The organism is Algoriphagus aurantiacus (assembly GCF_035156405.1).
GTDB lineage: Bacteria > Bacteroidota > Bacteroidia > Cytophagales > Cyclobacteriaceae > Algoriphagus > Algoriphagus aurantiacus.
In genome coordinates, this window is the sequence record NZ_JAXRUT010000010.1 from 115,344 (window position 1) to 173,014 (window position 57,671).

Consider the following 57,671-nt stretch of genomic DNA (forward strand, 5'->3'; position numbering starts at 1 on the left):
AAAAAACCACAGGAGAAATTTCATTAGAAGATTTAATTAAAGCATCTTTAAAGACATCATAATTTCAAGTTGTATTGACCTTTTTGAGTGTACTGACTTTTTGCGGGAGGAGGTTTCTCGGTGGTTGGCCTGAATTAATCATCCTATTTGGTCTGCTACTAGCCTATTCCACTTCTGAGGCTCAACAAACCAATCCTGACAGTATTCAGTCCCGGATTGATTCATTGAATCGAAGGAGACTAACTCCCTCGTATTTGCTTTGGCAAAATCTGAGGACAAATCCCCTATTCCCTACGCGTAACCCATTTTTACAGTCACAAGTACCCTTTTTACAAGCTAATCCTATTACTCAAAATGTAGAGGTAAAGGTTGATTCCACGCTTCGCTACAATGTCGTCGATCAAATCGACACAGTCCGAGTTGGCAATGAACAAGAATACGATTTTGAGCAATTTTCAAAAATTCAAGAATATAAAGTAAGGCAAGACTATTGGCGGAGTAGGGCTCGTGGTGGAGACGGGGAAAGTGCAGTAGAAGGAAGAGGTTTAATTCCTCCACTGACCGTTAGCCCTTCTTTTGATAGAATATTTGGGGGGAGTGAAATAAACATCGTACCATCAGGATATGTAAACCTAGATTTCGGGGCTATTTTCCGACGAGTAGATAATCCTACCCTTCCAATTAGACAGCAACAAAACGGAGGATTCAATTTTGACCAGCAGATCCAAATGGCTGTCAATGGGACTTTAGGAGAAAAAGTAAAAATCGGAGCCAATTTCGACTCAAATAATTCTTTCGATTTTCAAAATCAGATGAAACTTGAATTCACTGGTTTTGAAGAGGACATTATCCAATCCATTGAAATCGGTAATGTCAGCATGCCAGTCCAAAACCGATTGATACAGGGAGCTCAGAATCTTTTTGGGGTTAAAACACAGCTTCAATTCGGGAAATTAGGTGTAACTGCTGTAGCTTCCACTCAACGAGGGCGTCGAGATAATTTAACGATCGATGCTAATGGTCAAGGAAGATCATTTGATATTCAAGCTTCGAAATACGATGACAACAGACATTTCTTTATCGCCCATTTCTTCCGGGACAATTACGAAAGGTGGTTGAGAGGACTTCCACAGGTTCTCTCAGGTGTAAATGTAACGAGAATTGAGGTTTATATTATGAACCGGGCCGCCAATACTCAAACACTAAGAAACTTTGCGGCATTCATGGATTTGGGTGAAGGAAGTGTATTATTGAATCCTACCAATCCCAATATTGGACCAGGAAACCCCTCAGCACCTGCAGGGAATTCTGCAAACAATCTATATTCAAACATATCCAATAACCCTGCTTTTCGTCCATTTGATACAGGGTCGAGAGCGATGGAATCAAGCTTGGGGCTAAGAAAAGGTGTTGACTTTGAACAAATCAATGGAGCTAGAAAATTAGATCAAACTGAATACTTTTTTAACCCACAACTCGGCTATTTATCACTTTTCAGAAGACTTCAAAATGATGAGGTTCTCGCAGTTTCCTATGAATATACCTACAACGGGCAAGTGTTTAAAGTCGGAGAATTAACAGAAGACTATCAAAGCCGACAAGAAGATGAGCTGATTTTCATGAAACTTCTTCGTCCTGCACGGATTAATACCCGAGTGCCTACTTGGGATTTGATGATGAAAAACGTCTATAGCCTGAATGCAAATCAAATCACTCGGGATGGTTTTCAACTTCAGGTAATCTACAGAGATGATAGAACAGGTCTGGACAACCCATCGCTTTTGGAGGGTGCAGAAGTCAAAGACAAGCCATTGATTCGGCTGACGGGGCTGGACAATTTAAATCCCCAGAATGATCCTGCCCCAGATGGGAATTTTGACTTTGTAGAAGGACTAACCATACTCACAGATCGAGGTCTATTGGTATTCCCTGTACTAGAACCTTTTGGGTCGAACCTTGAAAAATTTTTTCAACCAGGCGAAGTAGTCCTCAAAGACAAATATGTTTACGATACGCTTTACAGAACCACTCAGGCAGATGCCGAACTAGTCACTAGGCTAAACAAATATTTTATCAAAGGACGATTGACGGCTGGCTCTGCAAGCGAGATCCAATTGCCTGGACTTAATATCGCTCCTGGCTCTGTGATTGTTCAGGCAGGTAATATCCCACTGACTGAAGGCGTTGACTTTACAGTTGACTACAATGTAGGGAGGCTTGTCATTATCAATGATGCAATACTTCAATCGGGCAAACAAATCAATGTGAGTTTTGAAAAAGCCGATTTGGTATCCTTCCAAACACGAAGTTTACTGGGTACTCGAATGGATTATTTGTTCAGTGACAAGTTTAATGTAGGAGGTACTTTTCTTTATTTAAATGAAAGACCAAATGTCACCAGAATCGCCACAGGGAGTGAGACCTTAAGAAATAGCCTTTGGGGATTGGATGGCAATTTCAGCGATGAATCACGATGGCTCACCAAAATGGCCGATGCACTGCCATTTACAAGTACAAAGGAAACCTCCCTTGTGCAGATAAGCGGAGAGTTCGCACATCTCATTCCCGGAACATCAAATCGTGTGAATGGAGAGCAAGCTTCATATATAGATGATTTTGAGGCGGCAATAACACCCTACAACTTAGGAGGAGCTGCCAACCAAAATTGGAAGCTGTCATCTACGCCACAAACCTTTGATGATAGATTTGACCTAAGTAACCAGACTGAAGACAATCTAGGAGCTGGTTACCGCAGAGCTAGAGTTGCTTGGTACAATATTGATAATATTTTCTATAGAGAAAGTGGCCCGGGGGTTCCACCCAATATAACTCGGGAAGACCGAAGAAATCACTATGTAAGACGAGTACTTCCTCAGGAGATCTTCCCTCAACAAGATCGTGAGGTGATTGTAACACCTGAGCCTCTTTTTGAACTAGCTTACTTTCCAAGTGAACGAGGAATGTATAATTACAATACTGACCTGACTACAAACGGATTTCTCCCAAATCCAAAAATGAATTTCGGCGGAGTAACCAGAGCTATTACTACCGAAGTTGATTTTGACCGCACAAATATAGAATACATAGAATTCTGGCTATTGGATCCATTTATTGAAGGGGAAAACGGCCGAGTGTTGGACGGTAACTTTAATCAGAACAACACAACCGGAGGTAAACTTTTTATCAATCTTGGAGATATCTCTGAGGACATCTTGAAAGATGGTCGCCACGCTTTCGAAAATGGACTTCCTGCAGATGGAGATCCTGCCGAGACAGGTCAAAATGAATGGGGAAGAATCACCCGTGAGCAATACTTACTACCGGCATTTGATAATTCAGAGACATCTAGGCAAAATCAGGATGTCGGTTTGGATGGATTGAAAAATGAAGATGAAGCTACTTATTTCGGAAGTCGATTCTTAAATCGCTTAAATGTAAATGCTACCGCTCGAAATGAAATTCTCCAAGATGTTTCAGGAGATTTATTCAAATATTACTTAGACGATAATTTTGATCAAAACGACGTTAAAATTCTAGAGCGTTATAAAAAATTCAACGGAATGGAGGGCAATACCCCGGTAACTGCCAATGAAAACCTTCCATACACTCCATCTGGATCAAACACTCCAGACAATGAGGATTTGAATACTGATAACACCATCAACGAACTGGAGAATTACTACTCATACGAAATGGACCTGAAGCCAGGCAGCATGGTAGTGGGTCAAAATAATATCGTAGACAAAACTACCGCTAATGTAAATGGTGAAAATGTAGATTGGTACTTATTCCGCATTCCTGTCCGTCAGCCTGACCGTGTAGAAGGTGACATCACAGGATTCAAATCCATCCGATGGTTCAGAACCTATCTGACTGATTTTGAGCAACCAGTAGTACTTAGAATGGCCAACTTCCGAATGGTAGGCAGCCAGTGGAGAGTTTTTCAGGAATCACTTTTTGAGCGAGGACTATTCGAAATCCCCGAGCCTGACAATTCGAATGTCACTGTGGACGTAGTGAGTATAGAGGAAAACAGTCAGGGAAGTGCCACCGAAAGCCCTTATGTACTACCACCAGGCATTATTAGAGACCGTGACAATACCTCAACGGTAGAGAGAAGATTAAATGAACAGTCGCTACGAGTTTGTGTAGAAGACCTTGGGGCTAAAGATGCAAGAGCAGTTTTCAAAAATGTCACGCTGGATTTGGTACAGTTTGAACGAATTAAAATGTTTCTACATGCCGACAGTGAAGACGCTATGGATGGCGAAATTACAGCGTTTTTAAGACTAGGGACTGATTATACGGATAACTATTACGAAATAGAAGTGCCGCTTTTGATCACGCCAAAAGGTACACGGGATCCTGCGCAGATTTGGCCAGCAGAAAATGAAATCGACATTGCAATTCAGGAAATAGTAGGAGTGAAAGTAGCGCGTGACAATCAGCAAGTACCATTAAATATTCCATTTTCACAGCAAGTGGGTCGGTACACTGTTACTGTGGTAGGTCGCCCTGAATTGAATCAATCCCAATCTTCTATGATAGGTGTGCGAAATCCCGGTACAAATGGCGGTGGAAGTCGTAGCATATGTATTTGGGCCAATGAGCTCAGAGTTACAGGTGCTACCAAATCGAACGGCTGGGCGGCAAATGCGCTAATGAATGTGAAAATCGCTGATGTAGCAGTAGTCTCTGGTTCTATCAGACACAATTCCATTGGCTTTGGAGGATTAGAAACTAGACTTTCTCAACGGTCAAGATCTGCTACCACCCAGTATGATATTTCCACCAATGTGGACATTCACAAACTTTTGCCAGAAGGACTAGGCGTGAGTATTCCCATGTATTTCTCTGTGGAAAATAGCACTACAAAACCTGAATACGACCCTTTAAATCCCGATGTACCGTTTGAGGTAGCTTTGCAAAAATTCGAGACGCAAGATCAAAAAGATGCTTATCGAAAAATCGCTTTGGATCAAGTAAACCGCAAAAACATAAGCTTCAATAACGTTCGGAAAATCAAGACCAATCCTGATTCAAAAAATCATTTTTATGACCTAAGCAACTTGTCATTTTCCTATGCTTTTGGGATAATGAGTCAGACAAATGCTCAAATTCAGGAATACAATTACAAAACCTATCGCGGCAATGTCACCTACAGTTACCAACCAAAGCCTCTTGCTATAGAACCATTCAAAAACGCAGGTTTTCTTGACTCTCCGCATTTGCAATTAATCAAAGATTTCAATTTGAACCTTTCTCCTACCCTAGTATTAGCTAGATTAGATATAGATCGCAAGCATTTGCGTTCCCAGTATAGAAATGATCAGCTCAGTACCGTTGGAGTTGACCCACTTTTCCAAAAAAGCTTCTTTATGAATCGCTTTTACTCGGTGAATTGGGACCTGACAAAAAACCTTCGGGTAGATTATACCGGAAGTGTAATGGCAGTAGTAGATGAACCCCAGGGCGACTTGGATACAGAGCAAAAATCTGATTCTGTACGGTATAATGCATGGAGATTCGGCCGGCGTACAAATTATAACCATAGTATAAATCTTAACTATACGCTACCGCTGGACAAGTCCCCTATTACAGACTGGATTAAAGCGGACTATAAATACATCACTACTTATACTTGGCTGACGGGCGCAATAGGACAAAAGGATACACTTGGAAATTCCATTCAAAACACCCGAGATCAATCTATCAACGGTAAGCTAGATCTAATCAAACTATATAACAAAAACAAAAAACTGGCAGCTCTAAATGCCCCAAAACGACCGAGTATTCCAGGAAGACCAGGTACACAAGCTGAAGATACCATTGGAACTCCTTTCACTAATAAGCTACTGAAAACACTTATGATGGTGAAGGAAGTCACCTTCAATTATGGGAAAATTGAAGGAACCTTTCTGCCTGGATACATGCCTAACACAGGGCTATTAGGAATGGATCGCGCGTTTGAATACCCAGGCTTAGCATTCTTATTAGGTAGTCAAGATCCGAGTATCAGAAACGAATTCGCGCAAGCTGGTATCATGGCGCCAAGCAGTGAGCTCACGCAGACTTTTAGACAGAGTAGTGTAATTAACATGAGGTTTGGCAGCTTGATAGAACCATTCCAAGACTTTAATATCACACTAAATGCCACAAAACGAGAAGTGGGTGATTACCAGGAAATCTTCAGGAATTCTATTGATAACCCCGGAGTTTACGAGTCTATAAGTCCAAATAGACTAAGTGCTTACAGCATCACTACGATTATGCTTGGCACGAGCTTTAGCAAAGATGGTTTTGACAACGTTTCACCTCTATTCACGGATTTTGAAAATAATAGAGCAATTATCAAGAGTAGGCTGGACGCAATGGACGCGGGGGGAGAATATTCAATTAATGGCCAAGATGTATTGATTCCTGCGTTCCTCGCAGCCTATAGAGGTAAGGATGCCGCCCTTTTCAACCTTAACTCTTTCCCCAAAGTACCATTACCAAATTGGCGTTTGGATTATCGTGGGCTTTCTAGAATCAAAGGACTAAGTGACATATTCAGCAGTATCAATATCCAACATATGTACACTTCAACATATGATGCCAGTAATTTCTCCAACTCCCTTCAATATCAGCAAGGCTTAGAGCTCTACAATACATTACAACAAATCCCCAGACCTAACCAGGTAAATGAAGAAGGACAATTCATCCCAGTATATGTCCTAAATGATATTATCCTAACCGAGCGATTTGGCCCGCTGATCGGAATAGACATGCTAACAAAAGACAGGTTAAATATTGCGATCGTATACAATAAAGAACGAAATCTTGGCCTAAACTTCTCTAACTCGCAAGTGACAGAGCAGAAAAGTAATGATTTTGGATTGACTTTGGGCTACACGAAAGCTGGGGTTAAAATACCTTTCAAATTTCAAGGAAGACAAACTGTTCTTAAAAATGACCTTCAGTTCAATTTGGATTCCAAAGTAGTGAGTACCACACAAATTCAGCGTAAGATCGGGGAAGGCAGCACCGTCACAAGTGGCAACTTAAATATCTCAATTAGACCAACTATCTCCTATCTGATTAACCAAAACCTAAACCTTACCCTTTATTTCGATAGAACTATTAATGATCCTAGAGTTACAACGGCCTACAAGCGAACTTCTACAGCTTTTGGTGGTCAACTTCGATTTAATTTAGGACAATAGATTTCATCCTTACTTGATTCCTATTAATTTTGACTCCTATATAACTATTCACAAATATGGATTTCCCTCAAGAACTAAAGTACACCAAAGACCACGAATGGGTTAAAATTGATGGTGATGTTGCTACTATTGGAATCACTGAATTTGCCGCAGGTGAATTGGGTGATATTGTTTATGTTGAAGTTGAAACAACCGGTGACACTCTGGACACCAACGAAGTTTTTGGTTCTGTAGAAGCAGTAAAAACCGTTTCTGATTTATTTATGCCTGTCGCTGGTGAGATTCTGGAAGTAAATCCTGACCTGGAAGATTCTCCAGAACTAGTGAATGAGTCTCCTTACGAGAAAGGTTGGATGATTAAAGTAAAAATCACTGGCGATCTTCCATCTGATTTACTGTCTGCCTCTGAGTATGCAGAGTTAGTAGGAGAATAAACAAACCCATTTTGAGATTAGGAATAGCAGTAATTTGGCTCTTATTTATCACTGTTGCCATGTTGACTCCTGGGGATAATTTCCCTGATTCTTCATTTAACTTCGCGGATAAAATCATTCACTTTATTTGTTTTGGCACCTTGAGTTTTCTTTGGTGTGGAGTAGGCGTAAAAAGAGCTTTTGTTAATGGCTTAGAAGGAAGAGTTCTTAGCAACTATTTAATTTTCGGCATTGCCGCAGGAATAGTTTTAGAATGTGCGCAACTATATATCCCTTTCAGATCTTTCGATTATATGGACATGATTGTCAATGAAATAGGTGGAATAGCAGGTTTATTAGCATATTTTAAGATTCCAACAACAAAGATTGGTTTGGATTAGTGCCTATTAATTATTACAATTGTTAAACTGAAATAGAAGAAAAATTAACCTTTATAAACCAAACTTATCATGGAAGCAAAAAAGACTCCCAGTGCTGATCTAACCAAAAAGTCAGGAATGTTCCTGAACCTTGGTTTGGCAGTAGCTGTAGGTGCTACCCTTGCTGCCTTCGAATGGAAGTCATTTGACGATGGTTCATTGAAAGACCTTGGTCAAGTAACTGACAACTTCGAAGAATTGCTAGATATTCCTATCACTGAGCAGCCACCACCACCACCACCACCACCTATTGAGCAGCCTATCCTTAAGGAAATTCCTGATGAAGTAGAAATCGAGGAGAAAATAGAAGTTAACTTTGATGTCGATGTAAAGGAAACTACTGTAATCAAAGAAGTAGTAATTGCTGAAGCTCCAGTAGAAGAAAAAGTAGATGCTATTTTTGATGTGGTTGAAACACAGCCTGAGCCTCCAGGGGGGATGACAGGTTGGAATCAATACCTTTCTAAAAACCTGAAATATCCAACTCAAGCAAGAAGAATGGGTATAGAAGGTACAGTAATTGTAGTATTCGTAGTTAACACGGATGGTTCTATTCAAGACGTTGAAGTATTGAGAGGAATTGGCGGAGGTTGTGACGAAGAAGCTGTTAAAGTAGTAAAAGCTGCTCCTAATTGGACTCCAGGAAAACAGCGTGGACGACCAGTACGTACTCGTATGAGACTTCCGATTAGATTCAAACTTAGCTAATCATTTAGACCCGAGAAATCGGGTCTTTTTTTTTGCCATATCTTTAACAACTTTTAGCTTAGTTAAATAGTGTTAGTAGATTAGTATCAGTGAGTTATCTAGTGTAATTTATTAGAGTAGTTTTTTCTAACCTCTAATAATACACTCATGGAACACAAAAAAAATCCAAAGTCTGATCTGAAAAGATGGTCAGCGACATTGTTTAACTTGGGACTGGCAATCAGTCTAGGATTAGTTTTGGTGGCTTTCGAATGGAAAGCTAAAGATCAAGGAATTGTCAAGACATTTGATGGAATGAAAGATGATTGGGATGATATTGAAATTCCCGTTACAATTCAAACTCCTCCGCCTCCACCACAGGTTCCCATTGAGATAATTATCAAGCCAAATGATATTGTAATTGATGACCTCTCTGATCTTAAACTCGATATAAACGCAACTGAGGAAACCATCATCCCAGAAGTAGAAATATCAACTCCGCCGGTGGTCGAGGATATAGATAAAATAGAAAATTTTGTAGATGTTCAAGCGATGTTTAAAGGTGGGATGGATGCTTGGTATGCATATCTCAACAAAAACCTTAAATATCCTTCACAAGCCAAAAGAATGGGAATAGATGGTATGGTCATAGTCCGCTTTGTAGTTAACACTGACGGCTCTATTCAAGACATAGAAATGGTGAGAACAATTGGTGGTGGGTGCGATGAAGTAGCCAAGGAGGTAATACAAAACTCGCCAAATTGGAATCCTGGGAGAATTGGCGGAAGAGCTGTCAGATCTCGTATGACTATGCCTATTCGCTTTAGGCTCAACTAGACAAAAGAAAACATCTTGCAAAAAAATAAGAGGCTGTCTCATAAGTAGGGACAGCCTCTAATTTGTACGGGTAGGTATCTGAGAAAAATTCCAAATACTCAAATGTCAGGCTGTTGATTTAAGTTATGAGACAACCTCTTTTTCTATAATACATTAAGTGCTTGCTCTTTCACTTTTTCAAGTTCATCCTTCATCAGGATTACATGTTTTTGCATTCCTGCATCATTTGCCTTCGAACCAATGGTATTGATCTCTCTGCCTATTTCCTGACTGATAAAACCTAGCTTTTTACCTTGGCTGTTTTCTTCATCAAGACACTTTTCGAAGTACTTTAAATGTGTATCAAGCCGCACAATCTCTTCGGTAATGTCTAGTTTTTCGAAGTAATAAATCAACTCCTGCTCAAAGCGATTAGCATCAAAAGAGTTCTCATCAAGCCATTCATTGAAATGATTTCGGATCTTTTGCTTCATTCTATCTTTTCGATTCCCTTCTTCCTCCTCAATTTTCTTCAAGCCAGTAGCTATCGATTTGATATTTCCTTGAAGTTTCTCTTCCAGAGAATTTCCCTCGTCCTGTCTGAAGGAATCACATTTATTTAATGCTATTGTCAGTACTTTTTTGATTTCATCCCAATCTGCCTGATCATCTCTTTGCTCACCTGTCACCTGTGTGATTACACTTGGAGATTGCAATGCCAGCTTAAAAATATCCTGAGAATTATCATTAACGCTTTCCGCAAGTCCTTTGTACTTTTGGTAAAACAAGTTGAACAGATCTTCATTAATGCTAACCGGCATTTCGGCAGATCCCTTAGATTGGAAATCAATCGAAATACTCACCTTGCCACGATCCAAAATAGATTGAACCAGATTCCTGATTTCTAGCTCCTTATCATTAAACTGTCTAGGGCTTCGGATGGTAAGATCCAAAAATTTCGAATTGAGCGTTCGTACCTCCACTTGGATCACCATTCGCTCATCCTCAAATCCGGCATTTCCGAAGCCGGTCATTGATTTGATCATATTAAAATTTGTAGTTAGAAATTGAAGCCCAAAGTTACGTAGAACTTTAAGTCTTCCGCTTCATAATTTCGAATAGGTCTTGCTACATCAAATTTGACATAATAGTTTAGCAAAACCGTTCTTAACCCTGCTCCATAACTTTGTAGCCATGGGTTATTGAAATTATTGAGTACAATAGTAAATGGAGATCCTTGCGTATTAATCACTTCTGTATTTTGATCATTCACGCGCTCCCAAGGGGCAGAGTCATTCCAAGCCGAACCAATATCATAAAAACCTATCAATTGGAAATTCCTGATGAAATTTGAAGTGATATTGCCTCTTGTCAAATAAGAGAAAACTGGAATTCTCAATTCAGCAGTAAAAGTGACCATATTTCTTCCGCGAATTTCGTCATAGTCATATCCTCTCAGGTCAACAAAATCCGCGAAAAGGATATTGGAATTTTCTGCACCAGTAGGGTTTCTGATTGGTGACGATTCTGGTCTATTGGATGGTGGTCGGTAAAACTCATTGAATAACCAGTTATCCATTCCTCCAACCATATAGGTCTGTGGATTATTTCCCATAAATGATCCAGCATAAAGTCTTGCTGCGAGAACAATATTCTTATGGATTGTTTTGTATTCTCTCAGATCCAGGAAGAAATTCCCAAATGAACGTTCCTTTTCATTGAAAGATTGATACTGCGTATAGCCAATTTTAGCTTTAAAACCAGTCTGGGAATAAAGCCCTAGAGGTTGTGTACGATCATAAACAAACTCTGCCTTTCCACCAATATAATTGACATCAAGACGATTTTGATCTGAATCTTTACCGTTTATTAGGGAATCAGAATTGAGGTTGAAATATTGTGTTCTTGCTGCAAAAGGAGAAAGCGTAAATTTGGCGTTTGCATTCAACGGGTAAGAAATCGCAGCTTCCACTTTGGTCAGCACATATTTCTGAAATGTAATATCTCCTTCGGTAACCCGAATTGTCTTACGATCAAATCTCCCTTTGAAATCAACTCTACTTTTCAAATACTCATATTCAAAGAATACATCGCCTCCCGACCTAAAATCAAGGGTAGTCATTACACCACCTTGAAAGGAATGATTATCGAGCAAATCGGTCATTTTTCCCGTAAGGCCAATCCCAAAACCTCGCAAAGGATCTACGACAAATCGGGTATTGATATTATTGATGAAAAACTGAGGCTCCATTGGCCTAGGCCCTGTTACTCTCTTTTTCAAACTCTCCCTTCTAAATGCTTCTAGCAAATTTGTCTTGTTCTCAGCTGCCGCGGCAACAGGTGAGGTAAGATTATTTGGCAACGTATCGAAAGTATAATTATCTGTATTGATTCCATTTTTAGACTCAAAACTTAGGCGTTTGAGATCAATCGATGAGGTTGAATTTTTTGAGATAGTATCGAGCTTGGTTAAAGGCTGGGTAGAAAGATTCGCATCCTGAGTTACTGTTGGTAAATTTTCTCTGGCCTCTTTTTCTTCCAAAAGCCTTCTAGCAGCCAATCGTTCATTCAAACTCTTTGCTTGTTCCAACTGTATTCTTGGAGTACTTGGAGTAAATTGATCTACATTAGAAAAACTTTCTACCACCAAATAGCTTTCTCTACCGTCTCGGATAGAATAAGCCATTCTATTCATTCTAGAATTGACATCGAATGCTTCTATACTTTTATTGAAAGCAGAAATCTGATTAGAAACCTGATTTCCAATGCTCATTCGCATTAGGTTATTTATACCGCTGAGATCACTTAGGTAAACAATTGAATTACTATTAACCTTTCTAGGCCTAATATTCTTACTATTTGAGTTGGTCAGCTGCTTAGTGACTATTGTGTCTGTCACTTGCACCATGTACAGATTATAATAATTAGGTAAAGAAGTCAACTCAAGATTTTTGCCTAAAAGTGAATCTGGTAGATCCTTTTGGTTTGATGAGTAAATAATGGTTGAATCATTCAGAAAAACTGGAGTCAATTGATCAAAAGAATCATTTGTCAACCTTTGCCCTGCACCTCTTGCATTTAGACTATATATATCAGACTTTCCATTTGAGATTGCTGAAAGAACCATATTCTTCCCTGTACTATTGAAGTCAAGGCTTAGGATTTGCGTGATATTCCTAAGGAAAATCTTGTCCTGATTAGAGCCATCAATTGACCTCAACCTCAGTGTAGTAAATCCTCTTTTGAAGGAAGCAATGGCGATATTCGCTGAATCTCGCCAAGCGATTATCGGCGAGGTGAAATTAGCATCTTGGTCTTGCAAGGATGTCCCACCTGCAAAAATTGTTTGCTCACGACCTGTGCTTACATCCCTAACCTGAACTTTGTATTTGCCCCCATTATTGATCACATAGGCCAGATTTAAGCCATCAGGACTGAACTTGATATCATTAATTGCTCCTATCACTCTCGGAGAAGTTTCTGCTACAGCTGCGTCTCTGTTCGGATCTTTAAATGTGGTAGAAACTTGCTTATTAATATCCAAATAATACTTTTTCCAATCCTCAGTGAAGGTTTTATAATTTAAACCAACAGTATTCGCAATACTATTTTCCTCATTTCTATTTATTCTAGAAAGGTTAAGAATACTAGATACATACCTTCTCCCATATCTTTCAGCAATGTAATTCCAAACAGATTGCCCAACCAAAGCAGCTTCCTTTTCCTTTAACTTAAGGATTTTTGGCGTTTCATCTTCTTGGAGATAATGTCTGACAAAATCATCCATCTCCCTGCTCCAACCTTTTGCCAAGTACAAGGCAATACCATCCACATACCACTCAGGAAAGCTGTTGGTAAGATTGGATTGGAAAGCATCAGAAACAGAAGAACCATAAAGCATTTCTTCAATGATCACTTTTGTGGTTCCATAAATCAAATCTTCTTTGAATAAATCAACCTCACCCTTATATGCTACTTCAGCTAAAAGTCTGTTGAAATTGGTTTGACCCTGCTCATTATATTCTTCCTTGTTGAGATTAACATTACTCTGTAAAAGTTCTTCTGGAGAGTTATAAATATAAATTTTAGGCTTTGTGTAGGCCACATAACCAATCATCTGCGTGAGTCGGTTAAACTCACTTTCCAGATAATCAATGGCCATCTTGGCATTTGCACCACCTCGGTCATAATAGTAAACCTCAAAATTATTTGAGGAATAGAAATACCATTCAAATTGCTGGTGCTGAATTCTATTTTTCCCAAAACGCTCTTGGTCAAATTGAGCAAGAGCAAAAAATGAATTCAACCATAACCCAGCAAAAATTAAAATTCGGAAGAGGTGATATCGCATTCGATTTGCTGAAAGATGTCTTTAAATATAATTAAAATACCGAGCTATGTCCACTTCTGGGTCAATAGCATGATCATTTAGTAGATAAGAAACCATTTGTTCACTAAAATAAGGAATTAGTGACACTCCCTTGGCCCCAAAACCATTAAATATGTAAACGCCTACCTCAGTAGGATGTTTTCCCAAAAATGGTTTTCTATCTCTAGTAGCAGGTCTAATTCCTGCCTTATGGCTAACAATTTCCTCCGCTGGTAGTCGGACCAAATCTGTCAACTTCTCCAAAAGTTCTGCTTTGGCAGCATCGGTTGGTCCAACATCCAAATCGTGCTTCGTATAAGTCGATCCCACCCGATGTACTCCATTTCCAAGATGAACTCTGAAAACTCCCCTGTTCACAACATAATCAGGAGTAAATTCTTGTTTTACTTCCAATATTTCTCCTTTGACTGGGGCAAAAGGCAGGAAATTGAAAAACCTAGAATTCATAGCTCCAAGGCCATTACAATAAATAACTGCATTTACCTGTAAATCTCGATATGACCAATAGCCCTCCTCACGTGTTAATATAGACTCATCAAATTTTCCCACAATCAATTCCTCCTTAAAATACGAAGACATTGCATCAAGTAGATTATTGATATTAAGCCAACCCGAATTGCGCAGCATCACTCCGCCATAAGGATCCTTAAGATAGTTGGATTGACTTTCTGAATAAATCTTTTCCAAATATGCCTCAAAGCCGGGATCAGCACTATGCCCCATCCATTCGTTTTGTTCTTCTATCGTTAAAAAAGGCCTGTAGATAGCCTTCTCCGTAAGGAATTCACTTCCAGCAAGCCTTTCTAGTTCTTTGTAAAATGGCTTAATCACGGGGAAAAGAGCATCGGCCTTCCATGTTTTAACCATCTTCCTACCCGTCACAGAATTAAAAAGTCCTGCAGCAATTCTACTCGAATTATTAGCTCCAGGTTGATCGATTATCCTAATTTTCTTACCAGCTTGCTTCAGTCTATAGGCTAGTGCTGTACCAGCAAGTCCCTGCCCAACGAGCAAAAAATCAATTTCCATAGCCCAAAATAAAGGTTTAATTCCTTATTTTGTTCCATTACTGATATACATTTCCAATGCTTCATATTAAGTCTTTTACATTCAACCCTTTTGAGGAAAACACCTATTTGTTATATGACGAAAAAGGCAATGGCACTTTGATTGATCCAGGCTGCTTTGATCTTGGTGAACGAAAAGAGTTGCTGGATTTTGTGACGGAGAAGAAGATTCGTATCACCCAACTACTGAATACGCACTGCCATATTGATCATGTCTTGGGAAATGCATGGGCGAAAAAAACATTCGGCGTCGAACTTCTAATCCACAAAGAAGAAGCTGCGGTCCTAAAGGCAGTAGAAGTTTACGCACCCAATTACGGTTTTGTAGGCTATGAAACCAGTGAAGCAGATGGATTTCTGATCGAGGGAGAAGAGATCAAAGTTGGTGATGAAGTGCTCAAAATCATCTTTGTCCCCGGACATGCTCCTGGTCATGTCGCTTTTTACCATGAACCTTCAAATCAGTGCATAGCCGGCGACACGTTGTTTAGAGGCAGTATTGGTCGCACAGATTTACCAGGTGGAAACCATGATTTACTTTTGAGCAAGATCAAGTCAGAGCTTTTCTCGCTACCTGAGCAAACGGTGATCTACCCAGGACATGGTCCTGAAACTACGATAGCTTTCGAAAAAACTCATAACCCTTTCGTGGGTATAAATGCAAGACTTTGAAAATCAAATCTCATATCCCAAATGCAATAACTCTACTCAATTTACTTTCAGGAGTAATCGGAATTATTTGGGTAATCAATGGAAATATTGTTTCAGGAGCCTATTTTATCATTTTAGCTGCGGTCTTTGACTTCTTTGATGGCTTTGCCGCTAGACTGCTAAACGTACAAGGCGAAATAGGAAAACAAATCGACTCTTTAGCTGACATGGTGTCTTTTGGTGTACTTCCAGGGATGATCCTTTTTCAAATGGCCCAAGTCAACAGCAACATAGTTTGGCTACCCTACCTCACTTTGATAGTCCCACTATTATCAGCTGTTAGGTTAGCAAAGTTTAATTTGGACACCAGACAAAGCGATAAATTCATTGGTTTACCTACTCCTGCAAATGCACTATTTATGAGCACCTTACCTTACTTTGCCATAGAATGGCCATGGGTTGGAACTTGGCTCACCTCACCTTTTTTCTTGGTGGGAATAGCTTGGATATTTTCAATTTTACTACTTGTTGAGATACCACTAATCGCATTGAAATTCAAGTCCTATTCCTTGATAGAAAATAAATTCAGGTACACGCTTTTGGCAATTGGACTCGCACTTATCTTACTGTTCGGTCTGGCAGGTATTCCACTGGTAATACTAGCATACTTAGGTTTATCACTAGTGGAAAATAGTATGATTCCCAAATGATTAGCCAAAACTACAAGCTTCTATTCTTCTTACTTTTCAACGTTCTGTTGATTGAATCAGCTTCTAGTCAAAATTCATTTTTCAAATTTAAAATCGCTGAGGAAGGAATCTATAGAATAAGTGCCAGTCAAGCTCAAATGCTAGGCATCAATTCGTTGGAAGAAGTGGCAGTTTTTGGATACCCGGGGATGCTGCCCCAACTTGTGCAAAACGAAAACTTAGAACTGCAAGAAATTCCAAGTTTGAAAAAAGACGGTAATTTATATGTCTATCTTTCATCCCCTCATAGCTATACCTTTAATGAAGATGGGATTGATTATCGACACAATCTATATGCTGATTCTATCAGTTTTCTGATTGGGACATCCCAAAACTCAAAGAGAATAACAACGGAATACGGGCAAGCAGGCACTTTAGCTCCAGCTGTTCTTTACCAATGGAACTGGCTCAAGGAGGAAGAAAATAACATTTTAAATTCAGGCCGAGTTTGGTATTCACGTGCAGTCGCCCCAGGGGTAACACGAGGATATTCCTTCCCTTTAACAACAAATGCTAGTGCCAGCTGGAAATTTTTCGCAAAAGTAATGGGTAGGTCAAGCACTGAATCGAAAATAAGCTTGGCAGCAGATGAGTTGATTATTGGAGAGAGTTCATTCGACGGAATTCCAAGCAGTACTTATGCTATTAAAGGTCAAGAATCCAGTGTTGATGAAAGCTTTTTACCTGTTGGCAATAAAATAGAGAGGTTGAGAATTTCATTCCAAACTTCAGACATAAATGGATCGGGGTATTTTGAATTTATAGGGATTGGCGTACCTCATGCTACTGATGCCTTAGATGAAGGAGTTTATTCTTCTAGTCAAGCAGCTGCAATTCCCATATCTCCTTCGGCTGGTTTATCTGTTTGGGAAATAAGCGATTTTTTCAACCCAAAAGCACTCGATCTCAGTTCAAAATCTATTGTTTCTGGAAAGAAATTTATTGTTTTTAAAGAGGAAGGAACCAAAGAAATATCACAAATAGAATCAGCAAATCTTGCGCTAAGAACGCAATCCTCTTGGCCAGACTTATTAATTATTGCTCCTAAACTACTGACTAATTCCGCAGAGAAACTCAGTCTGCACAAAATCGGAATGGGCATCTATGCTGAGGTTGTGTACCTCGAAGATATTTACGATTCATTCGGGTATGGCAACCCCGACCTAAACGCAATTCGCAATTTGATTGCTTGGCATTATCATCAAGGAGGAAAACTCCAAAATGTCTTAATCCTTGGCAAAGGGACTTTTGATTACAAAGGTATTTTGGGAGGAAGACCAAATCTGGCACCTATTTATACCAGTAGAAACAGTTTAAATCCCTTGACTACATTCAGCTCAGATGATTATTTTTCCCTACTTGAATTTGGCCAAGGCGAATGGGAAGAAAGCCGTGAAGGAGATGAAGAGATGCAAATCGGCGTTGGGAGATTGCCAGTGATTAATCCGCAAGAAGCCAAGATAGTGGTAGACAAAATCATTGACTACGAAAGCAATCCCAAGGCTGGAGACTGGAAAAAAACAGTGACTTTCTTCGCGGATGATGGAGATAACAATATCCATCTAAGAGACTCAGAAACTCATGCCGCCTTTCTGAGTGAAAATCACAAGGAATATAAGCAAGTAAAATTGTATCTGGACAGATTTGATCAGGAGAAAAGTGGAGATAGCCAATCTTCCCAGAAAGCTAAAACTGCCCTAAAGGAAGTATTAGATAGTGGAACTTTACTTTTGAATTATATAGGTCATGGAAATGAAACTACATTAACAGCAGAGGAAGTTTTCATGACATCGGACATCGCGAACTGGGCTAATCAGGATCAATTGCCTTTGTGGATAACAGCAACCTGCGAATTTGGACGACACGACAGCCCATTTTTGAGATCTGCTGCTGAAGAGCTTTTGATTTCTCCAAGTAAGGGTGCAATAGGACTTTTGAGTACTGGAAGACCTGTCTTCAGCAGTGTAAATTTTTCCTTGAATGAAGCTTTTATTGAGGAAGTTTTCAGGCTTGAAAATGGACAGACCCAAGATCTGGGGAGTATTTTCCGAAACACAAAAAACAAAAGTCAAAACGGAGCCCTTAACAGAAATTTCAGCCTTTTGGCTGATCCAAGCATGAAACTGGCCAAGTCAGAATTTCTAATTGAGTTTACTTCATTGAAAGATCCTACAAGTCAAAATCCACTGGATACACTTTCCGCTCTTCAAGAAGTAGAATTTGAAGCCGAAGTGATTAATCCAAGCACAGGAGGAATATCAACAAGCTTTGACGGAGTTTATACTTTTGAACTACATGACAAACCTACTACGAGTAAAACTTTGGGAAACGAAAGTAGCCCGGTAGAATTTGAGGAAGAAAACATTCTGATTTTTAAAGGAACAGGAGAAATTGTTTCTGGAAGGATCAAAGGAAAGATGATTGTACCAAAAAATATAAATCAGGAATTCGGAGAAGGGAGGATTCGGATCTTCGGTGAAAATCAGGATCAGACATGGGACGCTTTTGGATTTAGCTCACCTATTGTAGGTGGGACTTCCAACAATTCTCCAATAGACACGAAAGGCCCTGAAATAACTGCGGCTTTTGGAGGAAAGGGACAAGCACCTTTTACTTCCCCTTCTAAATCCATAGAAATGGTAGCATCCTTTTCAGATTCAAGTGGCATAAATATTTCAGGGCTTCTACCATCGGAGAATTTGACAGTACAAATAAATCAAGATGATCCGATAATATTAAATGAGTTTTTTACTTCAGAAAACAATTCATACTCTAGTGGTAAAGTGACCTTTGTACTTAAAGATTTAAAAGAAGGTAAGAATTCGGTAACAATCCGAGCTTGGGATATCTTAGGTAATGAAAGCTTGCTTAATCAGGAGATAATCGTGGAAGGAAGTGATAGATTAAGGATATTGAGTCACAAAACTTACCCCAATCCAACGCAAGTTGACAGTCATTTTGAGCTTGAGCACAATCAACCTGGAGAAAATCTAATGCTAACACTTGGAGTTTACCAAGCAGATGGCAAGATACTATTTATAGAAAGTGTGCGTTTAGTCCATGCTAGCGCCCACATAGATGATTTGGTTTGGTTTTTTTTACAAAACCAAACCAAATATCCAGCAAAAGGGTCTTATATTTACAAATTATCGCTCCAATCAGAACTCGACAACTCTACAGATTCTGTAAGCGGACAAATCGTGATTCAATGAAAAAAATAGCCACTAAGAATAGGAAAAACTTACTTATTGCAGTTTTTACCCTGGCTACTTTATCTGCATATGCGCAGAACAGCACTATTATCTCTGGTCAAGATCCTGATCGAAGAGTGATTACTACAGCCGTACCCTTCCTGAATTTTGCTCCCGACTCCAGACATTCTGGAATGGGAGACGTAGGTGTAGCACTCTCCCCTGACGCAAGTTCTGCTCATTGGAATGCCGGACAACTTGCATTTGTAGAAGATCAAATGGGCTTTTCGCTCTCTTATTCACCATGGCTTGGAAAGCTTGTCAACGATATGTCTCTAAGTTACTTGACAGGATTTTTCAAAATCGATGAAGTTTCTGCTTTTGGATTTGACCTTCGCTACTTCAATATGGGCGATATTCAATTAACTGATGGCAGAGGAAATCCATTAGGTGAATTTAATCCTCGGGATATTGCCATAGGCGGAACATATTCAAGAAAACTCTCCTCATACTTAGGACTGGGAATTTCTGCCCGCTTCATTTACTCTAACCTTTCTGGGAACATCTCATCAGTAGGCGGGAGTGAAGCCAAACCAGGAATAAGTGTTGGAACCGACGTAGGACTTTACTATTCGAAACCAATCTTTGCTGGCGCAAAAGACGCCAACTTCTCTTGGGGCCTTAGTATTTCGAATATTGGCCCGAAAATCACTTATAATTCAGCAGATGATCTCGATTACATCCCTACCAATTTAAAGGTTGGTACGGCTTACTCCATAGATCTTGACCCAATGAACACGATTACTTTTGCATTGGATCTAAATAAACTTCTAGTACCTACCCCGCCCATCTATGCAACAAATGAAGATGGAACTTTGGCGACAGATGATAATGGTAACCTCATCATTAATCCAGGAGATGGAAAAGACCCTAATCGTCCTTTGATTTCAGGAATGTTTGGTTCTTTCGCTGATGCCCCAGGAGGATTTTCAGAGGAAATGCAGGAGATCATGATTTCATTCGGCGTTGAATATAATTACGACGATAAGTTTGCACTACGTACAGGCTATTTCTATGAGAACCCCAATAAAGGCGGAAGAAAGTACTTCACCATGGGCGTAGGTTTTGATCTGAAAAAACTTGGGTTTGACTTCTCCTACTTAGTTCCTCAACAGCAAAATCACCCGCTCGCAGAGACGTTAAGGTTCTCTTTATTGTACAATATCCCCAATTAACAATGCTTTTAGACAGGTCAAAGGCTCCGGAATTTCAGGTTCCAGAGGATTTTGAACTTTTGCCCCCATCGGAATTCCAACTTCCCAATGGAGCTAGGTTCTTTTATATCCCTACACCAGGTTTAGAGGCAGTTAAAATTGATGTGCTTTGCAAAGGTCAGCGTGCCTCTCTCCCACTCGATCAAACACTTGTATCTTCCTTCACGCTGCAAATGCTCCAGGAAGGAACAAAAAAGAAAACCGCTGGTGAAATCGCTGAATTTTTTGATTTTTATGCCTCAGAAGTTCATCCGATTTTAACTTTCTCTCATGAAGGACTTGGTCTTTTATCTACCAAAAAGCATCTTAATACTGTATTGGAAGTATTTATTTCCTTATTTACTGAGTCTACCTTTCCTGCCGATATGTTGGAAAAACGTCAGTCTCAGAGAAAACTTAGTATTAAACTAGAAAAAGAGAAAACAGCATCCAGAGCAAGTCAAGTTTTTAGAAAATGCCTGTTCGGAGCAACACATCCCTACGGGGTAGAAGTAGAGGAAAGCCACGTTAATAGTGTATCCAGAGATCAACTGATTTATTATTACGAGACAATGCTTTGGCAAGAACTAGAAATTTTCTTAAATGGGGATTTCGATTCTAAAGAGCTGGAAATTCTTTGTCATCTATTTGGTCAATTACCAAATCGTGTAGTTGCAGAGCCTGTTCTTTTGCCAAGAATCAATACACTTCTGGCAGTAACTGAACCTAAATTGAAATCTGTTCAAAGCAGTATTCGAATTGGTAGCTGGTCCATTCCAAAAACCCATCCAGATTTTATCGCTCTCACGGTATTTAACACGATTCTTGGAGGATATTTTGGCTCTCGACTTGTCAAAAACATCCGCGAAGACAAAGGTCATACTTATGGGATTCACTCTTCACTAACTGAAATTGGTGACTCAAACTATTGGGTAATAGCAGCCGATGTACAAAAAGCATTTTATCCTGAAGTGCTCAAGGAAATCTATCATGAAATCCAGGTTTTAACAGAGGTAGAAATTAATGCAGATGAACTGGAGGTAGTTAGAAACTATCTTATCGGACAGATGCTTAAGCAATTCAGCACTTCTTTTGACTTGATTGATAGGTTCAAAGCCGTGTATCATTCGGGAATGGACTTTACTTATTACGAAGAAAAATTGGCATATCTGAAAAAATTCAATGCAAAGGACATACTTAGGATAGGTCAAAAATATTTCTCCAATCCTCCATTTATTGAAGTAATAGTTGGCTGATCAAGTCAATGTGACATAAAGCCAAGAAATGTCCAAACGAATACGAAGCCAAAGCCTATATAAACTAAATTCCAAACTTTTTACCTCTAACTGCTTAGCTAAGATTACGAAACCTTTTGCCGGATCGAAGTTTGCTGACCATAGCGCGTGCTTCAATTCAAATAAGACACGCGCTTTTAAAGCCGAATCTTCACTTGATGCCCTATTCATCGCTCTGATTTTTTCACAGACACGAAGAGTGCTTGGAAGCATATCTGAGTGATAACTCTTGTATTGATTTGCAGAAAATGAAGCCGGGTGTTTCCTCTTATAAACCCCGACGTGGTCAGAAAAAACAACCGGATATTTATTAGTCAGGCGTAATTGGATATCAAAATCTTCGTAAGTCAGCAATGCATCATATCCCTCTTCTTGCCTGAGGATTTGAGTTCTAAAAACCACTGTTGGAGAAGATATAAAACTTTTACTTATCAGTAGTTGATAAAATTCCCTTTCTAAAATTTTCCCCCTTAGATTATTAATATCTATACGCTGGTAATAGTTATTACGAGCCCCATTCTCTTCACTTATGAAAGCATCAGAGAATACGAATGCTGCATTTGGAACTTGTTTTAATCTATCAACTGAAAAAGAAAGGTGTTGGGGATATAAAAAGTCATCTCCAGAAAGATCAACGACAAATTCCCCATTCGACAGATTCAACAGTTCATTAAAGAGTTTACAATAGGGTATGGATTCTGATTTATAGGTTACAGAAATTGAAAAATTAAACGAATGCTTTTTTACCCAATCCCGAATTATTCCAGCCGTTTGGTCCGAGCTCCCATTATCAGCTATGATCAATTCCACGGATTCATAGGACTGACTCAGTACACTATCCAATGCTTTTTCAATCCACTTCTCATGATTAAATGCTATACAAATTACAGTGACCCTATCTTCCTTTTCCATATCAGATCTTCTTAACCCAGGTGATCTTGTTGCAAATATCATTTGAGAATCGGGACTTGAAGAACATCAAGCTATGATTTGCGCCATCCTCGAGGTCTGAAGATCCGAGGTCTATAAAATTCACTTTTTGTTCAACAGCCAACTGAAAAAGCTCATTGAGGATAAGCTCCCCACCATACTTAACGGAGATTTTCGGATTAATCGCTGACAGAAAATAATAGAGTGAATCGCTGGTAAGTTTGACACCAAGTGAATATCCGATTGCAACTCCATGTTTGCTCATAGTGATCAAGAAATACCTATCGGGATATTGAGAAACTTGTTGCACAATTTTATTCTCATCTAACGCTACCTCATAGCCTTTTTGAGTATTCCATGATCTGATTTCTTTCAAAAACCCAAAGTTGGAAATTGAGGAGTGACTGACTTTATGGCCAACATTTTTACTCTTTGCTTGAATCTTTGCTGATTCTTTTTGTGCCAACTTCTTGATCTTCTTTTTCCCGATAAAAAAATGATGGCTTAATACTTTTTCTTGATCAAAACCACTTTTAAACAACAGATAATTGATCAAATCAAAGTGCGGTTCGTAGGGTTTAGGGCTCTGGGTTAGAGAAATAGAGTGAATACCCCGATGATTCAATTCATCAATGATAGCCAAAATGAAAGCTTCTAGAGAAGCAGAGCTCAAACCCTCATGAATCCAAAACCCACCGAAGGGTGATTGCGGTAATGAAATAGCTTCGCCGGATTTAGAAATAGCAAAGGTTATGTGTGCTTTAGATTTATGCTTTTTCTCCCAAAGAAAATCCAAGTGATCCTGATAGTTATCAAATGGAAAATTGCTTAAAAAATAATCCTTTTCCTCTTTCAAGGAAGAAATTACCCGAAGCTCGTGGGATTCACTTATTTCTTTCTTGAAGCTTTCCAAAATAGTCTAGGTCTCTAATATAATCATCTTCTGAAAAAGCCTGATCCGACATGCCAAGCAACACTGAATTAGTTGTAAATCGGGCAACCAACCAATTTAAAGGTGGAATAAAAACGGCTTGTTCGGGTGAATCAAGCTTGAAATTATAAACCTCACCCTGTGCGGACTGAATCTCCAATTGGATTTTTCCTGCCACAGCCACGATCACTTGCGATTCTTGCCAATGTGCATGATTTCCACGAGTATCTCCATCCTGCACATTTGAAATCCAAAAGCATCTCTGAATCCCATTTGGAAAGAGTTCTAAATTCTCCCAGAAGTGTAGATTTCCAGTATCACTGGAAATCCCAGGAAGGGTAAAAATATATGGTATTTGCGCAGTTAATGATTCAGGCATTACTATTAATTTCCTCTTTTTTAAAATTAAGATAATTAGAATGGATTACCTGTTACCCATTTGTTAATTTTCTAAATTCGCTCCTCCTCAACCTTATCTCATTCATGTCAGATTTCGGCGATGATTCAACATTCGAAGATACATTTTTTACTGTTTCCAAAACCAGTGAAGGTCTATACAAAGACAGGAGTAGCAAATTTTTCTATTTCTCTTACCCTGTAAAAAATGAAGAAGAAATCAAAACCCATCTAGCTGAGCTTCGGAAAAAGTACTTTGACGCCAGACATCATTGCTTTGCCTGGGCTCTCGGAAAAGATGGAGATCACTACAGAGCCAATGACGATGGAGAGCCCAATCATTCTGCAGGAGATCCTATTTTAGGACAGATTAGATCAAAAAACCTTACAAATATTCTGATCGTAGTCGTTCGCTATTTCGGAGGAACAAAATTGGGAATAGGTGGCTTGATTCAAGCCTACAAGACTTCCGCTGCTTTAGCGATAGAAGAAAATGAAATTGTAGAAGAACAGGTAAAAACTTCAGTTTCCATTCAATTTTCTTACCCCGTGATGAATGATGTCATGAAAATTATTAAAGCCCATGATTTACAGATTCTATCTCAAGAAATGACCTTGGACTGCCAAATGCAGTTAGAATTCAGGGAAGGATTGGCCGATAAAATTGTTAATTCACTTAAGGAAATCGAAAATCTGGAGCTAACTATTACTTGAATAATTCATCCAAATAGCCTTCAACTTTTAACTTTTTGAAAATCTCCAAACAACCCCATGCGTCGGTTGCTGCATACCGTTGTTGCTTAGTAGTAAGTTTTTCTGCTTCCCAGTTGGACACTTGCTCAGATTTTGAAATCCGAATCCCAAGCACCATTGCACATAGATTGCGTACGCCAATATTTAAAAACCCAACTCTTTTCAGTTCATCATTTAGATCGAAAAATGAATTCGCATAAAAAGAGTCCGTGAGCTTCCTTAGTCCTTTGATATCATCATGGACAGCCGCACCTACTTTCACTATACTCTCTTTTTCCAGAATATTTCGAATGGAATCAGGAAAACCAATTTTGTTTAAACGAAATAAAAAAGCCTGTGTCGAAGTAGAAAGCTGAAGTAAGGACACCTGATTTATCACTCCTTTTTGAAAAGCCGGTTTGGTCTCAGTATCAAATCCAATAACCCGCTGTTGAACAAGAAATTCTGCAACCTCCTCTACATCTTCAACTCTATCGATTAAAAACATTTCACCCTCAAACTGTCCTAGTGGAAGGGCATTTACTTCTTCTTTGGTAATCTTAAATGGAATCATACAAACTTTTCTTCTTCTACTTCATCGTAATAAGTGATCCCGATTTTGAAATAGCCATACAGAATGGTCATAAAGGGACTAATAATATTAAAAAAACAATAGGGAGCATACGTCAAAGTAGCTACACCTAATACCGAAGCTTGGGTAGCTCCACATGTGTTCCAAGGCACCAACACAGAGGTAACTGTACCAGAATCTTCCAAGGTTCGGCTGAGATTCTCTGGAGCTAAACCTCTCTTCTTATACACATCTGCATACATTCTGCCCGGTACTAGGATAGCCAAATATTGATCGGAAGTAGTGATATTAAAAAACACACAGGTAGCAACTGTTGAAGCTATCAATGACCCTACACTATGGACTTTCTGAATCACGGCTGCAGCAAGAACTCTTAGCATGCCGCTTTCTTCCATGATTCCACCGAAGACCATTGCAGCTATTATTAGCCAAATGGTGTTCATCATCCCTCCCATTCCACTGGTAACTAGCAATTCATTGACCACATCGTTGGAGGTAGAAATACTAATTTCTCCATAAAGAGACATCATTACAGCCTTGAAGCTTAGGTAGGCATAGGATGCGTTTTCACTAGCTATTAGACGAATAATATCTGGTTGAAAAATAATTGCAAAAAGACCTCCTAACAGTGCTCCGGTGAGCAAGGCGGGTATGGCTGGTACTTTTCTCACAATCATAACAATCACCAAAATTGGAACAATAAACAGCCATCCGGTTACATTGAATTTCTCTAAAATAACGTCCGAAATAGCTTGCACATCATTTACAGCACCATTTACGTCATAGTTCAATCCAATCACTACAAAAATGATCAACGTGATCGTCATGGAAGGAATGGTTGTCCTAGCCATGTAACGAATATGGGTAAACAAATCCGTACCCGCCATTGCAGGAGCCAGATTAGTTGTGTCAGAAAGTGGTGACATTTTATCGCCAAAATAAGCTCCAGAAATAATCGCTCCAGCAATTATTCCTTCTTCAAAACCCAGTGCTTTTCCTATTCCCAATAGAGCTACACCTACAGTGGCTACTGTAGTCCAGCTACTTCCTGTAGCTACTGAAACGATGGCACTAACGATACATGCCGCAACCAAGAATATCGCTGGACTTAAAATCTGCAGTCCATAATAAATCATGGCAGGGACAATTCCACTGAGCAACCAAGTGCCGGCTAGTGCCCCAATAAGAAAGAGAATCAGAATACTAGACATAGCTGCACTGATACTTTTTATAACTCCGTCCTGAAGTGTTTCCCAATTATATCCTAAACGAAAAATTGCAACCAAAGCTGCAACCATTGAAGAAAGGATAAGAACAATTTGGTTAGAACCTGAAAGTCCATCTGTGCCGAAAACCTGAATATTCAATACCAATAAGACGATCAAAAAACCTAGGGGAATCAGTGCGTCAAAAACTGTTGGAGTACGGGTAATACCTTGCATCAATTGGGATTTGGTGAGTTAAGGGTTTGAATCTAATGAAAAAATATTAATTACATCTTGGACAAAAGTACAGAAAGCTCCTTCCCTACTTGCCAACCAATTGCTACTCCCATTCCGCCAAGGCGGACCGCAGCAACAGTTTTAGTACCCACTTGCTGGATGAGAGGAGATTTAATTTTGCCAAAAGCCATAATTCCAGTCCATTCAGTATCCCAAGCAATACTTTTATCAGGGAAAATCACCTCACTTGCTAACTTTTCTAACTGAGATTTTATTTTCGGGTTAACCTTAAAATCAGTACTTTTTTCACCTTCAAAATCTTTATTCCTTGCACCTCCTAGAAGTAATCTCCCGTCAATTTGCCGAAAATAAACGTAGCCCTTGTCGATGTGGAATGTACCTTTCCAGGGGATTTTAAAATCCAAGGGTTTAGATAAAAGGATCAATCCTCTAGCTGGCTGAATATCTGAATCTGGCCAAAGTTTCTTAGTGAATGCATTGGTACAAATAGCGATTTTCTTCGCGGTAAACTCCAGACTTGTTTCTCCTGTACTATCTTCTGCCAAGACCATTCCTTCATCCTTTCGTACTTCACAGACAGAAACACCCGTTAATATTCGAATACCTTCCTGCTGGGCCAATTCCCAAAGTGAAGTCATGTACATTCCAGGGTCTAGCTCACCTTCATATTTATTTTTGACAATTGATTTGACTTGGTCAGCGAAACCCATTTTACCTGGATTCTTAACCTGAGAAAAAACATCTTCATTAAAAATAGGTTTGAGAAGTTTATTTACTCCAGCCATTTGGTCCAAAGCTTCTAACTGGCTTTCACCCAGTAGCTCATATCCATTAGACTGGATATACCCCAGATTTCTCTCTCCAAACTTCTTCCCAATCGCTCTGAGACCTTTATATCTTCGCTCTACTAGCTCCAAAACTTCCGCATGTGTCATATGCCAGAAATCATCCAATATCTCCGTCAGACTCCCAAAGCATGCAAAACCAGCATTTTTTGTACTTGCTCCCGTCGGAAAAACTCCACGCTCTAACACAAGCACATTTGCCTTTGGATGTTTTACCTTGTAATGAATAGCTGTGGAAAGTCCCACAAAGCCCGATCCTACCACAATAAGATCGTAATGAAAAAAGTGTTTTTTCTCCCAATAGCTGAACATTTTGAATTTTTGAAAAAGGAATTAAAATAGATTTAGTATTTTAAATAAATCTAAGAGATATAATCCCAAAATACCATGAGAAAGATTGATGTGTTATTCCACGAGTACGGGCTTAGTCATCAAAACATGACAAATAAGCTCATTCATTGGTTTTGTGTACCTGCAATTTTTTTCAGTATTGTAGGTTTGATTTTTAGTATTCCTGCTGGTCCACTTCCAGAACTTTTGCCATTCCTTGATAATTTCGCCAATTGGGCCACAGTGGTTTTGGCTTTGGTGTTGATTTACTACCTCATGCTTTCTACACCACTTACTTTGGGAATGTTTCTATTTTCGGCACTCTGTCTTGCTGTCGCGAATTTCATTGATCTGAATTTCCCCGGTAAACTATGGATGATTAGTCTTGGGATTTTCTTGCTTTCTTGGATCTTTCAATTTTATGGACATAAGATTGAGGGCAAAAAACCCACTTTTCTCAAAGACCTTCAGTTTTTGCTAATAGGCCCAGCATGGCTGATGCATTTTATCTACAAAAAGTGGGGATTTGCTTATTGAGGATTTTTGTCTTCCAACAATAAACTGTCCTCTAGTACTGTTTGATTTTTGGTGAAAAGCTCTTCCAAGCGCTTCAAAGAACTTTGATTTTTCAGCGTATATACACTTTCCAAAATTGACTTTTTCTCCCTAGCTGTCAATCGCCAATTCAAAGATGCCCGCTGCATCGTCTCTTGACTTTCTGTCAATTCCTCCGCTTGAACCTTATCAGGGGCATATTCAAACTCAATCCTTTCCAAATCAAATGGCATAGATTCAGCCATATAATTGAATAATACTTCATTCTGAATGGTTTGCACATTGTCCCAATTAGCATAGATATTTTTCAACGGGGTAAAAACCTTCTCAAAAATCCTTTGGGGAAAACTTGGTGCTATTTCAGTTACTTTTTCAGAATCTCTAATCGTTACCAAAACCACTCCTCCTGTATTTTCAATGATCCAGGATTGAAAGACAAACATAAAACGGAGTGCATCCTGAATACCAAAGTTATCGGACAAACCCGTGTCCATGGTCTCCATCACTGGGTCTGAAGGAAGTTCGATATTTGGCGTGATAAATGGAAAAGTAGCACTCATTCTCAAAGCAGTCAGAAATCTTAGATTCTTGGAATCATGATCTTGAAAAAAACGAAGAAAATCAATCGTTTGCTTTTTCTCATCAGTACCCAATTTTCCAAGCATGGATGTCCCAAAAAATGACATGGAATGTGGAGAAATCACCAGCTTTCTACCATCATTTGTAATCAAAGTAGTAACTGGAAGTAGCGGAATACTACCCGAAAATTCTGGTTCTTTATAAGCAGATATAGGCTTATCGAGAATTCCTTCAGTATTTTTATTCAGTTGATTTTCAAAAGCAAACCCTCTATCCTTTAGGTAATTACGACCATTGTAATGGAAATTTTGATTTCGAATCAATAAATCATTCACTAGCAAAGTGAAAATAATCGGATTGAGATTATCAGCCGAGATTTGATCAAGATATTTTTCATCTAAAGGGTTTATCGATGGGTCAGTCAGGGATCTTAGGTAAATTTCTCTGAAAAAAGCTTCTCCCAAAACACCACCTGAAGCCCCAGTGAGCAGTTCGGTATGCTTCAATACCTCACCCGACTCGATTTTATACATACTTTGTAAAACCTTAACAGTCCAAAGTGCTGCCCGCTGTCCTCCACCACTTGCAGCCACCATTACTAGTTTTGGTTTACTTTCGTTAGGAAACTTCGCTTTCCAATTATCCAAGATATTCAAGACATTTTCACGATCTTTTTGGACTAAGTCAGGAGACAAAAGACTATCCATATGAGCAAGACTATAGGTAACAGGAGGTACTGAATAATCTAACCCGTACGCCTCGTGGGGACGATTGAGGAAATTGAAATTGCTGAAATAATTAGCCAAAATCAGAAAGGCAAATACCGCAAATGTAGACCATCGCCTCAGCCAAAAACTTACCGCTCCCACCAACATAACCAGAATGGCGAACAATAGAGTTGCACTCATCGCCGCAGGTAATTGGAGGTAGGGATTCTCTTTGAAAAAGCCCAAAAACAAGACAAAGAGGATCAAGAATATTTGAATAATAAATAGATTCAGGTGATTCTGATCGAACACTCGAAGCAGCTTTGTCCCTTCAAATCTGGATATATCTGGTCTTACCTTCTCGGGCCGAAGGTTAATGTTTAGGTAGTATAAAACCTTGTATTTTTGAGTTTTTAGATCCTTGTATTGGCTGAGGACATTAGCTCTTGTCAGCCGGACTTTACGAAGGTTTTTATCTACCGTCCCCGCAAACAGGATAAAGAAATCCTTATTTGTAATAGCAAAATAGCCAAATATCACCGAATAGGTAATTACTCCGCCTCCCACGAATCCAAGAAAAAAATACATCACCTCCCAATCATTTGACAGGTTATTTCCAAGCTGAAAACTTACAAAGTTGAATACGTAAACTATATAAAAAATCAGTGGGATGATTCCATTATTCACACAATAATGGATAAATGGCCGATTCAGTATCGCTAAAAACGGAAAATGTCTACCCTCCATAATGTAAGTAGACATATGAAATGCCATGGTCAAAAAAGCAAATCCCACTCCCATTAAAAAAAAACTCACCCAAGAAACCTTATGCAAATATTCAGGATCAAGAAAAAGAAAAGGAATACCTAATATTACACCTAAGTATTCCAAAATCACCCCCATCAGTGCTACCCAAATGAGTGTAAGACCTAGATTTTTTCTCAGATGAAGTAATAATAATTGTACTGGAAAACTGTACCAGATTTTGTCCCGCATGTAATTGGTTTTGCGATAATTTACCTAATTTCTTTAACTCCCCACAATCTTAACTCATTTTCACTTTGGCTTGGGGAAATCCATATTATTTGACAAATAAATCAGTTTGAATATCAATGAGTTACTTGTTTTTATTTGTTTGCTAGAATTTCTAATGCTGAAATCACCCTTGTGCTTCAAAGGATAAATTTTACCTTCGAAGCTCAAACTGAAAGAATTATGAGAACTTGGTTTTTGTGCAAAGTCAAATACGCAAAGGAAAATGAGCAGGGTTTACTTAAAAATATTTCCGAGCAATATCTAGTTGATGCGGTATCTTTTACCGAGGCAGAAGCAATTCTATATGATAGACTTGCCTCTCAGATTCGTGGGGATTTCCAAGTTACCGGTATCAGCAAAAGTAATATTGTAGATGTATTCTTTTATGAGGATGCTGACATATGGCATAAGTGTAAAATTTCTTACATGGTCGCTGATGGAGAAAGTGGTAAAGAGAAAAAAGTCACTCAATACATGATCGTCACTGCCGGTGATGTAAAAGAAGCCTACGATAGAATTCAGGAAAGCCTAGGAAATATGTTGGTAAGTTTTAGGGTACCAGATATTGTAGAGAGCCCAATTGTAGAAGTCTTCCCTTTTGAACGAGATGAAGTAGCAGAGCAATTGCCAGAAGGAAACTTCAGACCAGTTTCAGAAGTCACACAAGATGAAGAATAATATAACTCAATAAGACAAGTAATAAAAAAGGGCCGCAAATGCGGCCCTTTTTTATTACTTGAAAATATGTTTAATTATTTTCCTCCTCTATCCAAACTGTTTCATAAGGGCTTTTCCATCAACCTGAACTAATAAAGAGAACAGTATCACCATAGTTCACATAGGTCCTAACCCCTATTTTCTCTTCATCTCAATCTTCCTTTTCAGACACTAAAACAAGAAAGAGCTCACCTTGCTATTAAAGGAAACTTTACTTTTCTGTCCGTAATTTCTCCATAAATCTAGAAACAATATTGTGAAAATTTAATTGTTTTAAATATAAAATTATGTATTTTAAATTAGTTTTTATGTTTTTTGAATAATTCAATTTAATAATTATTAGATTTGATCCATGAATGATTACGATGCTATTCAGGCTCTGAGTCACCTAGCTGTTGTTTCCGATTACTTTCTACAGGTAACCTTAGACAAGACTGGGAGAGTCATTGCATCAGACTCTGGTATCGGTCCAGTTCCTACTTTTTTTGATAATAAAAAGAAACCAATTTATTTTGCAGACTGCTTTGTAGCATCAAATTGGGGGAGATATGAGAGCCAGCGCATAAAAGCTTGGAATAATTCACATCAATCCTTTACTGTTACTCTTCAAAAGATAGTTCACCCTCAGGGTGATTTAATAGATACAACTTGGGAGTTCTATTTTATTTCAGAAGACTTTGGTACCTGCCTAGGAATCGGTCATCCAGTCAACCAGCCAATGCCTTACAATTTTGGGCTGGGAGATTTTTTTGATAGTACTATGAATGAAGGAAAGGAAATTATAGACAGTATATTAGAAGATAAATTAATAGGTTTTTGGGAATTTGATCTTGCAAAAAAGGAAGATAAAATTAGCCAGGGGTTGGGGCAAATGTTGGGTTATACGCAAGCTGAATTAGCTGAAACAACTCCTATTTCTTGGCAAAAGCACATTCATCCAGAAGACTTCCCTAATCTATTGAGGGATCTTGGAAATCATTTTAAGACCCCGGGAAATATTCCTTTCAAAAAGGAATTTAGAATAACCCAGAAAACAAATCAGACTATCTGGGCTTTAGGTTTTGGTAAAACTATTGAATGGTCAAAGATTGGACGTCCTACAAAAATAGCAGGATGTATTTTGGATATTTCCGACAGAAAGAAACATGAAATCTGGCTCAAAGAACATCAATACTTTCTCAAGGAACTTGCCTTTGAGCAGTCACATACACTTCGGGCAAGAGTGGCAAACATACTCGGTATACTAGAAATTCTCGACAGCGAGCCTCAAAACAACGAATCCAAGCGACTCGTAGAGCTAATCAAAAAAGAAACAAAATTGCTGGATCAATCACTAAAGAAAAGCATCAAGGAATCTGTACAAATAAACAAATCAATAGAAAACGATTTGTCAAACGATATAAATTCTTCAACTTTTTAATGGGTAGATTTCAGTCACTCAAAGATTTCTGATCTTCCATCTAGCTTTCAGATAGCCCCAAATCAATTTGGGGCTCATACCTTTTTTCCTCTTGAAGCTTCCATCATGTCCCACATTTCTTCTGGTATCTGATCCAGGTTATTAAATTCACCTGCCCCTTTCAGCCACTCTCCACCATCTATGGTCATGACTTCTCCATTTACGTAACTGGAATAATCAGAAACTAGGTAGGCAGCCAGATTAGCCAGCTCCTGATGCTGTCCCACTCTGCCCACAGGCACTTTCTTCGCGGGATCGAATTTCTTAACTAAATCACCCGGCAACAATCTGCTCCATGCTCCTTCTGTAGGAAATGGTCCTGGTGCAATCGCATTAGATCGAATTCCATATTTTGCCCATTCCACAGCCAAAGAACGCGTCAGTGCCAAAACTCCTGCTTTTGCAGCAGCAGAAGGAACTACATAACCTGATCCAGTCCAAGCGTAAGTAGTCACAATGTTGAGAAAAGTACCCGGTTGCTTTTTTATAATCCAGTCTTTACCAGCAGTAAGAGTCACCTGAGAAGTGCCTTTCAGCACAATGTCCAAAACAGTATTAAAGGCATTAGTAGATAGTCGCTCCGTAGGACTTATAAAATTCCCTGCCGCATTGTTCAGCACTACATGAATTTGTCCCAACTGATCCGTGGCATCTTTCCACATGGCTTCGACCTGATCAATCTCCCGAACATCACAGGCTAATGGGATTACTTTCCCACCCTTAGCAGTCATCATTTCTTTTGCAGTTCCCTCCAATACATCGAGCTTACGAGAAGTAATTACAAGGTTGGCGCCAAGCTCCAAAAAATATTCTCCCATTGATCTTCCAAGCCCTGTACCACCACCGGTAATTACAATATTTTTCCCTTTCAGTGCCTCAGCTTTGAGCATACCTTCTGCTAAAATCATAGATTTGTGGTTTATCATCGATTTCGAAGATAGTTATTTCGGCTTGGTAATTGAAGGACGATTACGAAACCAACTCTAATATTTTTAATACCTACTTAATGAAAAAATTAATTTTCATATTCATCATGCTAATTCCCATTTTGATGAGTTGTGAGGAAGATGAAGACAAAGTAATCCAAACTGACTTGCCCACAGAGGCAGATCAGCTATTTAGTATTTCAACCGATTGGAGTGAAAGTCTGTATTTCGCAATGATCTCCTGGGAAGAATATCAACAAATGGACACTGTTGGGTTACCGAGTTGTCCAGACATTATCATAAACGAAGACACCAAGGAAATCACTTTAAATTTCTTGGGAACTACTGCCTGTGTCCAATCAGGGGAGTATGATCGAAGCGGAAAGCTGATTATCAAATTTGACACTACCGCTCAAAGCCCAAATAAAAATTGGACTATGGAATATGAAGATTATCAATTTGGTTCCAATGCTCTGGAAGGAATCCGGAATTTTTCAAGTGATGATTCGCTCCAAATTTTAGAAGAATTCACAGAAATCATAGAAAGAACAGAAAATGATCTTAGCACAGAATTCTCTGGGAAATATATACACACGAAAACCTACGTTATAGATTCGTTAACAACCGATTCACTTACAAATGACTCATTGTTAATTAGTACAGAATTAAAAAGCTTCTCTTCAGTAGGAAGTATAAAAGGTGTTAATGCGGCTGGACGAGCTTTTGAAATTACGATTGACAATCCTATAACGCATTCTATTTCTTGTTATCAGCAAAACGAAATTCTTCCAAACACAGGGAAAGAAAACTGGTTTGTATCACGCGGGGGAAATTCTGAAGTAAATTATTCGACAACTTATGAACAATTGCTCGAGGATTGCAAAGTTGCTGTCAATACGATTTTACCTGACGGAAGAAAATTACTGCTAAACCCTGGGGAATAGTAACACAAAAAGCCCCGATTCGCATCGGGGCTTTCATCATAAATTTAATCTGTTAATATCTGTAATAGTCAGGCTTGAATGGGCCTTCTACAGTTACTCCGATGTATTCAGCTTGATCCTGAGAGAGAACTTCTAGATCAACACCCAATTTTGCAAGGTGCAAAGCAGCTACTTTCTCGTCCAAATGCTTAGGCAACACATATACACCTGGCTTGTATTCGTCTGTATTGTTCCACAGTTCTAGTTGTGCCAAAACCTGGTTGGTAAATGAATTAGACATCACGAAAGATGGGTGACCAGTAGCACAGCCAAGGTTTACTAAGCGGCCTTCCGCCAAAACGATAATCTCATTGCCATCTACATTATAAAGATCGACCTGAGGTTTAATCTCTATTTTAGTATTACCGTAAGTTCCATTTAACCACGCCATATCGATTTCATTATCGAAGTGACCGATATTACATACGATAGTTTTATCTCTCATCGATCTGAAATGCTCCTCAGTGATAATGTTTTTATTACCAGTAGCAGTTACTACAATATCAGCTTCCTTCACAGCATTTGTCATTTTTTTCACTGCAAAGCCATCCATAGCAGCTTGCAATGCACAGATTGGATCTATTTCAGTGACAATCACTCTTGCCCCAGCACCTCTTAGAGAAGCAGCAGAACCTTTCCCTACGTCACCATATCCACCTACTACGGCTACTTTACCAGCCATCATCACATCCGTCGCTCTTCTGATTGCATCTACTAATGATTCCTTACAGCCGTATTTGTTGTCAAACTTGGACTTAGTCACAGAATCATTCACGTTGATGGCAGGCATTGGAAGTGTTCCCTTCTTCATTCTTTCGTACAATCTGTGCACACCCGTGGTAGTCTCTTCAGAAAGACCTTTGATGCCACCAACTAATTCTGGATACTGATCCAGAACCATGTTAGTTAAGTCCCCACCGTCATCCAAGATCATATTCAATGGCTGACGATCTTCTCCGAAAAACAAAGTTTGCTCAATACACCAATCAAAATCCTTCTCGTTCAAACCTTTCCAAGCATAAACAGAAACACCTGCAGCAGCAATAGCAGCAGCTGCATGATCTTGAGTAGAAAAAATGTTACAAGATGACCAAGTAACATCTGCTCCAAGAGCAACTAAAGTCTCAATCAAAACCGCAGTCTGGATAGTCATGTGAAGACAACCTGCTATTCTTGCGCCTTTTAAAGGCTGAGAAGCACCATACTCGTCTCTTAGGGCCATCAAACCTGGCATTTCGGCTTCTGCCAATTTGATTTCTTTTCTGCCCCACTCTGCCAAGGAAATATCTTTCACCTTGTATTGAACGAATTTTTCAGATTTAATTTCTGACATAATATTGATAGTTAACGTATTAATTTCACTAAAAACTTGCGCAAAGGTACCCTATAAAATCTGGAATCTAAAATCACTTCCTACTGGAGAAAGGAAATTTCCTTTAATCCAAAAATGGCAATTTCTCCATTCCTCGATTCCATTTCCAATTTTCCATCTACAGTTATCCCAACTATTTTTCCTGAGAATTGTTCTCCATTTGCTGTATAATTGGCCCAACTTCCAATTCTATATAAATGCATCAAATATTCAGCCTTGATTTCTTTCCATTTTCCTTTTTTTAATTGAATATATCCCTGCTCTAATTGTGTGATTAAAAGGCGAAACAATTCTTCTAAATTGAACTGACTTCCAGTAATTGATCGAATGGACGAAGCATTTGGAGAATCAAACCCTAGTTGATTAATATTCAATCCTATACCCACAATAGCAAACTCCCATTCTTTGCCAGAGAACGTATTTTCGATCAAAATCCCTCCAATCTTGCCAAATCCAGGAACTATCAAATCATTGGGCCATTTCACTTCTAAATGAGAGACATAATCTTGGAGCAAGCGTCTGATGCTATTGGAAATAGCCATGTTCAGATAAAACTGCTCAGATATATCCATAAAATCTGGTCTTAGCACTAGCGAGAACGTGAGGTTTTGACCAGCTTGGGACTGCCACATATTACCACGCTGCCCCTTCCCTTTTGTTTGATGTTGGCAAATTATGATGCTACCTTCTGTTGCCTTATTCTGCCTGACCAAATTCAAGGCAATGTCATTAGTGGAATGACACTCTGGCAGGAAATGAACATCTTTCCCTAAAAAAATGGTATTGGCAAGAATTTTATACATAAATTTTAAATTCGTCTAAAATGGATATTTTTATCCCTGACATTGCAAAATTAATTGAATAATATGACAGCAGAAGAGCTGAGCAAAGTAATCATCAAAGGAATGGAGGAAAAAAAAGCTTCTGACATCGTATTGATGGATCTAAGAAACATTAAAAACACTGTGACAGATTTTTTTGTTATTTGTTCAGGCAACTCTGATTCACAATTAGACGCAATTGCAGATTCTATTGAAGAAGAAGTGATAAAAATTGGTCAAGGAAATCCATGGAAAAGTGAAGGAAAAAGTAGCCGTCAGTGGATATTAGTAGATTATGTGAACGTTGTGGCGCATATTTTCCTTAAAGATAAGAGAGCATTTTATGGATTAGAAGACCTTTGGGGAGATGCTAAAGTCACCCGAATTGGTTAACTACCAAAAACTTTCAGCATTACACTTCGTTTACCTTAAATTTATGAATTACCCTTATAAGAAATGAGCGACACTAAGAATAAAAACAAAAAATTTACCCCAAAGGCACCTCAAAAGCCCAATTTTCAGCTATGGCTGATTATTGCTGCAGTTGCTGTCCTACTTGGACTAACGTGGATTCAGAACAGAAATGCCGTAGTCGATATTACTCAAAAGAGATTTGAGGACATGTATTTGGCTGGTGATGTATCCAAAGTAACCATGGTTAAAAATATGGAGCGTGTGGACATCACACTGAAATCTACTGCTTTAACTACAGATAAATACAAGACAGAATTGGAATCCAATTCTACTTTTTTCAATCCTCAGGGCCCTCATTATTCCTTTGAGGTTGCATCTGTAGAAAAATTTGCAACTGACTTTGATACTCTTAAAGAGCAAGTATCACAAGCAGATCGAATTGAACTATCTGTGGCAACTGAGGAAAACTGGAGTAGCTACTTTGGAAGTTTTGGTTTCTTGATTTTATTGTTTGTTCTTTTCTGGTTCATGATGCGCCGAATGGCAGGGCCTTCAGGACCAGGTGGACAGATATTCAATGTAGGTAAGTCCAAAGCTCAATTGTTCGATGCTGAAAACAAAGTCAAAATCACTTTTGACAATGTGGCAGGATTGGACGAAGCGAAAGAAGAAGTTCAGGAAATCGTTGAATTCCTTCAAAACCCCGGAAAATTTACTAAACTAGGCGGTAAAATACCTAAGGGAGCATTGCTAGTAGGCCCTCCAGGTACAGGTAAAACGTTGCTTGCAAAAGCAGTTGCGGGCGAAGCAGGGGTTCCATTCTTTACCTTATCAGGTTCTGATTTCGTAGAAATGTTTGTAGGTGTTGGTGCTGCCAGAGTTCGTGATCTGTTCAAGCAGGCCAAAGAAAAAGCACCATGTATTATCTTTATTGATGAGATCGATGCAATCGGTAGATCTAGGGGTAAAGGTCAAATGCCAGGTTCCAATGACGAAAGAGAAAATACACTTAATTCCTTATTGGTGGAAATGGATGGCTTTGGTACCGATACAGGAGTAATCGTAGTCGCTGCCACTAATAGACCTGATGTATTGGATAGCGCTTTGCTAAGACCTGGACGATTCGACAGACAGATTTCTATAGACAAACCAGACATCGTAGGAAGAGAAGCTATCTTCAAAGTTCACCTGAAACCAATCAAAACGGCTGATGATGTGGATCCAAAAAAATGTGCTGCTCAAACTCCTGGTTTTGCTGGTGCTGAAATCGCAAACGTATGTAATGAGGCGGCCCTGATCGCCGCTAGAAGAAATAAATCTGCTGTAGATATGCAGGATTTCCAAGATGCAGTAGATCGTGTTATTGGAGGTCTTGAAAAGAAAAATAAAATTATTTCTCCTGAAGAGAAGAAAATTGTAGCCTTTCACGAAGCCGGTCACGCAGTAGCAGGCTGGTTCTTAGAGCATGCTGACCCATTGGTAAAAGTAAGTATCGTACCTCGTGGAGTGGCTGCTTTGGGCTATGCGCAGTATCTTCCGAAAGAACAGTTCTTGTACCAAACAGAGCAACTGATGGATGAAATGTGTATGACACTAGGTGGTCGGGCTGCTGAAGAAATTATCTTCAAGAAAATCTCAACAGGTGCACTAAGCGATTTGGAGCGTGTTACAAAATTGGCTTACTCTATCGTTTCTGTGTATGGCATGAATGATAAAATCGGGAATGTGTCCTTCTACGATTCCAAAGGGGACGGGTACAAGATGACCAAGCCTTATTCTGAAACTACTGCTGAGGTGATTGATGAGGAAGTAAGAAAACTTATTCAGTCCGCTTATGACAGAACAAAAGAATTGCTAACTCACCGAATCAAAGAACTTGGCATCTTGGCTAAAGAACTATTGGAAAAAGAAATACTGTTTCAAGCTGATTTGGAGCGATTAATTGGCAAAAGACCTTTCGATAAGGAAACAACTTATCAAGCATATACTAATAAAAAGGATGTATTGAAAGAGCCAGACTTAATATCTAAAGACGAAGAGAATAATCCCGAATCTTCAGACCCTCTCATAGATCCTATTCCGGAGCCAAATTCTGATAATCGAATTATTTAAATAAAAGCCCCGATATGCTCGGGGCTTTTTTGATTTTGTATCCGCACGTTTATCTTTAGTTATGCAATCAACTCCGCTGGATTTTCCACTGAAAGGAAAAAGGATCTACTTCGCATCTGACTTTCATCTTGGAGCACCAAATGAAGTAGAAAGTAAGGTCAGGGAAAAAAGAATCATACGTTGGCTGGATTCCATTTCTAGCGATGCGGCAGCCATCTTTCTGGTGGGAGACATCTTCGATTTTTGGTTCGAGTATGGGCAAGTAATTCCTAAAGGTTTTATTCCATTTATTTCAAAGATCCACCAATTAAGGGAACGTGGTATTCCTATTGTTTTTTTTACAGGAAATCATGACCTATGGATGAAAGACTATTTCACAGTAGAACTTGGCATCCCAGTTTACACTCATCCTATTGAATTGAAAGTAGAAGGAAAATCTATTTTGGTAGGCCATGGAGATGGTTTGGGGCCTGGGGATAATTCTTACAAATTTTTGAAAAAGGTATTCTCTAATCCATTCGCCAAATGGTTATTCCGGTGGTTTCACCCAGACCTCGGAATGAAACTTGCAAAAAGCTGGTCCGGTCATAGCCGCATTACCAATAGCCAAAAAGATGAAAGTCATTTTCTTGGAGAGGATGAGTGGCTTTGGTCTTATTGCAAGGAACTGGAAGAAAAGCAACATCATGATTTGTATGTTTTCGGGCATAGACACTTACCACTTGAGTTAGAAGTAGGGCAAAATGCCACCTATTTCAACCTCGGGGAATGGGTCACCCAAAACACCTACCTTGCATTTGACGGTTTGGAAGCAAAGCTCAAAACTTTCAAAGGATGAGATCGCTAGGATTATTTATAATTTTGCTTCTGCCGCTTTTTGTATCTGCACAAAATCCAGCAAAATTAGGTGTTCCTCTTGCTGAAATATCGCTCGAAAATCTGGACCTGATTTCCTTCGACACTAAGGATCAATTATTTGCCAGTAATACATCTGGTGACATTTATCTTTTCAGCGCTGAAGGCAAGCATCTCAACTTATTTTCCCCTGCCCGTCAAGGGAGATTAAATCAATTGGAAGCTGCCTGGACAGTAAATATTTTTAGCTTTTCGTCCGATCTGCAGCAGTATAGAATTCTAGATCGTTTCCTAAAAACATTGGCAGAAGACGGCTTTGTTCTTTCGGAAGTGAATCTTGCGAAAGCTGCTACATTGGGCAATAATAATGTGCTTTGGATATGGGATGAATCTGATCTAAGCCTCAAATCAATTGACTATCTTAGAAATCTGCTCATTCAAAGCCAGCCTTTGAATTTGATTCTAACTACTAACATACTGGAAGTCGCAGAAATCAGAGAATTCAAAAATAGGCTATTTATGAATGTACCTGATACAGGCGTATTCATTTTTGACAATCAAGGGAACCTGATGCGGAAAATAGATATGACAGGTATCAACAAATTGTGCTATTACCAAGAGCATTTGCTTTGGATAGAAGGAGATCATCTGATGACGATCTCCTTATCGACAAACGAAGTAAAATCTCTCGCTCAGCTAGATGATTCAGAAGCAACTTACCTTCAAATCGGTCAAGAAAGGCTTGCCCTTGTATCCAAGGACAAAATAAGGCTCTACTCTATCCCATCGTGGCTAAAGTCCCGGAAGTAAGCATTTCTTTCTGATGTTACAATTGAAAACCTACCTGCAAAATGTCATTAATCAAAAAAAAGGCCATTTCATCTCTGAAACAGCCTTCTCGAATTATATAAACTCAGATAAGTTAATTGACTTTTACCAACTCGATATCAAAGATCAAATCTTTTCCTGCCAATTGATGGTTAGCATCCAATGTAATTTTTTCAGCATCCACACCTACTACAGTAACTGGCATAGGCTGCCCATCCCCCCCCTGAAGAGTCAATGGCAATCCAACTTCAGGCTTGATATCAGCAGGAACTTGTGCGATAGGCACATCTATCACCATGTCATCTCTGCGCTCACCGTAGGCTTCTGCAGCAGGAATGGTCACTGTCACCTTCTCTCCTAACTTCATTCCGTCAACCGCCGTATCAAAGCCTTTAATCATATTCCCATCGCCTAATGTAAATCCTAGCGGTTCGCGATTTGCTGAAGAATCAAATACGCTACCATCTTCCAATTTACCAGTATAATGCACTTGGACTGCATCTCCTTTTTTAGCTTGCATAGTCTTTTGTTTTAGTAAAGTACAAAGGTACATAAATCTATTAAGGGAGAAAACTCAATCAATATTGTCCGATTTTAGTATAAAACCGTACACTATTGGACACTTTTATAACCAAAACCTAGTATATGGCCTTATATTGGGGTTGGCATCATTTTCCCCTTAAAAACACCAAACAATTAACCATGGAAACTCAAGATTTAGGCAAGATTCTTATCATCGATGATAATGAGGACTTACTCTTTGCCGCCAAAATGCTTCTGAAAAAGCATGCAAAAGAAGTTATGATAGAAAAGGATCCTCGTAGAATCCCTTTTTTGGTAAATAACAATAACTACGATGTCATCCTCCTTGATATGAATTTCCGCGAGGATACTACCTCTGGTAAAGAAGGTTTTCACTGGTTAAAGCAAATTAAAGAAATAGATCCGAAAGCCGTAGTAATCCTTATCACTGCGTTTGGTGATGTGGAGATGGCCGTACAAGCTCTCAAAGAAGGCGCTACAGATTTCATCCTGAAGCCGTGGCAAAATGAGAAATTGATCGCGACACTTTCTGCCGCCATTAGGCTGAAGGAAAGCTACAATGAAGTCGACAAGCTGCAGAAAAAACAAAAGCAGATGCAGACTGACATGAAAAAGCCCTATAACGATATCATCGGTCAAAGTGCTTCCATGAAAAACATCTTCTCAATCATAGATAAAGTGGCTCAGACAGATGCAAACGTGTTGATTTTGGGAGAAAATGGCACGGGGAAAGAACTTATCGCACGTGCTATTCACGATCGATCACTTCGAAAAGATGAAATTTTCGTCGGTGTGGATATGGGAGCTATCACAGAAACATTATTCGAATCTGAGCTTTTTGGTCATAAAAAAGGTGCGTTTACTGATGCTAAAGACGATCGCTCAGGTAGATTTGAAATAGCTGATAAGGGCTCTTTGTTTTTGGATGAGATTGGTAACCTATCCCTTCCACTTCAATCAAAACTACTGACAGTGCTACAACGAAGGGAAGTTACCCGCATAGGTACCAACAAGGCGATTCCGGTTGACATCCGACTGATTTGTGCTACGAATATGCCTATACACGAAAGCACATCAGACAATACTTTCCGCCAAGATTTATTGTACCGAATTAACACGGTTGAAATTTTCCTCCCTCCTCTTCGAGAAAGACAAGATGATATCCCTGTATTGGCAAATCATTTTCTTAAAAGCTATAGTCAGAAATACCGTAAAAACTTCACGGGATTTACCCCCGCAGGAATGGACCTTTTACAGCACTATGGATGGCCTGGCAATATCCGTGAACTTCAGCATGCTATAGAGCGGGCAATCATTATGGCAGAAGGCGAAGTATTGGATTCTAGGGATTTCTTCTTTCTTTCTGCTAAGCCTGCTTCAGACAAAGCCCCAGCTTCCGTGACACTCAATCTCGATGATATGGAGCGTACCACCATTCAGAGAGCCATAGACAAAAACGGGGGTAACATCTCAAAAGCAGCTAAGGAACTTGGTCTGACTAGAGCATCCTTGTACAGAAGGCTGGAAAAATATGGACTATAAAGTAGGATTATTTGGGAGAATCGCCTTTTTGGCAGCTTCACTCTTTCTTCTTGCCTATGCTATCATTGATAGTTGGGGAGTCTTTATGATCTCCCTTTTCCTTGTATTGGTAGTATTTCAAATCATTTATTTGCTGCGTTATTCAGAGGGCTCCTTCAAGAAAGTGCGCATTTTTCTGGATAACATCAAACAGGATAAATACTCACAACTCTACCCGGTCAAATTTGACGGGACAGAGACTGATGATCTTCATATAGAATTCAATGCGATTCTCGCAAAGTTAAAAGAAGATCAAGCCGAGAAAGAAGCTAATTATCAGTATTTCAGATCCGTTTTTAAGCACCTTAGTATAGGACTGATCACATTTGGAGAAAATGGCGAAATTCAGATCGTGAACACTGCTGCCAAGAGAATTCTCGATGTAGAAGAATTGAAAAACATCGGAGAAATTGAAGGTATTAATAAGGAGTTACACCTAGCGATCAATAACCTGCGGACTGGTGGAAGTGAGTTAATTAAAATAGCGCATCCGGACGGAATTATGCAGATTTCAGTTTATGTGATCGAACTGCTGATGCGCGGGGAAAAGTTTAAATTAGTATCACTTCAGAATATACAGTCCGAACTGGAGGAAAAGGAAATGGAAGCCTGGCAAAATCTTGTTAAAATCCTTACTCATGAAATCATGAACTCCATTGCACCAATTTCTTCTTTGGCTGGAACTATCCAAAGTGAAATGGAAGGTAAAATAGAGCATGTGGAGCAAATAACCCCTGCAGAAATGGAGGATTATTTAATGGGAATAAGTACTATTGAGAAGAGAAGCCAAGGCCTGATCAGTTTCGTATCTGACTTCCGAAGCCTGGCCCACATCCCTACTCCAAAATTCTCCAGTATCGCAATCGCAAAACTTTTTGATCAATTGGTGGTCTTACTACAAAACCAACTGGAAACATTTCAGATTGAACTGATTAAGGAGATTAATCCAAAGGAACTAATTCTATTTGGAGACCAGACCCAGATCGAGCAAGTACTTATTAATCTCACTCAAAATGCCATTCAAGCATTAGAGGATTCAGAAGTAAAACGAATTTTTCTTCGGGCATTTATAGATGAAGCAGGGAAAATAATCCTTGAAGTCTCAGACACTGGAAAAGGTATCGATGAAGAAGCGCTATCGAAGATTTTCATCCCATTCTTCACAACCAAATCCAAAGGCTCGGGAATTGGCTTGAGTCTTTCCAAACAAATCATGCGTCGCCACAAAGGCAATATACAAGTACGCTCCACTCAGGGCGAAGGAACTACCTTCAAGCTGATCTTTAATGGATAAGAAGAAAGAATTCAAACGTGATGTAATCCAAGATATTGCCAAAGGATGAATCAGTTAGTAAACAGGGGAATAGTCCCCTTTTCGACCTGCTACAATACAGTACCTACCGTTCATGGCCTCTAAGGTTTACATGGTTCGTATACCCTTCAATTTGGACTATGCTGAATTCTCAGGACTACCTTACTACTTGTTTTATCCTAGCTTACAACACCTCTAGGAAATCTCTCTGGTTAAAAAAGATAACTCACTCCATTAGCCTGCTGCATTTACCTTAAAGTGTGTGGACATCATAGGATTTTGGTGTAAGCTTTCCCAGCCTCCATAGGCCCAAATGTAGCTTCTCTTCTACAGGCTGGAATGGTGTCAGCGACTTAGAAAGATTTTACATCACAATGCCCCCTTGCTTTTAGCTGCCCTCTTCTGTCAAGACTCTTGGGAACTTTCACCATTTAGCTATCTACTCATAACAAAAAAAACCTCTTCAGGAGTTTCCCGAAGAGGTTCTGAAATTAGCCTTTCACTAATATTAATAGGCATTCTTGTTGATGAAAATCAAACTATAAAAAGTCCATAAAATTATTTTGATGTCAAATAAGAAACTCCAGTTTTTGATGTAAAACAAGTCGTATCTCAATCGAGCATTCATGTCAAATAAATCAATGATTTCGCCACGGAAGCCTTTCGCTTGTGCAAGACCAGTAATGCCAGGCTTAACCATATGTCTGCACATGAAATATTCCATTTTTTCAGCAAATTCTTTATTCATAGGAATTGCATGAGGTCTTGGACCAACTATTGCCATTTCCCCCATCAACACATTCAATAGCTGAGGTAACTCATCCAAACTGCTCTTTCTAAGAAAAGCACCCACTTTAGTAACTCTTGAATCACCCTTAGTTGCTTGTTTGAAATCAGTTTCTGGTTCAAATTTCATACTTCTGAACTTCAGACAATAGAACGGCACATTATTCTGGCCATGCCTAAGTTGCTTGTAAAAAACAGGCCCCTTCGATTCCATCTTAATAATCAGAGCAATTATTGGAAACAACCAACTTGCAATTAAGAAGAGGAAAATACTTACCAACAAAATTTCGAAAATTCTCTTGGCAATAATCTGAGAACTATCCAAAAGGTTGACCGAATACCTATTAAAGATAAAATCGGCACTAATAGAAAAGTTTTCAAGGTTGTTAAGTTTTGAAATTGTAGTAGCCATGACAATAACTATTTTTTATTTATTAAAAATTATCTCAAACGACGTCTGGTCAGATTTTTCCGTCATTTCCATGGTGTAAATCTAGGCAATAAATGATCGATTTTCCAAATGAATTACATTATTTTTTATTTGAAATACATTTTTAATGAAAAAATAGATTTTTAAATGATTGCATATATTCCAATAAATAGCTAGTTACAAACGCTACTTTTAGCTTAAAAAACGCTGAAAATGTGACTATTGAGAGTATTTTTTATAATCCTACAGGTCATACGCGACGAAACTTTTATTCTAACCCCGTAATAAGTATTGAAAAATGAAAAGCATTTTTAATAGGATATTATTCTTGGCTAGTGCGATTTTAGGATTTGAGTTGGTAAACTTTACACTCAACTCTACCTTGTGGAGCTATATTTCTTGTTACAGGCTACATTGAGAGCAGTGGTGTAGGCATCCATACCAAGTTGCTTACCATCTGAGCGAAACTTATCTGCTTACTGAGAAGACTAGTTAATCAGCTGAAATCTAATTATTAGCACATCGAAAAAATAAAATAGGATCAGCGATCCTTACCCTATGGAATGTTTCCTTATCGAGGCACCTGAACAATTCCATTTTTCATTTATAAATATCAGTCACTAGAAGTAAGAATTGAAGTACAGGAAGCGATTGGAACAGGCCATCTAGAAACTAGCTCAAATAAGGCAAGCTAGGTGAAGTCCCTTCAAAAAGGTTAAAGTAAATTCAAGAATATACTGCTTATAAGTATTCTCTAACTGACTGAGGCTAAGTTCACCACCTTTTCAAGAGCAAAATCTAAGTGGACACTATATAAAGAGTGAATAAACCATTTGAAAAAATTATCCAACTGCTTGATTTTGCTACACTTTAGCTAGTCATGAAAAGTAAAAAAAGACTGTGTACCCAGTCTTACAAAAACCACCAATTAAGTATACTCCCTTCTTTACAAAGTACTGAAAAGAACTATTCCACTGACACTCATAAAAATTTAAAGAGATACCCCTTCTCGGTAGGCGCAAAAAGGTATGCGATACCAATAAAAAAACAGACACCCAAAAAAGATTAGAATGGCATTGGTCACATACAGGCTAATGATCCTGATGCTTATTTTAGAGAGATCTAATTAGCAAGACCTTACCTTCTTATTTTTGCTATTTCTGATGATTTAACTGAAAAGCATGTATTTAAACTAAAATTGCATTTTTATTGAAATTCTTATCCTAAATACCTAATTAGATTTAGGACCAACTGGCAAGACTGTAAATGAATTCTTTACAATGGGATAGTTTCCATTTTGGAGAAATCTATTTTGGAATATTTGAGGAACTTTAAGTACCTTACGATCTGAAATTTATGTGAATAAGAACAGAATAGTTTTAGTTAGATGGTGGTTAATTCTCCTAGCTGATAAATTTTTTTTTTTTAAAAGAAAAGCTAATCTAACTGATGGTTAACCGGTTAAAAACCGATATCAATTTTATCGCAATATTAATTTTACATACATTATGTTGCTTTTTAAATATTAATTAAAGTACTTTGAATAAAAAATAACCCATTTATCCTTTCACTCATACGGATTGAATTAAAGAATAAAAACAATAAAATACACTTAAAAAAATGGTAAAAATTGCTTTGATCGGAGCAGGGAAAATGGGACTATCCCATCTTTCAATTTTGGGGGCACATCCGAATGTAGAAATAGTAGGAGTTTGCGATACTTCGAAAATGGTTGTGCAAGTACTTGAAAGATACAGTGGTTATAAATGTTTTTCTGATTACTTGACAATGGTAGAGGAAGCTCGTCCTGATGCAGTATTTGTTTCAGTACCCACAAAATTCCATTTCCCTATGGTGAAGGAACTTTTAAACAGGGGTATAAATGTGTTTACTGAAAAACCATTTTGTTTGAACCCTGAAGAAAGTAATGAATTGACTCAGCTTGCCAAGAAAGCTGGTGTTGTAAATCAGGTCGGCTACCACAATAAATTTGTTGGGACTTTTAGAGAAGTCAAGAAGCTTATCAGTGATGGAGCTATAGGCGAAATTACACATTTTCAAGGTGAAGCCTATGGGCCTGTTGTAGTTAAGAAAAAGAGTGAAACATGGAGGTCTGATCCTAATGAAGGGGGTGGATGTCTTATGGATTATGCTTCTCATGTTATTGATCTAATTAACGACATTATTTCTCCAATAGAATCTTGTAAAGGCTCAATCCTTAAATCTGTCTATTCTAAAAATGTCGACGATTCAGTTTATGCATTAGTTGGTTCAAAATCTGGAGTATCTGGAGTTATTTCTGTGAATTGGAGTGATGAAACCTATCGAAAAATGTCAACTTCAATCACCATCATGGGAACCGAGGGTAAAATTGAATCAGATGCCAATGAATTAAAGGTCTATTTTAAGGGTAATAAATTTCCCAAGGGATATTCAAAAGGATGGAACGTGAAGTATGTAACGGATCTTACAGATGAGGTAGACTTTTACCTGAGAGGTGAAGAGTATTCAGCTCAAATCGATTATTTCATAAAATCTGTGACCGGAGAGGAAAAAAATGAAATTAATACATTTGACAGTGGGTGGAAAACAGATAAATCCATTTCATTAATTAAGAACCAATCAAGCAAATAATAGTATGGAAAGAATAATTTTTGGAGACAATCAGTTTTTTGCTGTAAATCATATTTCTGACGAAAAATCTCGTGCCCAGTCAATTAAATTCAAAGATGATTCTGCAATCATCAAAACATTAGATATTGCAAGAGCAGCCGGCATAAACACCTTCATGTGTACAACCCATGATAGAATCGCCAATATTTGTGAGATTATCCGTAAAGACCCAAAAAAATATCAAGACTTTAAAATCTACCCATGCATGCCCTATGCGCACAAATATGCAAATGCGGTAACTGAACTGGGTATAACAGGAACATTGAAACAATATCTGCCAGGAAATTTCATAGGCACTTTATTTAAAGGTGGTGTTGCTTATGTATCCAAGGATTTCATTTCGATCATGGAATTATTGATTGATGCAGAAATGAAGATGTTTAAAGGAATTAATACACCAGTGATCTTTCTGCAAAATGTAATAACTGACCTTCTATTGGGACTGGGAATGAAAGATTTGCTAATCGGATTTGCTAAACATGTACGACAGAAGTACAACGCAGAACCTGGTTTTATCACAATGAATTTGCCAAAGCTTTTGGATGTACTAGAAAAAGGAGGAATTTCAAATCCTATTATTTGCACATCTATAAATAAGGTTAACTTTAGAATGTCAGGAGGCAAAGAATTGTATGAAAAAACGCTGAGAGAAGGAAGATGCAGAGTTATTGCCATGCAAGTTCTTGGTGGAGGAGCTATTCCAGCAAATGAAGCATTAGAATATGTTAGTAATTTACCCAACGTTGAATCAATTTTGTTCGGTGCTTCCTCCAAGCAAAATATTGAAAATACGGTAGAAACTATAAATTATCACGATCAACAAAGAAGAGAAAGCCTAATTACAAGTTAAATATAAATAGGGGTTTCCAACCAAGAATACAACCTATTTCTTGATATAATTTGAAAAAAGAGAAGTCAAACGTTAAAGAGTAACTTAACATTTGACTTCTACTTTGTTTTACATTCAATTATATAGCATTTAATCATTTTAGCAAAAGAATACTGAATCATAAATTAACCAAAATAACCTCAAAGCTTAGTAACAGCTAAATATTAAACTATTTTTTTACAAAAGTGAAATTCACTTCATGTCCAGAATACATACAACAAAATATCTATCTAAGGATATAAATTATCAAACAAATAACTGTTGATTAAACAGATAAATGAAGGTTATGAAAATAGTTTTTTTACATAATGATTTTAAGGTATACTGGAGAGGAAGGTTATACTTTTTACAGAATTTTTTCCGTGAGAGAAATATTCAAGTTCATGTTATTGAAATTTTTGGCCAAGAATCAGCTTATTCCTTTGACAATTCTGGGAATGAAGAAGAATGGTGGGATTGTTTATTTGAAACAGAAAAATTCAGTGAACTATCAACAAAAATGGTCAGTGAAAGGATAATGAATCATTTGGACTCCTTAAATCCAGATTTGCTAGTCTGTGGACCAATCGCATTTACATCTGGGGCAATTGGAATGAGGTGGGCATATAAAAGAAAGAAGAAGGTTATCCTATTTGATGATTCCAAACACTCCTTATACAAAAGGAATTTTTTAGTGAACTTCATAAAATTAAGTTTAACAGATCTAGCGGAAGCCATTTTAGTACCTTCAACTGATTATGACTTAGAGTATTCAAAATGGAAAATTAAAAAGGAAAAACTATATTATGGTTTAAATTGTATAGATAACAATTATTTCTTACCCAAAAGAGAGCAACAATTTTTAAATACCAAACAAATTGTCTGTGTTGCTCGATTAGTGCCCATTAAAAACCTTGAGTCTTTGCTGAATTGCTGGAAAACTATAGAAAAAGTTGAACCTGAATACTCATTGACTATTGTTGGCGATGGACCAGAATATGAAAACTTGGTAAATCTCAAAAACAAGCTAGAATTAAAAGAAGTTAGTTTTACTGGAAACCAGACAAGAGGTGAAATTGCAAATATTCTTTCCCAATCAGATGTATTTATTTTACCTAGCTATATGGAAGGTTGGGCAATGGTTGTAAATGAGGCAATGGCAGCCGGCTTACCAGTCATTCTGAGTGACCAAATCAATGCAGGACACACGCTACTTAAAGATTCAATTAATGGTTTTGCATTTAATCCATATGACTCAGAGCAAATCACTGAAGCGATTTTAAAGTATATCAAATTAAGTACTGAGGAAAAAATTAGCATGTCTCAACAAGCGAATTTGGAAATTAAAAAATACAATTATGACTTTCTAGCCAATCAGCTTCTTTTAGCTATAAATACGATAAACAAAAAGAAAAGAAAACCTTTGTCCCTAATTGATTTGGTCTTGATTAAACTATGGAGCGGGAAGTTTAAAACTTCCAATTGGGATACCTTACAGAAAAATTAAATTTAGAAAAATATATTATGAAAAATATTTTGATAACAGGTGGAGCTGGTTTTATAGGTTCCAATTTAGGATTAAAGTTAACTAAACAGGGTTATAATGTTACCGTATTAGATAATTTATCCAAGCAAATACATGGATCAAATCCGGAAAAAGATTCTTCTACCTACAAATCCATTCTAAACTCAGGAATCAAATTTATCCAAGGTACAGTAACCAGTAAGAGTGATTGGCAAGAAGCAATAAAAGATCAGGATGCAATTGTGCATTTAGCTGCAGAGACAGGTACTGGTCAGTCAATGTACGAAATTCAAAAATATGTCGATGTAAATATTAGCGGGACTTCATTAATGTTAGACCTTCTAACAAATTCAAAGCATAAGGTGAAAAAAATTGTAGTAGCTTCTTCCAGAGCTATTTATGGTGAAGGAAAGTATTTATGCAATGAACATAATATTGTCTATCCCAATGCTAGAAAAGATGAGGATATGATGAAGGGTGACTTTGAATGCAAATGCCCTATTTGCAATAACAAAGTAGAATTAGTTCCCACTGATGAGAATTCCAAAATTCACCCAACTTCTATTTATGGTATAACAAAACAAGTACAAGAACAGATGGTGCTCACCATGGGAAAATCCTTAGGCATTCCAGCAGTTGCTTTTCGATATCAGAATGTATATGGACCAGGACAATCATTATCAAATCCTTACACAGGCATATTATCAATTTTTAGTACTCAGATTAAAAACAATAACAATCTGAATATTTTTGAAGATGGCAAAGAGAGTAGAGACTTTGTTTATATTGAAGATGTAGTCAATGCAACCATGTTAGGTTTATTAAAAAAAGAAGCTGATTACGAGGTATTTAACGTAGGTGCGGATAAACCCATCGATGTTATGACCGTAGCTAAACTTTTAAAGGATAACTACAATTCAGACATTGAGATAAACATAACAGGCAACTTTAGAAAAGGTGATATTCGACATAATTATGGAGATTTACAGAAAATTAAGGATATATTAGATTTCACACCTCAATTCTCTTTTTCACAAGGAATAAAAAGCTTTTGCAATTGGGTCGAAGACCAAGAAGTACAAGAAGACAACTATCAAGTTTCGATTAATGAAATGAAAAATAAAGGTCTATATAAATAAACTATGGGTTTACTGTCTAAGTCATCAATTATTCCTTATCATAATGGAAAAAAACAATAACAGAAAAAAATGTTTACTCATTTCTCCACAATCTTTCTATTTTTATTCGGAATACTTAAGTAAAACATTAGCCTCATATGATTATGATGTGGTCGTCAGCAACGATGAATACCCCGATAACACATTGGGTAAGATTATGGGAAAACTCAAAATCCCCTTATTAAGAACAATAACAGAAAAAAAAATTATAAAAAATTTTGTAGATGGTAATTCTTACGATTTAGTACTCATAATAAAAGGAAGAGGAATAAGTCCATCATTACTAAAAGCTCTTAAACATGTATCCACAAAGGTAATTGGCTATAGTTTTGATTCATTCAATTATTACGACGCCCCATTAAAATGGTTAAGGCATGTTGATAAATTTTATACATTTGACTATCGTGATGGAGATAAACATGATATACCAATTATAGAATTATTTTCTTCAATGCCTGAAAACAATACAAGAAAAGTGTCCAGTTACAAACTCTCAGCAATTGTCAGGAACCATTCCGATCGTCTTGAATATATAAATAAGGTCTTATCAAATTTAGAAGTAGAAAATAAATTTGTATTTATATACGAACAAAACGTTATAACGTTTCTCCAAAATTTCGTAAAAAGTCCAATATTATATTTCAAATTCTGGAAACACATCTCTTTTAAACCCCTTCCATATAGCGAGTATATTAGAGTATTAAATGAATCTGACTTCACGATAGATTTTGCACATCCAGCACAATCAGGTATCACAATAAGGTGTTTTGAAGCATTAAGTTCACAAACAAAAATCATTACCAACAATCCTTTCGTGAGAAGAAATAATTATTTCACGGACAGTAATGTGATACTATTTGAAAAAGATTCAGACTCTACGACATTAAAAGAGGAATTTAAAAAAATCGAATCAAACGTTCCCGAAAAGCACAATAGAACAATTAACAATTTTATTGAAGACTTAATTTTATAAATTTATTCTCTTAGATTAACTAAATCTTATCAACATTTTAATTGAATTATCTCATTAACATATCGAGGATGTTACGTAAACCTTTCATTATAGTCCTACTGTTGTTGATATGTGCTTCCGGCCGAGCCAGCACATATTATTTCTCATCTTCAGACGGAGATGATAAACGATCTTTACAGGAAGCTCAAAATCCTGAAACACCGTGGGAAAGCATTCAAAAGCTAAATACCCTGTTAAATATAATTAGACCTGGAGACAGTATTTTATTTAAAAATGATGATCGCTTTCATGGCACCATCAACATAGTTAAATCAGGAACCGTCAAATCACCAGTTTATTTCGGAAAATATGGTTCAGGTGAAAATCCGACTTTAACCGGATTTTGTGAAATTACTAATTGGATTTCAAAAGGAGATAATTTGTTCGAGTCACATATTCCAGAAATGGAATCACCTTTAAGTACAGTGATCATTAATGACAAAATCTATCCTCTTGGCAGGTATCCGAATGAAAATGAATACGATGGTGGCTATTTTAAAATCAGTGCATATAAAGAAGGGCACATAGAAAGTTCTAATTTTAAAACATCCGCCAACTATGCTGGGGGAGAAATAGTCATTAGAAAGAATAATTGGATAATTGATAGACACACCATAAGTACAAATACTGGTAATAGCATTGACTACCTAGATTTTGAAAAAGAAATAGCTCCAATGATTGGATATGGATTCTTTATTCAAAATCATCCATCAACGCTAGATCAACATGGAGAATGGTATTTTGACACAAATAGTAAAAAATTGTTAATATATCATGAAGGCAACCCTATAGATGAAGACATAAAGGCTGTAACTTTATCTGAGGTAATTAGTATTCAAAATACAGCAAATAATATTTCTTTTGAAAATATTAATATTGAAGGATCCAATAAAAATTTAATCAGTCTAAAAGGTTCATCAAATATAATTTTTCAGAATTGTAATTTAGCATACATTGGGCAAAACGCCATAGACGCAGTTTCTACAAAAAATATAACGATATCAAATTCGACAATTAAGAACTCATTGAACGGCGGTGTATTTTTAGGATGGAATGACATCGGGTTAGTCATCAAAAATAGTACTTTTGAGAACATATTTAATTTTGCTGGTATGGGTAAAAATGGAGAAATGCAAAGCCAGGCAATTTATATGAGTGAAAAAACTTCAAATGTCCTAATTGAAGAAAACAAATTTTTTAAATGCGGATACAACGGGATAAATTTTAGTGGCGATAATATAAACATCAAAAATAATTTAATAGATACTTTTTGCTTTATTAAAGATGATGGAGGCGGAATCTACACATTTACCGGACCATCTAAAACACCATTTATAAATAGAAAAATAATTGGAAACATCATTATCAATGGAATAGGAGCAGTTGCTGGTACAAAACCATATGGTATTAATGACCTGCCCTACGTTGAAGGGATTTATCTGGATACTTTTGTTAGTGAAGTTGATATAGAAAACAATACCATTGCAAATATTAAAGGGAAAGGCATATTTTTGAATAATGCTGATCACATCAACATTATCAATAACAAAATAGTAAATACTGGGTATTCCATTTACTTAAAAAGTGATGACTTAGATGATTCATCTGAAAATATTGTCGTCCAGAATAATGAATTTCTAGCTACTACTGCATCTCAAATTCACTACTATATTAGAACTAATTTCGATGAATTATCCAAGATTGGAGAATTTGATAAAAACATATTATTTAGACCACTAAGTAATTCGAAAACAATATTTCTACAGACACCTAAAATTAATGGACTTATTGATGTTTCAGCATGGAATACGAAATTCAATTTGGATAAAAACTCCTCAATAGGCCAAGTTAATACCTTAAATATCAATCCCTCTGAAAGAAAGACTTCGAAATTAGATTCATCCCTCCTACTAGAATATAATCACTCCAGAAATCCTAAATCCATTTCACTTCTTGGTACATATGTTGATATTAGAGGAAATAGGTCAATCGAAAAAATTGAAATACCACCTTATTCTTCAATAGTCCTGCTAAAATCAAGGAATGAACCGTAATTCATTAACCCTAACTATTTAAAATTATTCATAATTTTGTGATTGCAAAATTCATTACCCCTGTCAAAACCTTAGCCAAAAGCTACTCTATTAAAACATTAAATGATGTCTAATCTAGTTAACAAAAACCACAAAAAACACTTAGTTTGGATCCTTACTCTAAGAGGTTTCGGATCTGAAATAAATAATTTGATTTACTCGATAAATTACTCCAAACAGAAAAATATTTCTTTTGGAGTAATTTCAACCTATTGGAATTTTAAATACAATGAGGGTTTAAAAGACTACTTCATATTTGAAGAATTCAAAGATCCTAAAATTTCTTTACTCCTATTTCTTTATAAAGGTTTTATCAATCCCCTTACCTATTCTTTTAGGAAAAACCGATTTTCTGAATTGACCAACCAAGCATTAGAACTCTTCATTGGTAAAAACAAAGAGAAAAACGTTTTCAAAGAAAACATATTAAGTTATTCATTTAAAAAAATGAAAATGCTTCTAGGTATAAAAAGTGAATTGATGTTTGAGGTTTTCGATGAAATTCGACAATTCAATTTCAATCAAAGAAATTCAGATAGAGAAGGGTTCATCCTCCAAATGAATGAAATCTTACTGGATTTTTGGAAATTTACACCCGAAACTGCTAAGGCAATTGAAAATATAAAGCAAAAACAAAATCTTGATGGTTTAGAAAATTATGCTGTCTTCCATATAAGAAGAGGCGATAAAGTTGCTGAGGCAACAATGGAAGATAGGTCCTATGAGGTGGAAGAATATGTAGAGAAACTGAATGTTTTAGATCCGTCCATTAAAACAATTTTTCTTATGACCGACGATTATAATGTTTTCTTGGAACTTCAGGAAAAATTTCCAGATTTCGACATTTATACCCTAAGTGATCCAATTTCTACTGGTCATGATCAAGAAACCTTCAATAATAGTTCTCCTGAGGCAAAACGTAAGCATGGTATTGATTTATTGACTGAATTGGAAGTTGCCAGAAATGGTGAAATTTTTATCGGCAGCAGAGGATCCAACATATTCAGATTGGTCGAATATTTTAAAATTGTAGGTTGCCATGATCTAAGTGATAATTCAGATGAACTATAAATAATTATAAATTAGTTTAATCATTATTTTAGACGAGCAACAATTTTTTTTAAAATCAACTAGAAATAAGTATGATTTAATTATAACTAGACCCTATTTTTTTCATCCTTTTTATATTTATACTTTATTACAACAGAATCCTGCAAAGATTTATTTAGACACTTATTTTTTATAGTTTTAATTTTACAATTTCGATAGGTATTTTTCTGCTCTACTAGGTTTACAACCTACCTAGTATACACATCCTAACTTTTCTAAGTTATTACTTGTAAATTTAATCTGCTAAAGATCTACTCAACAGCGAACTTTTATGATAAGAGATGAGTTAGAATTTGTTAAAAAATTCATTCTTTTTAATCATCCTTGATTTGTACAAATAATTCTACACTTTTTCATAAAAAATTCATTGAAATCATATGTGTTCAGCTTTTCAAGACTTTGATTTTAGGTTGTTATAGTGGACTTAAGTTTTCAACAAATTAGATTTATCATACAAACAACTAAATACATTGTATATACTTCATAAAAGAAGTCATGTATGGGGATCTTCTACTCAATATGATTAAAGTAAGGCCATTTTGTACAAAATTAAACTAAAATATAATTTTATATATTATAATAAAATTCAATTTTAAATATATGAAATACATTTTTTAGACTTAAACAGAGCTTTAACATGATTTTTAAAATTGGCATGGTCATAGAAAAGAAAATTGCATCGCCCAAAATTGAATGTTAGCAATGACATTCATCAGCGTCACCCAAAAATAATCCTATTTCCAAATTCACAGCCTTAGGTTAATTTCCTAAGGCAAAAACTTTTGCACACTCTCCTTCCCAAGATCAGGGTATTAATTCAG

44 protein-coding genes (1 of these 44 only partly in view) are annotated in these 57,671 nt (G+C 37.6%); 29 read left to right on the forward strand and 15 right to left on the reverse strand.

Annotated features, from left to right (window positions below):
• From ruvA to SYJ56_RS11990, 6 genes are all read left to right on the forward strand, one after another.
• Positions 1 to 62 carry the 3' portion of a Holliday junction branch migration protein RuvA gene (gene ruvA / locus SYJ56_RS11965; RefSeq protein WP_323834346.1) on the forward strand. The gene continues 535 nt to the left of window position 1, outside the view, so 62 of the gene's 597 nt are visible here — the last part of the coding sequence; the start codon falls outside the window, past its left edge; the stop codon is at positions 60 to 62.
• A 12-nt stretch (positions 63 to 74) separates the two neighbouring features.
• Positions 75 to 7,205 carry a T9SS outer membrane translocon Sov/SprA gene (gene sov / locus SYJ56_RS11970; RefSeq protein ID WP_465038393.1) on the forward strand — a complete coding sequence of 2,377 codons (7,131 nt, stop codon included), beginning with the start codon at positions 75 to 77 and terminating at the stop codon, positions 7,203 to 7,205.
• Positions 7,206 to 7,261: 56 nt separating this feature from the next.
• Positions 7,262 to 7,639 carry a glycine cleavage system protein GcvH gene (gene gcvH, locus SYJ56_RS11975; protein WP_323834347.1) on the forward strand — a complete coding sequence of 126 codons (378 nt, stop codon included), beginning with the start codon at positions 7,262 to 7,264 and terminating at the stop codon, positions 7,637 to 7,639.
• 11 nt (positions 7,640 to 7,650) lie between these two features.
• Entirely contained in the window at positions 7,651 to 8,019 is a 369-nt protein-coding gene (locus SYJ56_RS11980) for a VanZ family protein (protein ID WP_323834349.1), read from the forward strand.
• Between the two features lie 69 nt (positions 8,020 to 8,088).
• Entirely contained in the window at positions 8,089 to 8,766 is a 678-nt protein-coding gene (locus SYJ56_RS11985; RefSeq protein WP_323834351.1) for an energy transducer TonB, read from the forward strand.
• A 147-nt stretch (positions 8,767 to 8,913) separates the two neighbouring features.
• A complete protein-coding gene (locus SYJ56_RS11990; RefSeq protein ID WP_323834353.1) occupies positions 8,914 to 9,582 on the forward strand; it encodes an energy transducer TonB in 669 nt (222 codons plus the stop codon).
• 143 nt (positions 9,583 to 9,725) lie between these two features.
• On the opposite strand, the gene SYJ56_RS11995 is transcribed toward SYJ56_RS11990, so the two are convergent.
• From SYJ56_RS11995 to SYJ56_RS12005, 3 genes are read right to left on the reverse strand one after another with little or no spacing between them, the layout of a single operon-like run.
• The gene (locus tag SYJ56_RS11995) at positions 9,726 to 10,607 is read right to left on the reverse strand and encodes a YicC/YloC family endoribonuclease (protein ID WP_323834355.1); all 882 of its coding nucleotides are present in this window, start codon (positions 10,605 to 10,607) and stop codon (positions 9,726 to 9,728) included.
• Positions 10,608 to 10,621: 14 nt separating this feature from the next.
• On the reverse strand, positions 10,622 to 13,912 hold the full coding sequence (locus SYJ56_RS12000) for a biopolymer transporter Tol (protein ID WP_323834357.1): 3,291 nt from the start codon (positions 13,910 to 13,912) through the stop codon (positions 10,622 to 10,624).
• 21 nt (positions 13,913 to 13,933) lie between these two features.
• Positions 13,934 to 14,980, reverse strand: a complete 1,047-nt coding sequence (locus tag SYJ56_RS12005) for an NAD(P)/FAD-dependent oxidoreductase (protein ID WP_323834359.1) — start codon at positions 14,978 to 14,980, stop codon at positions 13,934 to 13,936.
• A gap of 56 nt (positions 14,981 to 15,036) precedes the next feature.
• Between SYJ56_RS12005 and SYJ56_RS12010 the strand changes: the two genes are divergently transcribed.
• The 5 genes from SYJ56_RS12010 to SYJ56_RS12030 are packed head-to-tail and all read left to right on the forward strand — an operon-like array spanning position 15,037 to position 22,118.
• On the forward strand, positions 15,037 to 15,690 hold the full coding sequence (locus SYJ56_RS12010) for an MBL fold metallo-hydrolase (RefSeq protein WP_323834361.1): 654 nt from the start codon (positions 15,037 to 15,039) through the stop codon (positions 15,688 to 15,690).
• Positions 15,687 to 16,379: a CDP-diacylglycerol--serine O-phosphatidyltransferase gene (gene pssA, locus SYJ56_RS12015; protein ID WP_323834363.1), complete on the forward strand. Its 693-nt coding sequence runs from the start codon at positions 15,687 to 15,689 to the stop codon at positions 16,377 to 16,379. The genes SYJ56_RS12010 and pssA overlap by 4 nt, the downstream gene beginning before the upstream one ends.
• Positions 16,376 to 19,630: a type IX secretion system sortase PorU gene (gene porU / locus SYJ56_RS12020; RefSeq protein ID WP_323834365.1), complete on the forward strand. Its 3,255-nt coding sequence runs from the start codon at positions 16,376 to 16,378 to the stop codon at positions 19,628 to 19,630. The genes pssA and porU overlap by 4 nt, the downstream gene beginning before the upstream one ends.
• The gene (porV, locus tag SYJ56_RS12025) at positions 19,627 to 20,844 is read left to right on the forward strand and encodes a type IX secretion system outer membrane channel protein PorV (protein WP_323834367.1); all 1,218 of its coding nucleotides are present in this window, start codon (positions 19,627 to 19,629) and stop codon (positions 20,842 to 20,844) included. The genes porU and porV overlap by 4 nt, the downstream gene beginning before the upstream one ends.
• Before the next feature lie 2 nt (positions 20,845 to 20,846).
• Complete coding sequence (locus tag SYJ56_RS12030; protein ID WP_323834369.1) at positions 20,847 to 22,118, forward strand: M16 family metallopeptidase; 1,272 nt, start codon at positions 20,847 to 20,849, stop codon at positions 22,116 to 22,118.
• On the opposite strand, the gene SYJ56_RS12035 is transcribed toward SYJ56_RS12030, so the two are convergent.
• From SYJ56_RS12035 to SYJ56_RS12045, 3 genes are read right to left on the reverse strand one after another with little or no spacing between them, the layout of a single operon-like run.
• Positions 22,119 to 23,069 (reverse strand): glycosyltransferase family A protein, encoded by a 951-nt coding sequence (locus tag SYJ56_RS12035; RefSeq protein ID WP_323834371.1) that lies wholly within the window; start codon positions 23,067 to 23,069, stop codon positions 22,119 to 22,121.
• Position 23,070: 1 nt separating this feature from the next.
• On the reverse strand, positions 23,071 to 24,000 hold the full coding sequence (locus tag SYJ56_RS12040; protein WP_323834373.1) for a hypothetical protein: 930 nt from the start codon (positions 23,998 to 24,000) through the stop codon (positions 23,071 to 23,073).
• Complete coding sequence (locus SYJ56_RS12045) at positions 23,972 to 24,397, reverse strand: sugar 3,4-ketoisomerase (protein ID WP_323834374.1); 426 nt, start codon at positions 24,395 to 24,397, stop codon at positions 23,972 to 23,974. The genes SYJ56_RS12040 and SYJ56_RS12045 overlap by 29 nt, the downstream gene beginning before the upstream one ends.
• Positions 24,398 to 24,501: 104 nt before the next feature.
• On the opposite strand from SYJ56_RS12045, the gene SYJ56_RS12050 reads away from it, so the two are divergent.
• A complete protein-coding gene (locus tag SYJ56_RS12050; protein ID WP_323834375.1) occupies positions 24,502 to 25,128 on the forward strand; it encodes an IMPACT family protein in 627 nt (208 codons plus the stop codon).
• Here the strand turns inward: SYJ56_RS12050 and SYJ56_RS12055 are convergent.
• The 3 genes from SYJ56_RS12055 to SYJ56_RS12065 are packed head-to-tail and all read right to left on the reverse strand — an operon-like array spanning position 25,121 to position 28,358.
• Positions 25,121 to 25,720 carry a 3'-5' exonuclease gene (locus SYJ56_RS12055; RefSeq protein ID WP_323834377.1) on the reverse strand — a complete coding sequence of 200 codons (600 nt, stop codon included), beginning with the start codon at positions 25,718 to 25,720 and terminating at the stop codon, positions 25,121 to 25,123. The genes SYJ56_RS12050 and SYJ56_RS12055 overlap by 8 nt on opposite strands.
• Positions 25,717 to 27,180 carry a Na+/H+ antiporter NhaC gene (nhaC, locus tag SYJ56_RS12060; protein WP_323834378.1) on the reverse strand — a complete coding sequence of 488 codons (1,464 nt, stop codon included), beginning with the start codon at positions 27,178 to 27,180 and terminating at the stop codon, positions 25,717 to 25,719. Before nhaC ends, SYJ56_RS12055 begins: the two co-directional genes overlap by 4 nt.
• A 50-nt stretch (positions 27,181 to 27,230) precedes the next feature.
• Complete coding sequence (locus tag SYJ56_RS12065; RefSeq protein ID WP_323834380.1) at positions 27,231 to 28,358, reverse strand: NAD(P)/FAD-dependent oxidoreductase; 1,128 nt, start codon at positions 28,356 to 28,358, stop codon at positions 27,231 to 27,233.
• 75 nt (positions 28,359 to 28,433) lie between these two features.
• Between SYJ56_RS12065 and SYJ56_RS12070 the strand changes: the two genes are divergently transcribed.
• Positions 28,434 to 28,913 (forward strand): Mpo1 family 2-hydroxy fatty acid dioxygenase, encoded by a 480-nt coding sequence (locus SYJ56_RS12070; protein WP_323834382.1) that lies wholly within the window; start codon positions 28,434 to 28,436, stop codon positions 28,911 to 28,913.
• Here SYJ56_RS12070 and SYJ56_RS12075 read toward each other — a convergent pair.
• A complete protein-coding gene (locus SYJ56_RS12075) occupies positions 28,907 to 31,213 on the reverse strand; it encodes a patatin-like phospholipase family protein (RefSeq protein WP_323834384.1) in 2,307 nt (768 codons plus the stop codon). The genes SYJ56_RS12070 and SYJ56_RS12075 overlap by 7 nt on opposite strands.
• A 219-nt stretch (positions 31,214 to 31,432) precedes the next feature.
• Between SYJ56_RS12075 and SYJ56_RS12080 the strand changes: the two genes are divergently transcribed.
• On the forward strand, positions 31,433 to 31,930 hold the full coding sequence (locus SYJ56_RS12080; protein WP_323834386.1) for a DUF4494 domain-containing protein: 498 nt from the start codon (positions 31,433 to 31,435) through the stop codon (positions 31,928 to 31,930).
• Between the two features lie 391 nt (positions 31,931 to 32,321).
• Positions 32,322 to 33,389 (forward strand): PAS domain-containing protein, encoded by a 1,068-nt coding sequence (locus tag SYJ56_RS12085; protein ID WP_323834388.1) that lies wholly within the window; start codon positions 32,322 to 32,324, stop codon positions 33,387 to 33,389.
• Between the two features lie 74 nt (positions 33,390 to 33,463).
• On the opposite strand, the gene SYJ56_RS12090 is transcribed toward SYJ56_RS12085, so the two are convergent.
• The gene (locus SYJ56_RS12090; RefSeq protein WP_323834390.1) at positions 33,464 to 34,336 is read right to left on the reverse strand and encodes an SDR family oxidoreductase; all 873 of its coding nucleotides are present in this window, start codon (positions 34,334 to 34,336) and stop codon (positions 33,464 to 33,466) included.
• Positions 34,337 to 34,434: 98 nt separating this feature from the next.
• Here SYJ56_RS12090 and SYJ56_RS12095 point away from each other — a divergent pair, with 98 nt between their 5' ends.
• The gene (locus SYJ56_RS12095; protein WP_323834391.1) at positions 34,435 to 35,298 is read left to right on the forward strand and encodes a hypothetical protein; all 864 of its coding nucleotides are present in this window, start codon (positions 34,435 to 34,437) and stop codon (positions 35,296 to 35,298) included.
• Between the two features lie 52 nt (positions 35,299 to 35,350).
• Here the strand turns inward: SYJ56_RS12095 and ahcY are convergent, their stop codons facing one another.
• Positions 35,351 to 36,670, reverse strand: coding sequence for an adenosylhomocysteinase (gene ahcY, locus SYJ56_RS12100; protein WP_323834393.1), 1,320 nt, complete (start codon positions 36,668 to 36,670; stop codon positions 35,351 to 35,353).
• Between the two features lie 80 nt (positions 36,671 to 36,750).
• Entirely contained in the window at positions 36,751 to 37,512 is a 762-nt protein-coding gene (locus tag SYJ56_RS12105; protein WP_323834395.1) for a biotin--[acetyl-CoA-carboxylase] ligase, read from the reverse strand.
• Positions 37,513 to 37,575: 63 nt separating this feature from the next.
• On the opposite strand from SYJ56_RS12105, the gene rsfS reads away from it, so the two are divergent.
• From rsfS to SYJ56_RS12125, 4 genes are all read left to right on the forward strand, one after another.
• Positions 37,576 to 37,923 carry a ribosome silencing factor gene (gene rsfS / locus SYJ56_RS12110; protein WP_323834397.1) on the forward strand — a complete coding sequence of 116 codons (348 nt, stop codon included), beginning with the start codon at positions 37,576 to 37,578 and terminating at the stop codon, positions 37,921 to 37,923.
• Positions 37,924 to 37,986: 63 nt separating this feature from the next.
• Complete coding sequence (ftsH, locus tag SYJ56_RS12115; RefSeq protein WP_323834399.1) at positions 37,987 to 40,056, forward strand: ATP-dependent zinc metalloprotease FtsH; 2,070 nt, start codon at positions 37,987 to 37,989, stop codon at positions 40,054 to 40,056.
• A gap of 61 nt (positions 40,057 to 40,117) precedes the next feature.
• A complete protein-coding gene (locus tag SYJ56_RS12120) occupies positions 40,118 to 40,894 on the forward strand; it encodes a UDP-2,3-diacylglucosamine diphosphatase (RefSeq protein ID WP_323834401.1) in 777 nt (258 codons plus the stop codon).
• A complete protein-coding gene (locus SYJ56_RS12125; RefSeq protein WP_323834403.1) occupies positions 40,891 to 41,721 on the forward strand; it encodes a hypothetical protein in 831 nt (276 codons plus the stop codon). Before SYJ56_RS12120 ends, SYJ56_RS12125 begins: the two co-directional genes overlap by 4 nt.
• A 112-nt stretch (positions 41,722 to 41,833) precedes the next feature.
• On the opposite strand, the gene SYJ56_RS12130 is transcribed toward SYJ56_RS12125, so the two are convergent.
• Positions 41,834 to 42,259: an FKBP-type peptidyl-prolyl cis-trans isomerase gene (locus SYJ56_RS12130; protein ID WP_323834405.1), complete on the reverse strand. Its 426-nt coding sequence runs from the start codon at positions 42,257 to 42,259 to the stop codon at positions 41,834 to 41,836.
• A 182-nt stretch (positions 42,260 to 42,441) separates the two neighbouring features.
• On the opposite strand from SYJ56_RS12130, the gene SYJ56_RS12135 reads away from it, so the two are divergent.
• Both SYJ56_RS12135 and SYJ56_RS12140 read left to right on the forward strand, forming a co-directional pair.
• Entirely contained in the window at positions 42,442 to 43,824 is a 1,383-nt protein-coding gene (locus SYJ56_RS12135; RefSeq protein WP_323834407.1) for a sigma-54-dependent transcriptional regulator, read from the forward strand.
• Positions 43,814 to 45,157 carry a sensor histidine kinase gene (locus SYJ56_RS12140; RefSeq protein WP_323834409.1) on the forward strand — a complete coding sequence of 448 codons (1,344 nt, stop codon included), beginning with the start codon at positions 43,814 to 43,816 and terminating at the stop codon, positions 45,155 to 45,157. The genes SYJ56_RS12135 and SYJ56_RS12140 overlap by 11 nt, the downstream gene beginning before the upstream one ends.
• A gap of 526 nt (positions 45,158 to 45,683) precedes the next feature.
• On the opposite strand, the gene SYJ56_RS12145 is transcribed toward SYJ56_RS12140, so the two are convergent.
• Positions 45,684 to 46,373, reverse strand: a complete 690-nt coding sequence (locus SYJ56_RS12145) for a sugar transferase (RefSeq protein ID WP_323834411.1) — start codon at positions 46,371 to 46,373, stop codon at positions 45,684 to 45,686.
• A 1,638-nt stretch (positions 46,374 to 48,011) separates the two neighbouring features.
• On the opposite strand from SYJ56_RS12145, the gene SYJ56_RS12150 reads away from it, so the two are divergent.
• The 7 genes from SYJ56_RS12150 (at position 48,012) to SYJ56_RS12180 (ending at position 56,811) form a co-directional block, all read left to right on the forward strand.
• Entirely contained in the window at positions 48,012 to 49,025 is a 1,014-nt protein-coding gene (locus SYJ56_RS12150) for a Gfo/Idh/MocA family protein (protein ID WP_323834413.1), read from the forward strand.
• Positions 49,026 to 49,029: 4 nt separating this feature from the next.
• Positions 49,030 to 49,914, forward strand: coding sequence for an aldo-keto reductase family protein (locus tag SYJ56_RS12155; protein ID WP_323834415.1), 885 nt, complete (start codon positions 49,030 to 49,032; stop codon positions 49,912 to 49,914).
• A gap of 325 nt (positions 49,915 to 50,239) precedes the next feature.
• Entirely contained in the window at positions 50,240 to 51,439 is a 1,200-nt protein-coding gene (locus SYJ56_RS12160) for a glycosyltransferase family 4 protein (RefSeq protein WP_323834417.1), read from the forward strand.
• Positions 51,415 to 52,596, forward strand: coding sequence for an NAD-dependent epimerase/dehydratase family protein (locus SYJ56_RS12165; RefSeq protein ID WP_323834419.1), 1,182 nt, complete (start codon positions 51,415 to 51,417; stop codon positions 52,594 to 52,596). The genes SYJ56_RS12160 and SYJ56_RS12165 overlap by 25 nt, the downstream gene beginning before the upstream one ends.
• A gap of 43 nt (positions 52,597 to 52,639) precedes the next feature.
• On the forward strand, positions 52,640 to 53,608 hold the full coding sequence (locus SYJ56_RS12170; protein WP_323834420.1) for a WaaS/CpsH family glycosyltransferase: 969 nt from the start codon (positions 52,640 to 52,642) through the stop codon (positions 53,606 to 53,608).
• Between the two features lie 68 nt (positions 53,609 to 53,676).
• Entirely contained in the window at positions 53,677 to 55,701 is a 2,025-nt protein-coding gene (locus tag SYJ56_RS12175; protein WP_323834421.1) for a right-handed parallel beta-helix repeat-containing protein, read from the forward strand.
• A gap of 105 nt (positions 55,702 to 55,806) precedes the next feature.
• A complete protein-coding gene (locus SYJ56_RS12180; RefSeq protein WP_323834423.1) occupies positions 55,807 to 56,811 on the forward strand; it encodes an O-fucosyltransferase family protein in 1,005 nt (334 codons plus the stop codon).
• The last annotated feature ends 860 nt before the right edge of the window (positions 56,812 to 57,671 follow it).

Bases quoted from the DNA above. Each gene is read 5' to 3' on its own strand.
- ahcY (WP_323834393.1), bottom strand. From the start codon at position 36,670: ATGTCAGAAATTAAATCTGAAAAATTCGTTCAATACAAGGTGAAAGAT.
- SYJ56_RS12075 (WP_323834384.1), bottom strand. From the start codon at position 31,213: ATGCGGGACAAAATCTGGTACAGTTTTCCAGTACAATTATTATTACTT.
- porU (WP_323834365.1), top strand. From the start codon at position 16,376: ATGATTAGCCAAAACTACAAGCTTCTATTCTTCTTACTTTTCAACGTT.
- SYJ56_RS12045 (WP_323834374.1), bottom strand. From the start codon at position 24,397: ATGCCTGAATCATTAACTGCGCAAATACCATATATTTTTACCCTTCCT.
- SYJ56_RS12050 (WP_323834375.1), top strand. From the start codon at position 24,502: ATGTCAGATTTCGGCGATGATTCAACATTCGAAGATACATTTTTTACT.
- SYJ56_RS12145 (WP_323834411.1), bottom strand. From the start codon at position 46,373: ATGGCTACTACAATTTCAAAACTTAACAACCTTGAAAACTTTTCTATT.
- SYJ56_RS12135 (WP_323834407.1), top strand. From the start codon at position 42,442: ATGGAAACTCAAGATTTAGGCAAGATTCTTATCATCGATGATAATGAG.
- SYJ56_RS12055 (WP_323834377.1), bottom strand. From the start codon at position 25,720: ATGATTCCATTTAAGATTACCAAAGAAGAAGTAAATGCCCTTCCACTA.
- porV (WP_323834367.1), top strand. From the start codon at position 19,627: ATGAAAAAAATAGCCACTAAGAATAGGAAAAACTTACTTATTGCAGTT.
- ftsH (WP_323834399.1), top strand. From the start codon at position 37,987: ATGAGCGACACTAAGAATAAAAACAAAAAATTTACCCCAAAGGCACCT.
- SYJ56_RS12095 (WP_323834391.1), top strand. From the start codon at position 34,435: ATGAAAAAATTAATTTTCATATTCATCATGCTAATTCCCATTTTGATG.
- SYJ56_RS12065 (WP_323834380.1), bottom strand. From the start codon at position 28,358: ATGTTCAGCTATTGGGAGAAAAAACACTTTTTTCATTACGATCTTATT.
- SYJ56_RS12140 (WP_323834409.1), top strand. From the start codon at position 43,814: ATGGACTATAAAGTAGGATTATTTGGGAGAATCGCCTTTTTGGCAGCT.
- SYJ56_RS12005 (WP_323834359.1), bottom strand. From the start codon at position 14,980: ATGGAAATTGATTTTTTGCTCGTTGGGCAGGGACTTGCTGGTACAGCA.
- SYJ56_RS12120 (WP_323834401.1), top strand. From the start codon at position 40,118: ATGCAATCAACTCCGCTGGATTTTCCACTGAAAGGAAAAAGGATCTAC.
- SYJ56_RS12155 (WP_323834415.1), top strand. From the start codon at position 49,030: ATGGAAAGAATAATTTTTGGAGACAATCAGTTTTTTGCTGTAAATCAT.
- SYJ56_RS12175 (WP_323834421.1), top strand. From the start codon at position 53,677: ATGTTACGTAAACCTTTCATTATAGTCCTACTGTTGTTGATATGTGCT.
- gcvH (WP_323834347.1), top strand. From the start codon at position 7,262: ATGGATTTCCCTCAAGAACTAAAGTACACCAAAGACCACGAATGGGTT.
- SYJ56_RS12170 (WP_323834420.1), top strand. From the start codon at position 52,640: ATGGAAAAAAACAATAACAGAAAAAAATGTTTACTCATTTCTCCACAA.
- SYJ56_RS12035 (WP_323834371.1), bottom strand. From the start codon at position 23,069: ATGGAAAAGGAAGATAGGGTCACTGTAATTTGTATAGCATTTAATCAT.
- SYJ56_RS12000 (WP_323834357.1), bottom strand. From the start codon at position 13,912: ATGCGATATCACCTCTTCCGAATTTTAATTTTTGCTGGGTTATGGTTG.
- SYJ56_RS12010 (WP_323834361.1), top strand. From the start codon at position 15,037: ATGCTTCATATTAAGTCTTTTACATTCAACCCTTTTGAGGAAAACACC.
- SYJ56_RS12030 (WP_323834369.1), top strand. From the start codon at position 20,847: ATGCTTTTAGACAGGTCAAAGGCTCCGGAATTTCAGGTTCCAGAGGAT.
- SYJ56_RS12180 (WP_323834423.1), top strand. From the start codon at position 55,807: ATGTCTAATCTAGTTAACAAAAACCACAAAAAACACTTAGTTTGGATC.
- SYJ56_RS12080 (WP_323834386.1), top strand. From the start codon at position 31,433: ATGAGAACTTGGTTTTTGTGCAAAGTCAAATACGCAAAGGAAAATGAG.
- SYJ56_RS12130 (WP_323834405.1), bottom strand. From the start codon at position 42,259: ATGCAAGCTAAAAAAGGAGATGCAGTCCAAGTGCATTATACTGGTAAA.
- SYJ56_RS12085 (WP_323834388.1), top strand. From the start codon at position 32,322: ATGAATGATTACGATGCTATTCAGGCTCTGAGTCACCTAGCTGTTGTT.
- SYJ56_RS12070 (WP_323834382.1), top strand. From the start codon at position 28,434: ATGAGAAAGATTGATGTGTTATTCCACGAGTACGGGCTTAGTCATCAA.
- SYJ56_RS12105 (WP_323834395.1), bottom strand. From the start codon at position 37,512: ATGTATAAAATTCTTGCCAATACCATTTTTTTAGGGAAAGATGTTCAT.
- SYJ56_RS12125 (WP_323834403.1), top strand. From the start codon at position 40,891: ATGAGATCGCTAGGATTATTTATAATTTTGCTTCTGCCGCTTTTTGTA.
- SYJ56_RS11990 (WP_323834353.1), top strand. From the start codon at position 8,914: ATGGAACACAAAAAAAATCCAAAGTCTGATCTGAAAAGATGGTCAGCG.
- SYJ56_RS11985 (WP_323834351.1), top strand. From the start codon at position 8,089: ATGGAAGCAAAAAAGACTCCCAGTGCTGATCTAACCAAAAAGTCAGGA.
- nhaC (WP_323834378.1), bottom strand. From the start codon at position 27,180: ATGCAAGGTATTACCCGTACTCCAACAGTTTTTGACGCACTGATTCCC.
- SYJ56_RS11995 (WP_323834355.1), bottom strand. From the start codon at position 10,607: ATGATCAAATCAATGACCGGCTTCGGAAATGCCGGATTTGAGGATGAG.
- SYJ56_RS12150 (WP_323834413.1), top strand. From the start codon at position 48,012: ATGGTAAAAATTGCTTTGATCGGAGCAGGGAAAATGGGACTATCCCAT.
- SYJ56_RS12160 (WP_323834417.1), top strand. From the start codon at position 50,240: ATGAAAATAGTTTTTTTACATAATGATTTTAAGGTATACTGGAGAGGA.
- SYJ56_RS12090 (WP_323834390.1), bottom strand. From the start codon at position 34,336: ATGATTTTAGCAGAAGGTATGCTCAAAGCTGAGGCACTGAAAGGGAAA.
- rsfS (WP_323834397.1), top strand. From the start codon at position 37,576: ATGACAGCAGAAGAGCTGAGCAAAGTAATCATCAAAGGAATGGAGGAA.